Annotated in this window: 45 protein-coding genes and 1 pseudogene (1 of these 46 running past the window's edge); 30 read left to right on the top strand and 16 right to left on the bottom strand. The window is 70.3% G+C overall.

Translation table 11 applies throughout. The annotated features are described in order from the left end of the window. Positions 1–452: 452 nt before the first annotated feature. The 3 genes from EUC46_RS07540 to EUC46_RS07550 all read right to left on the bottom strand — a co-directional run bounded on the left by EUC46_RS07540 (position 453) and on the right by EUC46_RS07550 (position 6,905). Entirely contained in the window at positions 453–2,504 is a 2,052-nt protein-coding gene (locus EUC46_RS07540; RefSeq protein WP_128773566.1) for an ABC transporter ATP-binding protein, read from the bottom strand. Beyond that, on the bottom strand, positions 2,501–4,234 hold the full coding sequence (locus EUC46_RS07545; RefSeq protein WP_128773567.1) for an ABC transporter ATP-binding protein: 1,734 nt from the start codon (positions 4,232–4,234) through the stop codon (positions 2,501–2,503). The genes EUC46_RS07540 and EUC46_RS07545 overlap by 4 nt, the downstream gene beginning before the upstream one ends. 67 nt (positions 4,235–4,301) lie before the next feature. After that, positions 4,302–6,905 (bottom strand): DEAD/DEAH box helicase, encoded by a 2,604-nt coding sequence (locus EUC46_RS07550; RefSeq protein WP_128773568.1) that lies wholly within the window; start codon positions 6,903–6,905, stop codon positions 4,302–4,304. A 501-nt stretch (positions 6,906–7,406) separates the two neighbouring features. On the opposite strand from EUC46_RS07550, the gene EUC46_RS07555 reads away from it, so the two are divergent. From EUC46_RS07555 to EUC46_RS07590, 8 genes are all read left to right on the top strand, one after another. Next, positions 7,407–8,063: a riboflavin synthase gene (locus EUC46_RS07555; RefSeq protein WP_128773569.1), complete on the top strand. Its 657-nt coding sequence runs from the start codon at positions 7,407–7,409 to the stop codon at positions 8,061–8,063. A 423-nt stretch (positions 8,064–8,486) separates the two neighbouring features. Then, entirely contained in the window at positions 8,487–10,451 is a 1,965-nt protein-coding gene (locus EUC46_RS07560) for a ribonucleoside triphosphate reductase (protein WP_128773570.1), read from the top strand. A gap of 27 nt (positions 10,452–10,478) precedes the next feature. Further along, positions 10,479–10,622, top strand: a complete 144-nt coding sequence (locus EUC46_RS07565; protein ID WP_241655473.1) for a hypothetical protein — start codon at positions 10,479–10,481, stop codon at positions 10,620–10,622. Next, positions 10,615–11,373 carry an anaerobic ribonucleoside-triphosphate reductase activating protein gene (locus EUC46_RS07570; protein ID WP_128773571.1) on the top strand — a complete coding sequence of 253 codons (759 nt, stop codon included), beginning with the start codon at positions 10,615–10,617 and terminating at the stop codon, positions 11,371–11,373. The genes EUC46_RS07565 and EUC46_RS07570 overlap by 8 nt, the downstream gene beginning before the upstream one ends. A gap of 42 nt (positions 11,374–11,415) precedes the next feature. Further along, the gene (locus EUC46_RS07575; protein ID WP_128773572.1) at positions 11,416–12,297 is read left to right on the top strand and encodes a hypothetical protein; all 882 of its coding nucleotides are present in this window, start codon (positions 11,416–11,418) and stop codon (positions 12,295–12,297) included. A gap of 184 nt (positions 12,298–12,481) precedes the next feature. Then, the gene (locus tag EUC46_RS07580; RefSeq protein WP_128773573.1) at positions 12,482–13,156 is read left to right on the top strand and encodes a PadR family transcriptional regulator; all 675 of its coding nucleotides are present in this window, start codon (positions 12,482–12,484) and stop codon (positions 13,154–13,156) included. Beyond that, positions 13,153–13,899 (top strand): ABC transporter ATP-binding protein, encoded by a 747-nt coding sequence (locus EUC46_RS07585; protein WP_128773574.1) that lies wholly within the window; start codon positions 13,153–13,155, stop codon positions 13,897–13,899. The genes EUC46_RS07580 and EUC46_RS07585 overlap by 4 nt, the downstream gene beginning before the upstream one ends. Continuing rightward, a complete protein-coding gene (locus EUC46_RS07590) occupies positions 13,896–16,796 on the top strand; it encodes an FtsX-like permease family protein (RefSeq protein WP_128773575.1) in 2,901 nt (966 codons plus the stop codon). Before EUC46_RS07585 ends, EUC46_RS07590 begins: the two co-directional genes overlap by 4 nt. A gap of 61 nt (positions 16,797–16,857) precedes the next feature. On the opposite strand, the gene EUC46_RS07595 is transcribed toward EUC46_RS07590, so the two are convergent. Then, complete coding sequence (locus EUC46_RS07595; protein WP_128773576.1) at positions 16,858–19,224, bottom strand: ABC transporter permease; 2,367 nt, start codon at positions 19,222–19,224, stop codon at positions 16,858–16,860. Beyond that, on the bottom strand, positions 19,221–20,078 hold the full coding sequence (locus EUC46_RS07600) for an ABC transporter ATP-binding protein (protein WP_128773577.1): 858 nt from the start codon (positions 20,076–20,078) through the stop codon (positions 19,221–19,223). The genes EUC46_RS07595 and EUC46_RS07600 overlap by 4 nt, the downstream gene beginning before the upstream one ends. 861 nt (positions 20,079–20,939) lie before the next feature. Here EUC46_RS07600 and EUC46_RS07610 point away from each other — a divergent pair. After that, positions 20,940–21,245 carry a helix-turn-helix domain-containing protein gene (locus EUC46_RS07610; RefSeq protein WP_128773578.1) on the top strand — a complete coding sequence of 102 codons (306 nt, stop codon included), beginning with the start codon at positions 20,940–20,942 and terminating at the stop codon, positions 21,243–21,245. A 54-nt stretch (positions 21,246–21,299) separates the two neighbouring features. Here EUC46_RS07610 and EUC46_RS07615 read toward each other — a convergent pair whose 3' ends face one another. Together EUC46_RS07615 and EUC46_RS07620 are read right to left on the bottom strand one after the other, a co-directional pair. Continuing rightward, positions 21,300–22,583, bottom strand: coding sequence for a HAMP domain-containing sensor histidine kinase (locus EUC46_RS07615; RefSeq protein ID WP_241655478.1), 1,284 nt, complete (start codon positions 22,581–22,583; stop codon positions 21,300–21,302). After that, positions 22,583–23,272 (bottom strand): response regulator transcription factor, encoded by a 690-nt coding sequence (locus tag EUC46_RS07620; protein WP_128773580.1) that lies wholly within the window; start codon positions 23,270–23,272, stop codon positions 22,583–22,585. The genes EUC46_RS07615 and EUC46_RS07620 overlap by 1 nt, the downstream gene beginning before the upstream one ends. 228 nt (positions 23,273–23,500) lie before the next feature. Between EUC46_RS07620 and EUC46_RS07625 the strand changes: the two genes are divergently transcribed. Continuing rightward, positions 23,501–25,201, top strand: a complete 1,701-nt coding sequence (locus tag EUC46_RS07625) for an MFS transporter (RefSeq protein WP_241655474.1) — start codon at positions 23,501–23,503, stop codon at positions 25,199–25,201. A 201-nt stretch (positions 25,202–25,402) separates the two neighbouring features. Here the strand turns inward: EUC46_RS07625 and EUC46_RS07630 are convergent, their stop codons facing one another. Both EUC46_RS07630 and EUC46_RS07635 read right to left on the bottom strand, forming a co-directional pair. Then, positions 25,403–25,993 (bottom strand): TetR/AcrR family transcriptional regulator, encoded by a 591-nt coding sequence (locus tag EUC46_RS07630; protein ID WP_128773581.1) that lies wholly within the window; start codon positions 25,991–25,993, stop codon positions 25,403–25,405. 122 nt (positions 25,994–26,115) lie between these two features. Then, complete coding sequence (locus EUC46_RS07635; protein WP_164918778.1) at positions 26,116–27,024, bottom strand: CPBP family intramembrane glutamic endopeptidase; 909 nt, start codon at positions 27,022–27,024, stop codon at positions 26,116–26,118. A 160-nt stretch (positions 27,025–27,184) separates the two neighbouring features. Here EUC46_RS07635 and EUC46_RS07640 point away from each other — a divergent pair, with 160 nt between their 5' ends. Together EUC46_RS07640 and EUC46_RS07645 are read left to right on the top strand one after the other, a co-directional pair. Continuing rightward, positions 27,185–28,300 (top strand): sensor histidine kinase, encoded by a 1,116-nt coding sequence (locus EUC46_RS07640; protein WP_128773583.1) that lies wholly within the window; start codon positions 27,185–27,187, stop codon positions 28,298–28,300. Continuing rightward, the gene (locus EUC46_RS07645; RefSeq protein ID WP_206645937.1) at positions 28,291–28,965 is read left to right on the top strand and encodes a response regulator; all 675 of its coding nucleotides are present in this window, start codon (positions 28,291–28,293) and stop codon (positions 28,963–28,965) included. Before EUC46_RS07640 ends, EUC46_RS07645 begins: the two co-directional genes overlap by 10 nt. A gap of 87 nt (positions 28,966–29,052) precedes the next feature. Here EUC46_RS07645 and EUC46_RS07650 read toward each other — a convergent pair whose 3' ends face one another. Both EUC46_RS07650 and EUC46_RS07655 read right to left on the bottom strand, forming a co-directional pair. After that, entirely contained in the window at positions 29,053–30,321 is a 1,269-nt protein-coding gene (locus tag EUC46_RS07650; protein WP_421701509.1) for a glycosyltransferase, read from the bottom strand. A gap of 1 nt (position 30,322) precedes the next feature. Further along, entirely contained in the window at positions 30,323–31,315 is a 993-nt protein-coding gene (locus EUC46_RS07655; protein ID WP_128773584.1) for a phosphodiester glycosidase family protein, read from the bottom strand. 398 nt (positions 31,316–31,713) lie between these two features. Here EUC46_RS07655 and EUC46_RS12740 point away from each other — a divergent pair, with 398 nt between their 5' ends. From EUC46_RS12740 to EUC46_RS07680, 5 genes are all read left to right on the top strand, one after another. After that, positions 31,714–32,235, top strand: coding sequence for an excalibur calcium-binding domain-containing protein (locus EUC46_RS12740; RefSeq protein ID WP_241655475.1), 522 nt, complete (start codon positions 31,714–31,716; stop codon positions 32,233–32,235). 361 nt (positions 32,236–32,596) lie between these two features. Then, positions 32,597–34,438, top strand: coding sequence for a molecular chaperone DnaK (gene dnaK / locus EUC46_RS07665; protein ID WP_128773585.1), 1,842 nt, complete (start codon positions 32,597–32,599; stop codon positions 34,436–34,438). Then, a complete protein-coding gene (locus tag EUC46_RS07670; protein WP_128773586.1) occupies positions 34,435–35,106 on the top strand; it encodes a nucleotide exchange factor GrpE in 672 nt (223 codons plus the stop codon). Before dnaK ends, EUC46_RS07670 begins: the two co-directional genes overlap by 4 nt. A 128-nt stretch (positions 35,107–35,234) precedes the next feature. After that, the gene (locus EUC46_RS07675) at positions 35,235–36,227 is read left to right on the top strand and encodes a DnaJ C-terminal domain-containing protein (RefSeq protein ID WP_128773587.1); all 993 of its coding nucleotides are present in this window, start codon (positions 35,235–35,237) and stop codon (positions 36,225–36,227) included. Beyond that, on the top strand, positions 36,224–36,655 hold the full coding sequence (locus EUC46_RS07680; RefSeq protein WP_128773588.1) for a heat shock protein transcriptional repressor HspR: 432 nt from the start codon (positions 36,224–36,226) through the stop codon (positions 36,653–36,655). Before EUC46_RS07675 ends, EUC46_RS07680 begins: the two co-directional genes overlap by 4 nt. Before the next feature lie 106 nt (positions 36,656–36,761). Here the strand turns inward: EUC46_RS07680 and EUC46_RS07685 are convergent, their stop codons facing one another. Together EUC46_RS07685 and EUC46_RS07690 are read right to left on the bottom strand one after the other, a co-directional pair. Continuing rightward, the gene (locus tag EUC46_RS07685; protein ID WP_128773589.1) at positions 36,762–37,988 is read right to left on the bottom strand and encodes a sensor histidine kinase; all 1,227 of its coding nucleotides are present in this window, start codon (positions 37,986–37,988) and stop codon (positions 36,762–36,764) included. Continuing rightward, positions 37,985–38,644: a response regulator transcription factor gene (locus tag EUC46_RS07690; protein WP_128773590.1), complete on the bottom strand. Its 660-nt coding sequence runs from the start codon at positions 38,642–38,644 to the stop codon at positions 37,985–37,987. The genes EUC46_RS07685 and EUC46_RS07690 overlap by 4 nt, the downstream gene beginning before the upstream one ends. 263 nt (positions 38,645–38,907) lie before the next feature. Here EUC46_RS07690 and EUC46_RS07695 point away from each other — a divergent pair, with 263 nt between their 5' ends. The 4 genes from EUC46_RS07695 to EUC46_RS07710 all read left to right on the top strand — a co-directional run bounded on the left by EUC46_RS07695 (position 38,908) and on the right by EUC46_RS07710 (position 42,563). Continuing rightward, positions 38,908–39,375: a hypothetical protein gene (locus EUC46_RS07695; RefSeq protein WP_128773591.1), complete on the top strand. Its 468-nt coding sequence runs from the start codon at positions 38,908–38,910 to the stop codon at positions 39,373–39,375. 71 nt (positions 39,376–39,446) lie between these two features. Next, the gene (locus EUC46_RS07700) at positions 39,447–40,616 is read left to right on the top strand and encodes a peptidoglycan-binding protein (protein WP_128773592.1); all 1,170 of its coding nucleotides are present in this window, start codon (positions 39,447–39,449) and stop codon (positions 40,614–40,616) included. After that, on the top strand, positions 40,613–41,323 hold the full coding sequence (locus tag EUC46_RS07705) for an ABC transporter ATP-binding protein (protein WP_128773593.1): 711 nt from the start codon (positions 40,613–40,615) through the stop codon (positions 41,321–41,323). Before EUC46_RS07700 ends, EUC46_RS07705 begins: the two co-directional genes overlap by 4 nt. Next, the gene (locus tag EUC46_RS07710; protein WP_128773594.1) at positions 41,301–42,563 is read left to right on the top strand and encodes an ABC transporter permease; all 1,263 of its coding nucleotides are present in this window, start codon (positions 41,301–41,303) and stop codon (positions 42,561–42,563) included. Before EUC46_RS07705 ends, EUC46_RS07710 begins: the two co-directional genes overlap by 23 nt. Positions 42,564–42,683: 120 nt before the next feature. Here the strand turns inward: EUC46_RS07710 and EUC46_RS07715 are convergent, their stop codons facing one another. After that, positions 42,684–42,866: an Rv0909 family putative TA system antitoxin gene (locus tag EUC46_RS07715; RefSeq protein WP_128773595.1), complete on the bottom strand. Its 183-nt coding sequence runs from the start codon at positions 42,864–42,866 to the stop codon at positions 42,684–42,686. A 238-nt stretch (positions 42,867–43,104) separates the two neighbouring features. Between EUC46_RS07715 and EUC46_RS07720 the strand changes: the two genes are divergently transcribed. The 6 genes and pseudogenes from EUC46_RS07720 to EUC46_RS07745 all read left to right on the top strand — a co-directional run bounded on the left by EUC46_RS07720 (position 43,105) and on the right by EUC46_RS07745 (position 49,522). Beyond that, complete coding sequence (locus tag EUC46_RS07720; RefSeq protein WP_128773596.1) at positions 43,105–45,798, top strand: ATP-dependent Clp protease ATP-binding subunit; 2,694 nt, start codon at positions 43,105–43,107, stop codon at positions 45,796–45,798. 54 nt (positions 45,799–45,852) lie between these two features. Further along, positions 45,853–46,299 (top strand): annotated as a pseudogene (locus EUC46_RS07725) (nucleotide exchange factor GrpE); the annotation flags it as partial. Between the two features lie 160 nt (positions 46,300–46,459). Then, on the top strand, positions 46,460–47,494 hold the full coding sequence (locus tag EUC46_RS07730; protein WP_128773598.1) for a DnaJ C-terminal domain-containing protein: 1,035 nt from the start codon (positions 46,460–46,462) through the stop codon (positions 47,492–47,494). After that, positions 47,491–48,078: a heat shock protein transcriptional repressor HspR gene (locus EUC46_RS07735; protein ID WP_128773599.1), complete on the top strand. Its 588-nt coding sequence runs from the start codon at positions 47,491–47,493 to the stop codon at positions 48,076–48,078. The genes EUC46_RS07730 and EUC46_RS07735 overlap by 4 nt, the downstream gene beginning before the upstream one ends. 226 nt (positions 48,079–48,304) lie before the next feature. After that, positions 48,305–48,757 carry a collagen-like protein gene (locus EUC46_RS07740; protein ID WP_128773600.1) on the top strand — a complete coding sequence of 151 codons (453 nt, stop codon included), beginning with the start codon at positions 48,305–48,307 and terminating at the stop codon, positions 48,755–48,757. An 18-nt stretch (positions 48,758–48,775) separates the two neighbouring features. Next, entirely contained in the window at positions 48,776–49,522 is a 747-nt protein-coding gene (locus EUC46_RS07745) for a hypothetical protein (protein WP_128773601.1), read from the top strand. A 301-nt stretch (positions 49,523–49,823) separates the two neighbouring features. Here the strand turns inward: EUC46_RS07745 and EUC46_RS07750 are convergent, their stop codons facing one another. Then, on the bottom strand, positions 49,824–50,006 hold the full coding sequence (locus tag EUC46_RS07750; RefSeq protein WP_128773602.1) for an Rv0909 family putative TA system antitoxin: 183 nt from the start codon (positions 50,004–50,006) through the stop codon (positions 49,824–49,826). 328 nt (positions 50,007–50,334) lie between these two features. Here EUC46_RS07750 and EUC46_RS07755 point away from each other — a divergent pair, with 328 nt between their 5' ends. Together EUC46_RS07755 and EUC46_RS07760 are read left to right on the top strand one after the other, a co-directional pair. Then, positions 50,335–53,028 carry an ATP-dependent Clp protease ATP-binding subunit gene (locus tag EUC46_RS07755; protein WP_128773603.1) on the top strand — a complete coding sequence of 898 codons (2,694 nt, stop codon included), beginning with the start codon at positions 50,335–50,337 and terminating at the stop codon, positions 53,026–53,028. Positions 53,029–53,440: 412 nt separating this feature from the next. Next, a complete protein-coding gene (locus tag EUC46_RS07760; RefSeq protein WP_241655476.1) occupies positions 53,441–54,100 on the top strand; it encodes a TetR/AcrR family transcriptional regulator in 660 nt (219 codons plus the stop codon). 400 nt (positions 54,101–54,500) lie between these two features. Here EUC46_RS07760 and EUC46_RS07765 read toward each other — a convergent pair whose 3' ends face one another. Next, positions 54,501–55,421: a glycerophosphodiester phosphodiesterase family protein gene (locus tag EUC46_RS07765; RefSeq protein WP_164918779.1), complete on the bottom strand. Its 921-nt coding sequence runs from the start codon at positions 55,419–55,421 to the stop codon at positions 54,501–54,503. 89 nt (positions 55,422–55,510) lie between these two features. On the opposite strand from EUC46_RS07765, the gene EUC46_RS07770 reads away from it, so the two are divergent. Continuing rightward, a protein-coding gene (locus tag EUC46_RS07770) for an NAD(+) synthase (protein WP_128773606.1) crosses the window boundary here: on the top strand, positions 55,511–57,671 show its 5' portion. The gene runs 2 nt beyond the window's last position; 2,161 of the gene's 2,163 nt are visible here — the first part of the coding sequence; the start codon lies at positions 55,511–55,513; only part of the stop codon is in view: it crosses the right edge, with 1 base visible at position 57,671.

The following is a 57,671-nucleotide window of genomic DNA, read 5'->3' on the forward strand; positions in this document are numbered from 1 at the left end:
ATCGCCAATATCAAGACTTGGAGAATCCTCCACAACGACTACCGAAGACCCCTGAACACATTCAACACAACAATCACCGCAGTACTAGCCCTCATATTCACCTACAACACCCCATGAATAACCCTCAGTATATTTGTATACCTGCATGCGGGTTGATGCCGCATGAGAAGAGCCTCATGCCCTGTTGAGGTGGAAGAAACGCAATGATTCGTTCATTCTGATGAGCCTGAAGACTGAGGCGATTCTCTGTGTCTCCCGCGGTGCTGCCCTGAGTATTAGCACTGAAATGGTTGAGCGACGTCGAGGAAAAGGCGTGCGCCCGCGAATCGAGCTAATGGCCGCATATCTCCCCGATCGTCGCGAGCAATAGAACCCGACTCGTGCCACGTGAGCACCCCGCGCACCCGCCCCAACCGGGAGGGGCCGGGAAACCTGCCCGTCAACGCAGTCCTTCACCCCTCAGTGGTGCCGGCGAACTGGGCGGCGTGCAGGCGGGCGTAAGTGCCGCCGCGCTCCAACAATTCGGCATGGGTGCCCTGCTCAACAATGTCGCCGTGGTCCATGACCAAAATGGTGTCGGCGTCACGGATGGTGGACAGGCGGTGGGCGATAACAAAACTCGTCCGGCCCTCGCGCAGCGCGCCCATGGCCTGCTGAACCAGCAGTTCGGTGCGCGTGTCCACCGAACTGGTCGCCTCGTCGAGGATAAGCACCGAGGGGTCGGCCACGAAGGCTCGGGCAATGGTGAGCAGTTGGCGCTCGCCGGCAGAGATATTCGCGGCGTCCTCCTCCAGGATCGTGTCATAGCCCTGCGGCAGGGCGCGGACAATGTGGTCGACGTAGCAGGCCTGCGCGGCCGCCTCCACCTCCGCATCCGTGGCCTCGGGTCGTCCATAGCGAATGTTCTCCCGGACGGACCCCTGGAAGAGCCACGGATCCTGCAGCACCATGCCGGTGCGCCGGCGCACGTCGTAGCGGGTCATCTCGGCAATGTCGCGCTCGTCGAGGCGGATCCTCCCGCCGTTGAGCTCATAGAAGCGCATGAGCAAGTTCACCAGGGTGGTCTTGCCCGCCCCCGTGGGCCCCACGACGGCCACCGTGTGCCCGGGCTCCACCCGCAGTGACAGGTCGCGGATGAGCTCGGTGTCAGGGGAGTAGGAGAAGCGCACATGCTCAACCTCAATGACGCCCGGGCCACTGGCGCGCTGGTCTCCAGGATGCCGGTCAACGGTGTCGGGCGCCTCTTCCGGGGCGTCGAGCAGCTCAAAGATCCGTTCGGCGCTAGCCGTGCCCGACTGCACGGCGGTGGCCATGCCCCCGAGCTGACCCAGCGGCTGGGAGAACTGCTGGGAGTACTGGATGAAAGCCTGCACGTCACCCAGGCGCAGGGAACCGGAGGCCACCATGGCACCGCCGATCACGGCAATGGCCACATAGGACAGGTTTCCAATGACCAGCATGATCGGCATCATGATGCCCGAGAGGAACTGGGCGCGCAGAGAGGCGCGGTAAAGCTCCTCATTCTCCGCGGCGAAGGCCTCGCGCGAGGCGGCGGTGCGCCCGAAGACGCGCACCAGGGCATGCCCGGAGAAGGACTCCTCGACGCGCACATTAATCCGCCCGGTGCGCGCCCACTGGCGGGTGAACGCCTTCTGAGAGCGCGGCCCAATCACCCCGAAGACCACGCCCATGAGCGGGATGATGGCCAGCGCCACCAGGGCCAGCCTCCAGGAGATGGAGAACATCATGGCGAGTACGCCGACGACGGTCAGGGCGGAGGTCAGGGCGCCGGAAAGCGACTGCTGAAGGGTGTTGGTGACATTGTCGACGTCGTTGGTCACCCGGCTGAGCAGCTCGCCGCGCTGCATGGTGTCGAAGTAGGACAGCGGCAGGCGGTGGATTTTGGCCTCGACCCGCTCGCGCAGGGAGTACATGGCCTTCATGGTGATGTGGTTGAGCAGGAAGCTCTCAAGCCAGTTGAGGAAGGAGGAAGCCACGTACAGGCCCAGGACCAGGATGAGGATGCGGGCCAGACGGTCGAAATCAATCCCGGCGCCCGGAACAATGTCCATCGCTGAGACCATGGAGGCGAAGTCGTCCATGCCCTGGGCCTGGAGGGCGGCCACCGCCTGATCCTTGGTGGTGCCCAGGGGCATCAGCGAGGAGATCACGCCCTCGAAGACGACATTGGTGGCTTGACCCAGCACCTTGGGCGCCGCCACCGACAGCACGACGCCGAGCACGGCGGACACGACAATGACCACCAAAGTCATTTTGTAGGCGCCCAGCAGCCCCACCATGCGGGTGAAGGAGGGCCAGAAGGCGTTGGCCCTGCCCGGGGGCGGCCCGGCATCCCAGTCGTTGGAGGCTGCCCGGGCCTGCGCGGCCAGCTCAAGGTCCTCTTCGCTCAGGTCGTCCCCGGAGTGGGCCGGGGTGCCGGCCGGGTTCTGCCCGGGGGCGGCGCCGTCGGCCCGGCCCTGCCCGCTGTGTGTGGGGGTAGTCATGCTGCGGCCTCCACTCCGAGCTGGGAGGTGACGATTTCGCGGTAGATGCTGGAGGTGGACAGGAGTTCGCGGTGCGTGCCGCGGCCTACCAGGCGGCCGGCGTCGAGCACCAGGATCTGGTCGACCTCGGTGATCGTGGACACGCGCTGGGCGACGACGATCTTGGTTACCCCGGCGGTGGCCGGTTCCAGGGCGGCCCGCAGGCGCGCGTCAGTGGACACATCCAGGGCCGAGAAGGAGTCATCGAAGATGAGGACAGTGGGCCGGCGCGCCAGGGCGCGGGCAATGGCCAGGCGCTGGCGCTGCCCCCCGGAAACATTGGTGCCGCCCTGGGCGATGGGGGCCTGGAGGCCGCCATCCATGCGGGAGACGAAGTCCTTGGCCTGGGCCACCTCCAGGGCGGCCCACAGCTCCTCGTCGGTGGCCTCCTCGCGGCCCAGGCGCAGATTGGAGGCCACGGTCCCGGCGAAGAGGAAGGGCTTTTGGGGGACTAATGTCAGCTGAGACCACAGGGCCTCGGGGTCGGCGTCGCGCACGTCAACCCCGCTAATGAGGACCTGGCCGCTGCTGGCGTCCAGGAGCCGAGTCAATAGGGTGACCACCGTGGACTTGCCCGAACCGGTCGAGCCAATGATCGCCGTCGTCGAGCCGGCGGGCACGGTGAAGCTCAAATCGGCCAGGACGCGGTCCTCGGCGTCGGGGTAGGCGAAGGAAACCTCGCGCATCTCCACCGTGCCGGGGGTGGGGAAGGCGGTGAGGGCGTCGGGCCGAGCGGTAATGGATGGCTCGGTGGCCAGGACCTCGCTAATGCGCTCGGCGCACACGGCGGCCCGGGGAATAAAAATCGTCATGAAGCTGGCCATAATAATGCCCGTAAGGATCTGCATGAGGTAGGCCATGAAGGCGATGAGGGTGCCGACCTCTACACTGCCGTCCTCCACCTGGTGCCCGCCGAACCAGATAACGCCCACAATGGTCACGTCCAGGAGCAGCATGGTCAAGGGGAACAGGAGGACGAAGAGGCGCCCCACGCGCTCGCCGACCCAGGTGATGTCGTGGTTGGCGGTCTTGAAGCGCTCAGTCTCGGCGCGCTCGCGCACAAAAGCGCGTACAACGCGGATGCCGGTCAGTTGCTCGCGCAGGATCCGGTTAATGGCGTCGAGCTTCTTTTGATAGGAGCGGAACAGGGGCACCATCTGGCGCACAATGAGACCGACGGCCGCCATGAGCACCGGTACGGCGACGGCGATGAGCCACGACAGGCTCGGGGCCTTCGACACCGCCATAATAATGCCGCCAATAGCCATCACCGGGGCCGTCACCAGCATGGTGCAACTCATCATGACTAGCATTTGGACCTGCTGGATGTCATTGGTGTTGCGAGTGATCAGGGACCCGGCCCCGAAAGCGGAGATCTCCCGCTCCGAAAACGTCCCCACCCGCTCGAAGACCTTGAAACGCAAGTCGCGGCCCATCCCCATGGCGGCGCGGGCGGCCAGCCAGGTGGCGATAATGGAGCAGGCGCCCTGGGCCACCGAAACCGCCAGCATGAGGCCGCCGATGCGCCAAATATAGGCGGTGTCGCCAGTGGCTACGCCATTGTCAATGATGTCGGCATTGAGGGTGGGCAGGTAGAGGGTGGCCATAACTTGGGCGAATTGGAGAACCAGGACGCCGGCGAGCAGGCCCGCATAAGGGCGCATGTGGATGCGCAGGAGCTGGATAAGCACGGCGCCGAGTCTACTAGCCTGACGCAGCGTGAGGGCAAACGGCGGGGCGCGGCATATGAACGCGGGTTTAGGCGGCAGACGCCCCCAGGAGAAGGCGCAGGAGAACAATGGCGCCCGCCTTGTCCAGCGGCTCGTTATTGTTGCCGCACTTGGGGGACTGCACGCAGCTGGGGCAGCCCGCGGCGCAGGGGCAGCGCTCGACGACGTCGAGCGTGGCGGCCAGCCACTGGCGCCCGGCCCGGTAGCCGCGCTCGGCGAAGCCGGCGCCCCCGGCATGCCCATCGTGGACGAAAACAGTGGGCGCCATGGTCTGAGGGTGCAGCGCCGTCGACAGGCCGCCAATGTCCCAACGGTCACAGGTGGCCAACAGCGGCAGCATCCCAATGGAGGCGTGCTCGGCGGCGTGCAGGGCGCCGGGCAGCGCCTCGGGCCCCAGCCCGGCCGCCTGGCAGGCCCCCTGCGGTACCGTCCACCACACCGCGGCAGTGGGCAAGACGTGTTCGGGCATGGACAGCTGGTGCTGGGAGACGACCCCCATCCCCGGCAGGGCGAGTTTGGCGTAACCAGTGACCTGGCTGGAGACCTCCACCGAACCAAGATTCCAGGTGATCTCCCCGCCCCAGTCTTGACGGTCCCGTTCGGCGGTGATCCTCACGCTGGAGCGCTCGCGGGCGCGGGTACGGTAGCCGACCGCCGTCCGGCGTCGCACGAGGGCCGCCTCCGCGGTGAGCTCCTCGACGACGTAAACGCGACCCTGGTGAATGTAGACGGCGCCGGGGTGGACGGTTAGGTCCGCGCTCGCCCCGTCCACGGTGCCCACCACCGTCCCGGTCCCGGCGTCGACCACCGGTACCGCGGGCGGCCCCTCCCCGCGCAGGGAGGTCAGGTCCTGGGGGCGGCCCGGCAGGTTCGCGTTCCAGAACCATCCGGTGGGCCGACGGCGCAGGGCGCCGCGGGCGGCCAGCTCGCCCAAGAGGGAATCATCGGGAAGCCCGAAGAGGGGCAGGTCCTCCTCGCGCAGGGGCGATTCGGAGGCCGCCGCGCACAGGTGCGGGGCCAGGACATAGGGGTTGGAGGGATCGAAGACGGTGGCCTCCGGGGCGGCGAAGACGGCTTCAGGATGGTGGATGAGGTAGGCGTCCAGGGGGTTGTCGCTGGCAATGAGGACGGCCACGCCCCGGCTGCCGGCCCGCCCCGCCCGCCCCGCCTGCTGGCCCAGGGACACGCGGGTTCCGGGCCATCCGGCAATGAGGACGGCGTCCAGTCCGGTGACGTCGATCCCCAACTCCAGGGCGTTGGTGGTGGCCAGGGCGCGCAGGCGCCCACTGCGCAGGTCGGCCTCCAGGGCGCGGCGCTCCTCCGGCAGGTAGCCGCCGCGGTAGGCGGCGATCGCCCCGGTCAGGGCGGGCTGGGACAGTCCCAGAAGATGGCGGGCCCGCTCAGCCACGACCTCAGCGCTGCGCCGCGAGCGCACGAACACCAGGGCCCTGGCCCCCGCGCCGAGCAGGTCCACCAGGAGCTCGGCGGCCTCCACCACGGCGGAGCGGCGGGCGGCCGGGTCCTCGGTGGGGTCCCCCGAGTCAGGGCCGACGGCGGTGGGCGCGCAGGAGCCCGCGTCCGTCGTCGCCGACAGAGCGCTGGTCGAGGCGCCCCAGGCGTTCCACGGGTCGCGCAGGGCCGGCTGCCACAGGGCCAGGGTGCGCTCCCCGGCGGGGGAGGCGTCGTCGGTGACTGCGACGACCTCCTCGGGACTGGCCCCAATGAGGCGGGCGGCCGTCAGCTGGGGCTCGGCCGCCGTCGCCGAGGCGCACAGTACGACGGGCCCGGGGCCCTGGGGGCGCAGGCGGCGCACAAGACGCAGGAGGCGGCGCAGCACGAGGGCCACATGCGCCCCCAGGACCCCCCGGTAAGCGTGGCACTCGTCGACCACCACGTAGCGCAGGGAGCGCAGAAGGCGGCTCCAGTGTTCGTGGCCGGGCAGGAGGGAGAAGTGAAGGAAATCAGGGTTGGTCAGCACGACGTCGGCGTGGGCGCGAACCCAGTCCCGCTCCGGCAAAGGGGTGTCGCCATCACAGGTGCCCGTGCGCACCGTGCGCACGGGGGTCGTCGTGCCGCCGGCCCCGGTGGGCGCGGTGGGGCCAGTGGTGCCGGAGTCCGGCTCCCGGGCCCGGTCGGTGACGGACCCGGCCGCGGCAATCCGGGCCCGGCCAGCGCCGCGCCCCGGGGCCCGGCCCCTTTGCACGGTCTCCACGACGGTGACGAGTCGTTCCAGGGCGGCGGCCTGGTCGGCCGCCAGAGCCTTGGTGGGGCAAAGGTAGAGGGTGGTGGGGCGGCGCCCGTAGGCCGAGATGCGCCCGGCGGAGGCGTCCTCGCGCTGGGCGGTCAGCACATCACTGAGGGCGGGCAGCCAAGCCGCCATGGATTTGCCTGAACCGGTCCCGGTGGCAATCACCGTGTGGCGCCCCGAGTGCACCGAGCTCGCCGCCTGCTCCTGGTGGGTCCAGGGCCTGGCGATTCCCAACTGCTGGTAGGCGGCCACAAGGTCGGTGTCCGCCCACTGCGGCCAAGAACCGTGGCGCCCGGAGCGCGCCGGAGTGCGCTCCATGTGGACAAGCCGGCCATCGCGCGCCCCAATGCGCTCCAGGAGCCCGGTGAGGTCGCGCGCAGTCATGGCCCCAGTGTGCCCCAGGGCCCCGCGTGAGGGGGCAGGGGGTCGGGTCCGGTTGGGAGGATGTCGGCCCAGGGCCCCGCGCGAGGGGACAGGCCCCGACGGCGCTCATTGGACAACACGCCGGCTTCCACCAACAGGATGATACGGTTGCAACCACAGGTGACGTGGCACACTTTGCATGTTATGCCCCCTTCGGGCAGGGAGAATCCGTGCCGGTGGTCGAGCCCGCTAGTCGGTTGCCAATCGGCGTCCGACTGGCCCGGTCGCACCCCGGAGCCGGTACCCGCACCCAGGGCCTGACTGAGAGGGGCATGATCACGTTGGCGAATGCTGCGGGAGCCGGCGGGCGCCTCAGGGGCGCACCTACCGGCTGTCCTAAGCCCGAGTCGCGCCCTGCTCCCCCCACCTCATCCCACATCCATCCCACATCCTCCTCCCCCTTCTCACTCCTCATCCTTAACTTCCCATCGCCGCGACCCCAGCGCGCAGACAAGGACCGACATGTTCACCGGAATCATTGCCGGCACCGGCACCGTCCTGGCCATTGAGCCACAGATCAGGCCCGGAGTCACCAGGCTCACCCTTGAGTGCGGATCCGTCACCTCCGACCTGGCCCCGGGGGACTCCCTGGCCGTTAATGGCGTGTGCCTGACCAGCACCACTCGTGCTGAGGCCTGCCCAGATGTTTTTGTCGCCGAACTCATGGGTGAGACCTTGGATCGCACATCGCTGGGCAGGCTCGCCCTCGGCGGGCGAGTCAACTTGGAGAGATGTGTTCCGCTCGGGGGCCGCCTGGACGGCCATATTGTCCAGGGGCATGTGGACGCCACCGGCAGGGTGGTGGCCCTGGAGCCGCAGGGCTCCTGGACCCGTATGCGCGTCTCCATGCCGCACGCGCTCGCCGGTCAGGTCGCACTTAAGGGCTCCATCGCCGTCGATGGCGTCTCCCTGACCGTGACAGCCGTGAGCGCTCCTTACGCCCCGGCGTCCTGGTTCGAGGTTGGACTCATCCCTGAAACCCTGGCCAAGACCACGCTTGGCATGGCCAAGATCGGCGACATTGTCAACCTGGAGACCGACGTTATCGCCAAGTACCTTGAGCGCCTGGTGTCAGTGGGTGCGGCCCCCAAGAACGCCCTGGAGGCCGTCAGCGCATAGTCCGGGGCGGGGCCGCCCGGGTGGCGCTGGCGGCCACCGGGGCGGGGTCGGTGGCCACCGGGGCGGGGCCGGCGGCCACCGGGGCGGTGCGGAGGTGCTGCGGCTGGCGGCGCGCAGCGACGAGTTCGGCCCGCGACTCGCCGGGGCGGTGCGTCGCGACACAATTGCAATGTGCGTCCAGGCCCCCGGGGCAGGCCGCCTCAGTCGCGGAATCACGTGGAAATCTCATTGTCGCCGGGGCGAGGTCCGTCCGCCGAAAACAAGATGTTGGGGTAGGAGAGGGGATTGACCCCTAGATTTGGTGTCGTTCGGGAGTAGAGTGGCAGTGGCACTGCCACACCGGCTCGTTGCATGGGCCTTGCGGCGGAGCCCGCCGCCCCACCACGGGACGACGCAATAGAGCACCCGGACAGAACCGAACCGATGGAGCCACACGTGTCTGACACCGCCCCCGCGACACCCTCCGCAGCGTACCTGGCCGCCGCCCACCCCGAGCTTGTCGCCCGCGGCTCAGCCGACTCCGCCGTCGCCAACGGGGACCGCCCCCTCATTGACGCGGTCGACACCATTACCGAATACCTCGACCGCTCCGACTGGCGGGTCAACGCCAACGCCAACCAGGGCTACTCCCTGGGGGGCATGATGCTCAACACCTCCGGGAAGGTCGTGGCCAACTACTGGCTGAGCCAGGTCTACCCGCAGGCCGCTGGAGACGCCCACCGCAACGGCGACATCCACATCCACGACCTCGACATGTTCGCCGGCTACTGCGCCGGATGGTCGCTCAAGAACCTCCTCCAGCAGGGCCTGGGCGGCGTGCCGGGCAAGATCTCCTCGGGCCCCGCCAAGCACTTCTCCTCGGCTGTGGGCCAGATCGTCAACTTCCTGGGGACTTTGCAGAACGAGTGGGCCGGCGCCCAGGCCTTCTCCTCCTTCGACACCTACATGGCTCCCTTCATCCGCCTGGACTCCATGACCTACGACCAGGTCCTCCAGTGCATGCAGGAGCTCATCTTCAACCTCAACGTCCCCTCCCGCTGGGGCACCCAGACCCCCTTCACCAACCTGACCTTCGACTGGACCTGCCCGGCCGACCTGGCCGACGAGCACCCCCTCATCGGCGACGAGCTGTGCGACTTCACCTACGGGGACCTTGAGGTCGAGATGGGCATGATCAACCGCGCCTTCATGGAGGTCATGACCGAGGGCGACGCCGAGGGGCGGGTCTTCACCTTCCCCATCCCCACCTACAACATCACCAAGGACTTCGACTGGGACTCGGAGAACTGCGAGCGCCTTTTCGCCATGACCGCGAAGTACGGCCTGCCCTACTTCCAGAACTTCATTAACTCCGAGCTCGACCCCGGCATGATCCGCTCCATGTGCTGCCGCCTCCAGCTGGACCTGCGCGAGCTCCTCAAGCGCGGCAACGGCCTGTTCGGCTCGGCCGAGCAGACCGGCAGCGTCGGCGTGGTCACCGTCAATATGGCCCGCCTGGGCTACCTTCACCCCGGCGACGAGGCGGGGCTACTGGAATCCCTCGATCGTCTCCTGGAGTTGGGCAAGACCACTTTGGAACTCAAGCGGGCCGTCATTCAGCACCACATTGACACCGGCCTGTTCCCCTTCACCAAGCGCTGGCTGGGCACCTTGGAGAACCACTTCTCCACCCTGGGCGTCAACGGCATGAACGAGATGGTCCGCAACTTCACGCACGACGCCTACGACCTGACCGATCCACGCGGCCACGCAATGTGCGCCCGCGTGCTCGACCACGTGCGCGACACCATGGTCCGTTTCCAGGAGGAGACCGGGCACCTGTACAACCTGGAGGCCACCCCCGCCGAGGGGACCACGTACCGCTTCGCCAAGGAGGACCGCAAGCGCTTCCCGGGCATCCTCCAGGCCGGAACCGACACCAACCCGTACTACACGAACTCCTCCCAGCTGCCCGTGGGCTACACCGATGATCCCTTCGAGGCCCAGGAGATGCAGGAGGAACTCCAGACCAAGTACACCGGCGGCACCGTCCTCCACCTGTACATGAACGAGAGGATGTCCTCGCCGCAGGCCTGCAAGGAGCTCGTGCGCCGGTCTCTGACGGCCTTCCGCACCCCGTACATCACCATTACCCCGACCTTCTCCATCTGCCCCACCCACGGTTACCTGCCCGGGGAGCACAAGACCTGTGGCAAGTGCGCCGCCCTGCACCCCGACGCCGAGCCAGTGGCCTGCGAGGTGTGGACGCGCGTCATGGGCTACTTCCGCCCGGTGGAGTCCTTCAACATTGGCAAGAAGGGCGAATACGCCGAGCGCACCATGTTCACCGAGGTCGCCGCCGGCGCCCACGGGACCGCCACCTCCCGGCTGAGCGCGGTGAGCGCGTGAGGACTCGCAACGGAAAGGGCGGGATAGGTGACGGACTGGAGCGTCGAGTCCTACATCGACGAGCTGGAGTACGCGTACGCGCTGAAGGCGGAGGCGGAGTCTGTGCGGCGCGGCGAGATCAAGACCCGCCGCCTCGATGAGATCGCCGCTGAGCTCGGCCTCGATGCCTGAAACGGGGGAGGGACGGGCTCGGCCCGTCAGCCCCGCCGACGACCTCCAGATCGCCGGTCTCGTGCCCCTGTCCACCGTGGACTGGCCGGGTCGCCTCGTCGCCACGGTGTTCTGCCAGGGCTGCCCCTGGAACTGCTTCTACTGCCACAACCGCGCCCTCATCCCCACCCGCACCCCGGGGGCGGTGCCCTGGGGGCGGGTCCGCGGGCTGCTGGCGCGGCGCCGCGGGCTGCTCGACGGCGTCGTCTTCACCGGCGGGGAGGCACTGCGCCAGGACGCGCTCGCCGACGCCGCCGCCGAGGTCAAGGAGGCCGGCTTCGCCGTCGGCCTGCACACCGCCGGCTGCTACCCGGGCCGACTCGAGGACATGGTTGCGCGCGGCCTCGTCGACTGGGTCGGGCTCGACGTCAAGGCCCTGCCCGAGCACTCTGAGGCGGTCATTGGCCGGCCCGGAGGAGTCAAGGCGTGGCAGGCCCTGGAGATCCTCGTGGCGGCGCGGGCCGGCGGTGGCCCGAGCTTCGAGGTGCGCACCACGGTCGTGCCGGGGGATGTGACCGCCGACGACGCCGTGGAGGTCGCCCGTCGCGTCCGCGACGCCGGTGCGCGGGTCTTCGCCCTGCAGCAGGCGCGCGGCGAGGGGACCAGCGGGGACTTCGCGGTCACGGCTCCCGGCTGGGACGCCCAGTGCGAGCGCATGGCCGAGCGCATCGAGGACCTGGGGTGGGAGCGCTTCACCTACCGGGCGGCGTGATAGTCGTGATAGTAAGGGGTCCCGAACAGGAGGGGGCAGGGGATGACTGGTCAGCGCATGGCGTATTCGAGCCGGACGCCGGGCGTGCTCCTGTGCGACGACGCCGATCGCCGTCGTCGCGCCAAAGTGTCACTGGGCGTGATATCCCTGGTACTGGCTGCCGGCGTCGCCGCGTTGTGGGCCTTCCTCGCATCGATGGTCATTGACGGTAGCGACAGTACGGATCTGGTTCTGGCCAGCGTCTTCATCGTACTCAATGTGGTGGCCCTGATCATGGCCCTGCTCCTGGAGTGCCTCATTATCTGGTTGGTGCCCCGGGCGGGCCGGTGGTGGCACCAGGTGGATGGCGGCGTGGGATTCGGCCCCTTTCGCGGCTTGTACGGCCTTGAGCAGTTCGTCTGTGGCCTGGCAGTAATCGCGTGCGCGGGGGTGCTCGGTGCGTCGTTGGTGCCGGAGCATATCGTCGTCTTCCTGGTGATCCTGATAGTGCTTTTCGTGATGTGCTCATGGCTGGTGCACCGGATGAGCATGCTCGCCCGGTTGAGTCTGGTGCTGACGCCGCAGGGAGCTTGGCTGTACTCCGCGCGCCGTTGGGTCTGGGTGCCGTGGGAGGACGGGCCGGAGGTCGTGGGTGTGGCGGCACTCGGGGGGCAGGCGCTCGTGCGCACGCGCAGGGTGCGCGAGCTGCGATTCCCCATGGGGAGGCTGCCCTTGAGCTATGCCCGTTTTCAGCACCTTATCGGCTTCTACGCCCGTCATCCCGAGTGCAGGCATGAGCTCGCCGCGGAGCCCGGCCTGGACCGGGTCAAGGACCTCATGGTCCGTGACCTGAGGTGGCTCGAGCAGGAGATGGGCTACCGCGCGCCGCAGGGAGGCCCGCCCTGGCCGCAGGCGCCGACGACGAGCCCCGGCCCCACCGCGTGACAGCGGGGCCCCGGCCCAATGCGACCGCGCCGTGAAGCGGCTTCGGGCGCGGAGGGCACCGCCGGCGGGGCCCGGGCCTGACGCGCCGGCTCCGCCTCGCAGTTGACGCCGCGACACCTATCCTAGATACTGGGTAAGCATTACTCAGTAACTATCTCGGCTCGTGCCGTGCCCAGGAGGCGCCTTGTCCGTCAAACACGCCCTGCTCGCCCTGCTCTCCGCCGGGCAGGCCGGCACCTATCAGCTGCGCAAGGACTTCGAGGCCTCCACCGGCTCGACCTGGCCGCTCAATATTGGTCAGGTCGCCACGACACTGGCCCGCCTGGAGCGCGACGGCCTGGTCGTGCGGCACGACGCAACGCCCGCCGGGCCCGCAGACGGGGCGGCCACAGGATCCGAGGGCCGAACCACGGGCGCCCGGCGCGAGGGAGCGGGGTCGGACGTTGCCGCATGGGCCCTGACGGAGGCCGGCCGAGCCGAACTCGACCGCTGGTGGAGCGCCCCGGTCCCGCGTCAGCACCCCGGACGCGACGAGCTCATGATCAAGCTCGCCCTGGCCACCACGGCGCCCGGCGTCGACATTGCCAACCTCATCCAGCGCCAGCGTCAAGCCGGCCAGGCCGCACTCCACGAGATCACCCGCGCCCGCCGCGCCGCCGCCGAGGACCTCGCCGCGACCCTCGTCCTCGACCACCACGTGTACGCCCTGGAGGCGGAATTGCGGTGGCTCGACGACATCGAAGGGCGCCTGGCCCGCGCACGCCACCAGGCGGCGACCTCCCGGCCCGCCCCCTCCGCCCGACCGCCGGCGGCCGGGCGCGCCGCCACCCCCGCCACGACCATGGGGGGCCCGGCATGAGCCCCTCGACCGCGCTCCTGCGCCTGGAGTCCGTCACCCGCATCCACGGGCACGGCGCCCGCGCCGTCACCGCCCTGGAGGATATCGACCTGACCCTGGAACGCGGCGAGTTCGTCGCCGTCATGGGCCCCTCGGGCTCAGGGAAGTCAACGCTGCTCAACCTCGCCGGCGCCCTGGACGCCCCGACCTCGGGGCGGGTCCTCGTGGAGGGCGAGGACCTGGCCGGCCTGTCGCCCACGGGGCGGGCCGACCTGCGCCGCCGCAGCATCGGCTTCGTCTTCCAGGACTTCAACCTCCTGCCCTCACTCACCGCCGCGGAGAACGTCGCCTTCCCCCTCGAACTCGACGGCATGGGCGCCGCCGCGGCCCGCGCCGAGGCGATGCGGGCCCTGGAGGGCGTCGGGGTGGGCGACCTGGCCGACCGTTTCCCCGACGACGTCTCCGGCGGCCAGGCCCAGCGCATTGCCATTGCCCGCGCCCTCATCGGCCCGCGGCGCCTCCTGCTGGCAGACGAACCCACCGGCGCCCTCGATTCGGCCACCGGCGGGGAGGTCGTGGAGCTCTTGCGGCAGCGCGCCGACGACGGCGCCGCGGTACTGCTGGTGACCCACGAGCCGCGCTTGGCCGCCTGGGCGGACCGCACCGTCTTCCTGCGCGACGGCCACATGGTCGGCACCTCAGCGGCCGAAGACGCCTCCGTCCTCCTGGCGGGCTCCGACGGCCCCGGCGCGGGGCAGCCATGAGGGCCCGCCTGCGCGCCCTGCGCCCGGTGGCGCGGCTGGCCCGCCGCGACGCCGCCCGCCACCGGACGCGCACGATCAGTGCCATTCTTCTCATCGCCCTACCGGTGGCTCTGATCGTGGGTCTGCTCGGGCTGGTGGCGGCCCACAGCTCGATGGCACCAACACGGCGGGCCGCCCTGAACACCATCCCCGACGGCGTCCGGGCCGTGGTCACCGGCACGGCCGTCAGCCCCCTGGCCGCACCCCTACAGCAGCGCCCCGAAGGTTTGAACAGCTGGATCGACGATCCAGACGTCGTACCGGCCGACGCCCAGGTCATCGGCGACGTCGTCCCCGCCGGGGATGAAGTGCACCAGTTCTGGACGAGCGGAACCGTCCTGGCAACCACCGGCGGTGGCTCCAAGCCCGGCGCGGTCGACGCGGCGGGAGCCGGATCCCTGCCTCCGGGAAGCGGCGACCTCCAGCGGGTCGCCACCACCGCCCTCACCGAGGCCGACCCCGCCGCCCTGGACCTCCTCCTGCCGGCCGGCGGCCCCCTCGTGCGCGGCACGGCACCGGTCACAACGGAGGACCTGGTCATCACCACCGCCGTGGCCGCGCGCACGGGCGCCGACGTCGGCGACGAGATCACCCTCATCGCCCCGCCCTTCACCGGCTGGTACTCCACCGACGGCCGCATCCGCGAATTCCTCGCCAATACGCAACGAGGATTCCGCGTCTCCGGCATTGTCGAGGCCGAGGAGGATGCCGCCTGGGCGTTGCCCGACTGGGTGGCCGGCACCGCCCGGGCGGACCCCGCCGGCGTCGACACCCACTTCCTCATCACCGGGCCCCAGCCGGTGAGCTGGGAGGAGGTCAAGGAGCTCAACGAGCACATGGCCATGGCCGTCTCCCGTGACGTCCTCACCAACTATCCGCCCGACGCCGAGCTCTACCCGGCCCAGGCCGATCCCGCCTCCGTGGTCCTCTACATTGTCCTGCTAGCCCTGGCCGCCGCCGGTGCCGTCGGACTGCTGCTGGGCCTGGTGACACCGGCATTCGCCGTGGCCGCCGAGCAGCAGCGCCACACCCTGGCGCTCACGGCCGCCACGGGCGCCCGGCCGCGGGACCTGCGCCGCACCCTGACCCTTCAAGGGGTGGGCACGGGCGTGGCCGGTGGCCTGCTCGGTTGCCTCCTGGGCGCGGCCGGGGCGACCGCCGTGGTGCGGCTGGTGATGCACCGGGACGACCCGGCCGCGCCGTCGTGGTGGATGGTGATCCTGGCGGTCGTGCTGTGCGCCGGCGCGGGGTGGTTCGCCACCGCAATCCCGGCACGGCGCGTGGCGCGCGGGGAGATCGTCGTAACTTTGAGGCGGCGGCCCGCGGCGGCCTCCTCACCGCAATGGGCGTGGCGCGGCGGGGCGCTCGTGGCCTTCGCGGTGGCGGTGGGATGCGCCATCGCCTCCCTGCGCGCGCCCCTGCCCAGGCTCCTGCCGGAGGAGAGCCACGGAGTCCCGGGTCCCGGGGGCGCGGTCGTCGCCCTGCTGAGCGGATCGCTTCTGGCCGCTGCCGTCGGACTGCTGCTGGCCATCCCGGTGCTGGTTCGCGCCGTCGCCTCCTGCGCCCACCGGGCCCCGCTGGCGCTGCGCCTGGCCCTGCGCGAGGCCGGTGCCAGGATGACTCGGAGCGCACCGGTGGTCGGTGCGGTGGCGGTCGCCGTCGCCTTGCTGGGGGCCGGGAGCATCATTCTCCCCTCCCAGGCCCAGAACAGTGAGGACTACATGACCAGTCTGGTCGGGCCCGGCAATCTGGCGATCGGACCGAAGGTGCCCATCAGCTCCGATTTCGACGCCGCCTTCATGGAATCCCAGGCCGCCGCGCTGGCCGAGGCGGGCCTCCCCGTCACGGGGGCGCTGCCGGTGTACTCGGGTGATCCTCGCGATGGCGGGGCGCATCTGACCGCGCTGCCCGCGCCGGGGAAGGCCTGCCACGGGGAGTACGAACTGCCCTCGACCGGATCGGTGCTGGGGCGCTCCGGCCTGGAGTGCGTGGACTGGAATCGGGGGCATCAAGACGGCCAGATGCTGCCCTGGTGGCTGGGAGACGCGATCCTCATTATGGAGCCCGACACCATGCGGGCCACGCGCTTCCCCGACGCCCAGCGGGCGGCGGAAACACTGGAGGCCGGGGGCGTGGTGGTCGCCGACGCGACCCGAATCGCCGCTGACGGAACCGTCGCCTTGGGGTGGACGGGCCAAGATGGGCGGGTCATCGACCAGGTCAGTCTTCCCGGATCCGTTCTGCCCCGTCTGGCCGCCGAGGCGGTCATGACACCGCAGACCGCCGCCGAACTGTGGCGCGATGGCGAGCAGGAGCCGATCTACGTCGGGGCGATCCTGGAGACCTCCCGGGACCTGACGCCGGCGGAGGTGGAGCGCGCCAAGGAGATCCTGGCTGGGGACACCGACCTCGTCATGGTCGCCGCGGGGGCCGATGCCGAGGCCAGTCCCTGGGGCGGGCCCACGGGGCTGGCGGCGCTGGGGGCGGCCGTGCTCTTCGCACTGTGCGCCCTGGCGGTCAGCCTGGCCCTGGTGCGCAGCCAGGCGCTCCCGGACCTGGTGACCATGCACGCCCTGGGAGCGCCCGCGGCGTTCCTGCGGCGCACGGCCGCGGCGCATGCGGTGGTCGTGCTCGGCCTGGGAGTGCCTCTGGGGGCGCTCATCGGGTGGGCCGGCGGCGCCTACGCAATGGCCTGGCGGCGCCGCATCTATCCCGACGGGTTCGGGCTGTGGCAGGCGCCCGCGGTCAGCTGGCTCATGCTGGGCACGGCGGCGGTCGTGGTGACCGCGCTGGGATTGGCCGTGGCCTGGGTGGCGGCCCGGCCGCCGCGCGGCCTGGTTCGTCGCCGCCTGGAGTAGGCGGGGCCGGCTGGACTGGGGGCGCCCGCTCGCCGGGGAGGGCGCCCCCAGTCCGGGTCGGCTACTCCTTAATGAGTTCAGCAGTCCCCACGCGCCGGATGCCCAGGTAGCTCAGCGCCGTCGCCGCCGAGGCCAGGGCGATAATCCCCAGGGCGATGAGGCCGGCGCCTTTCAGGTCGAGCGGCAGATCCACCAGGACAACCCCGAGCGCGCCGACCACGAGGCCGAGCAGCCGGTTGAGGGTCAAGGCGTCGATGAGGGCGCCGAGCGCCGCGCCCGCCGCGACCATGGGCAGGTGCTCCCACTGCATCTGGCTCACCAGCTGACCGGTGGTGTAGCCCAGCGCCCGGCACACGCCCATGTCGCGGCGGGCTCGCCGCAGCGACGCCCCGACGACCAGCCCGATGACCAGCAGCGTCATGACGACGATGAGCACCGTCAACGCCGCACTGATGACCGGCACTGTGGACATGTAGGCCCCCATCTCAGCCTCAACACTGGAGCGGTGGTCGGTCACGGCGCTTGCCCGCGCGCCCAGGCGGGCGGACAGATCGTCCACGACCCCGGCGCGATCAACACCGGGGCCGACGTCGGCGGCGATCGTGGTGTGAGTGAAGCCCGGGTCCAGGCGCTGATAGCCGTCGGTGCGCAGGTAGGCGTCCAGGCCCAGGAACCTGCCGGTCGACGTCAGACCGGTGACCACGAAGGACGCCGGGCCATTGCCCAGGTCCAGTTCAATGGTGTCGCCGCGGTCAACGCCGAGCCGCTCGGCCACGCGCCAGCTCAGGGCGATCTCATTGGCGTGGCGCGGCATGCGCCCGGACACCATGGGGTCGGCGGGCACGGCGTCCAGATCCGGTGTCACGGTGAACCCGATCACCATGTCGCCAATAGTGCGCCGGACAATGGTGAAGTAATGGGCCTGCTCCACCCCGCCGGTGGCCCGCACCGTGTCCAGGACGTCGTCGCCGGCCCCCTCCGGGGAGAGCTGTACGGCGATGTCCGTAGTGTAGCCGGCCAGGATCTCCACGGCCCGATGGCGGTCGCCGAAGAGCCCCTGCACCATGCCATGACCCGACACCGCCGCGAAGGCGATGACCGCCACCGTCGTCGCCGCCATGAGATGGTGCCGCATGTGCCGCTGCGCGCCCTTGACTCCCAACAGGAGCGGCAGCGGGCCCGCCGCGGTCGCCAGCGGCAGACGAGTCCGGGTAAAGCTGTGGGTGGGGGCGCCCTGGCGCAGCGCCTCAACCGTGCTGAGGCGGCGCAGCTGCCGCGCCGCCACCGCCGTGACCACGACGACGAAGCCCACCAGGACCGCCACGGTCAGCAGGCAGTTCACCAGTGAGAAGCTCGGCTCCCACGGCAAGCCGCTCTGAACCCGGAAGGTGCGGGCCAGGGCTCCCAGCAGGGGATAGGAGGCGGCCACGCCCACCCCGGCGGCCAGCGCCACCGTCACCACCTGAGCGGCGATGAGCGAGGCGAGGATCCCCGTGCCGGTGTGCCCGGCGGCGCGCAGCATGCCAATGGAGGGCAGGTCCGAGTCGACCGTGCCCCGGACCACGAAGTGGGTGACGATGGCTCCCACGAGCACCACAATGCCGGCCAGCGAGACCAGGACGGCGACGACAATATTGGTCGAGGTCATGGTGGCCTGCCGCGCCAGGTCCAGGTCCATGACGGCCATGAGCTTGAAGGCGCCGCCGTCGGCTTCCGAGCGCACCCGCATGGTGGCTTCTTCGGCCGCCTGGGCGCCCGCCGTCGGCGTGATTGAGCGGACCTGGATGATCGTGACCGGTTCGAAGCCGGGATCGGCGAAGGCTTCGAAGGCGGTGCGCTCCAGGCCGAAGGTGAGCCGACTCAGGCCCGGGGTGCTGCCTTGGCCGTACAGGCCCGACAGGAAGCCCTGAATGTGGAAGGTGCGCTCTCCCGCGGAAGTGGTGATGGTGATCGGGTCGCCCAGGGCGTAGTCCCCGGAGGCCTGGAAGACGTCGGGCAGCCAGATGCCGTCCGGCGGGGCGTCGGTGAGATGGTCGCCGCGAGCGACCGTGCCCATGGTGAAGGGCGCGTCGAGGTCGATGATGGTCAACAGGGTGGAGAACTCGTCGTCGCCCGTGGGCACGGTTGCCTGGGCGGCGACGGCGGGGATGGTCTCAACGACGGAGACCCGTTGGTCGTTCTCGAGCTCGGCGACGACCGCCTGAGCCTGGGGTCCGGCGGGGGCCACAGCCGTGAGGCTGGGGGTGTTCCACTCCTGGGTGAGGCGGTCGATATTGCCGGAGTAGTCGGTCATGAGGGCCAGGGCCGTGTTGAGCAGGGTGGCCGCCAGGAGTGTCAGGATGGCCAGCGTGATGGTCTGGCCGGGACGACGGCGCAGATCGCGCCTCACCAGCACGGCCATGGCGCCGTGCGCGCGGCGGGGGCTCACCAGCCCATCTCCTCGAGGAAGGCGACGAGGTGCTCCCGCCGCTGGGGATCGCCGTGAGGCAGGCGCGACAGGTCGAGTTCGCCGGCGATGGCGCCGTCGCGCAGGTACAGGACGCGCGAGCCGTAGGAGGCCGAGCGCAAGTCGTGGGTGACCATGACAATGGTCTGCCCCTGTGCGTTGAGGTCCGACAACAGGCCCAGGACGGTTTCGGACAGTTCGGAGTTGAGCTGACCGGTCGGTTCGTCGGCGAAGACGACCGTCGGGTTGTTGACCAGGGCCCGCACCAGGCACACGCGGGCCGCCTCGCCGCCGGAGAGCATCGCCGGGAACTTGCGGCGGTCCCGCTCCTCCAGGCCGACGCGGGCGAAGAGCTCGACGGCGCGCTCGCGGGCGGTGCGCCGGTCCTGGGTCAGGCGGGCCACGGACATGACATTGTCCATGGCGTCCAGGGAGTCCAGGAGAAAGGGCTGCTGGAACATGAAGCCGCAGTGGATGCGGCGCAGGCGGGCGAGGTCGTTCTCGCTGCGGTCGGTGATGTCCGTGCCGGCCAGGACCACTCGGCCGAGGCTGGGGTGGTCGAGCCCCGACAGCGTGTTGAGGAGAGTGGATTTGCCGGCGCCCGACGGGCCCATGACGACGGTGAAGGAGCCGGCCGTGATGCGCAGGTCGAGGTTGCGCAGGACGTGCTGCTGGAGACCGCCGTGGGAGAAGGTCCGCGACAGGCGCTCGGTGATGATGACGGGGTCCGGGGCACCCCCGGTGCCGCCTCGCGGACCGGGGCCGGCGACCGGGGCGTGCGGGGCCGCGGTGGCGGGGCTGACGGTGTTGCCGGTGTCGCCGGTGCTTGGCGTCATGGTGCTCCCTGTCGGCTGGCGAATCTGGACGGGTCACGTCCGACGATATGGCCGCGGTGGCGACGACCCGCTTGCGGAATCCTGACGATTCGTTGACGAAGAGGCGGTGATGCGCCATGGACCTCCGGGGCGATCCGCTGGCCGCCAGCGGGTCGGAGGCGGCTAGCGGGCCGGACGCGGGCGGCGGGCCATAGCGTCAAGCTCGGCCTCAGCATTGATGAACAGCCGGGCCGGGTGACGATGCCGCGGCGCTGGTGGCCGGGTCTGACGAGCAGATCCTGAACGTAGGCGATCGGGACGTCCTTGTCGACGACCCGGATCAGTCCGACGAGCTCGGGCTCGGAGCCGCCGGCCGTCGGCTGCTCGCCGTGGGCAGGACAAAGCCCCGCGGTGCCTAACTGGCCGGGGCCAGACAGAGGGCGGTTGTCCGCGGAGCGGTATACGCAGAATAGCAGGTATGTCCGCGCCTGTTCCCGCGCTCGAGGGTGCACGAACTGGTCGCTCGGATCACGAGCGTCACCGGCCTGTGCTGACACGCTGACGACCAACAGTTCGACCCCCCGTATCGCGAGCTGGCGCGGTGGGTATCGTGGCGCTCGCGTGTGGCGTTGCACGCTGTCCGCGTGCCGAGTACGACCCTTTGAGTCCGAGTACTCCGGTCTTACCCGGGGTCTTGGGGCTCAAAGGTTCATACTCGGTGCGATCCGCTGGCGGGCGGCAGGTCGGAGGCGGACAGCGGGTCGGAGGCGGACGGCGGGCCACAGCGTCAAGCTCGGCCTCAGTCGAGTGACACCTCAGCAGTAAGACGACGACCCAACGGGCGGCCATCGAGGAAACCAGGAAACGGAAGGGAAGGCGATCATGAGGACCACACCATTCAGGCAGGCCGAGGCCGAGGCCCTGGCCGCCATGACCCCGGACGAGCGCGCCCGCTTCAACGCCGCCGAGGCGGAGGAGGAGGCACGGCTCCAGCTCGCCGAGCTCGTATACACAGCCCGCACGCGGGCCGGGCTCACCCAGACCGAGTTGGCTGACCGCATGGGCTCCAAGCAGTCGGTCATCTCCTCCATCGAGAACGGAGGTCAGGTCCCTTCAGTGTCAACGCTCTGGCGTATCGCCCACGCACTGAACCTGAACCTGACCATCGACATGGCTGCCGCCAGCTGACCACGACCTGACACCCCAGTCGCCCACAACGCCCGGCCCCCGCCCCGCCCGGCCTCATCTGCCGGCCAGGGGCAGGGCGATGGTGATGCGCAGGCCCGAGCCCGGGGGCTCGACGTTGGCGGCGCTGATCGCCCCGCCCATGTGCTCCATGAGCCACGAGCACGTGAACAGGCCGATCCCCTGGCCGGGCGCGTCGCCCGCCCCGGCGCCGCGGAAGCCCCTGGCGAAGATCGGGCCGAGTTCCTGGTCGCCGACCCCCGGCCCGGCGTCGGCGACATCGACCAGCAGCAGGTCCCCATCGACCGCGGCCCGCACCTCAATGGGGGTCCCGGCGTACTTGTAGGAGTTGGTCAGAACATTGTCGAAGACCTGCGCCAGCCGGCGCGAATCGGCCGACACGAGGCAGTCGGGCAGGGGCTCGATCCGGGCGCGCCCCTCATAGTCGGCTTCATGGATGAGGGCGACCAGCTCGGTCGAACTGATCTCGCCGGGAAGCACCGTCAAGGCGTCCATCTGGTCCTCGTTGGCCCCGAACAGGTCCGCCACCAGCGACTCCAGCTGACGGGACTTGGCCTCAATGACGTCAAGGCGCGCAGTCGTCGCGGGCGACGACGCCGAAGCGCGCAGCACCTCGGCGGTGGCCGCGATGGAGGCCACGGGCGTGCGGATGTCGTGGCCGATCTGGGAGACGAGTTCGCGCTTGGAGGCCTCGGCCTCCTCCTGGCGCCGCCTGGCCCGGGCCAGTTCGGTGCGCATGAGGTCGAAGCTCTCCGTCCACGCCCCGAACACATTGGATCGGTCCATTCGCAGGGGCGCCTCCAGATCGCCGCCGGCGACCCTGGTGGCAAAAGTCCGCAGCCGCTCGAATGGCGCAACGATGCGCCGATGCGTGTGCGCCACGAGCAGTCCCGCGGCCGCGGTGAGGAGCACCAGGGCGCCGGTGGCCCACCGGGCCACGGTGCGGTTGGCGGCGGCCTGGCGCGCCACGGCGTCGTCGGCAACGTAGACCGTCGCCACCACCGAGTCGCCGACGATGAGCGGGGCACTGATCCACCCGCGCCTGGCGGCATCGACCGCGCCGCTTGGCACCGGCCCCGCCTCGCCCACGCCCACCGAGGCGATGACGGCGCCGTCGGGCGCCACCAGGGCCACGGGCGCGCCAACGGGTTCCAGGTCGGCGGCAGAGGGACTGGGCCAGGCGCCGGCAGCCGCCTCGACGGCGTCATTGAGGACGACGACGTCGGGCCGCGCCGGCTCGCGCAGCGCAAGATGCCACACGAGGGCGATCCCCAGGCAGGCCACGGCCGCAAGCGCCAGGATCCGCCGCCACAGGCGCATCACGCCGGATTCTCCGCGGCCTCGAAGAGGTAGCCCCGGCCCCATACGGTCCGGATGAGTTCAGGATTATTCGGATCGGCCTCAATGCGTGAACGCAGGCGGCGAATATGCACCGCCAGCGTTCCATCGGAGGTGAAGGAGTCGCCCCAGGCGGCCTCAATGAGGTCCTGTTTGGTGACCACCGAGCCGCGACGCCGCACGAGGTGGGTCAGCAGCCGATCCTCGGTGGCGGTCAGATGCACCTCGCGCCCGTCGACCCAGGTGCGCCCGGAGGCGGTATCCACGCGGAGGCGCCCGTCGTCGAAGAGGGTCGGGGCGGGAGCGGCGCGGTTGCGGTCCAGGGCCCGGCGCACGCGGGCGAGCAGAACCGCCAACGAGAAGGGCTTGGAGACGTAGTCGTCGGCACCGATGGACAAGGCGAGGATCTGGTCGTCCTCCGATGAGCGCGCCGAAACGACGAGGATGGGGACGGACATGGTGTTGCGCACCGCCCGGCAGAAACCGAATCCGTTCATCCCCGGCAGGTTGACGTCCAGGACGATGACGCCGACGGGCCCCTGTTCCAGGGCCTCCAGGCCGTCCTCGGCCGTGGTGACATGGCGGCAGCCGAGCCCGAAGGCTGTCAGGTAGTCGACGATGGCGCCGGCCAGCTCGGCCTCATCCTCGATGAGCAGGACATCGGTGTGCATGGGGACCTCCCAGACGCATTGTGGCACCCGCCCGCCCGTGCCCGGTGCGCCTCCCGCACGTGGACCATCCCGGGGCGAGCGCGGGTTCATGCGGTTCCGGCGGGGCATCCGGAGCATCACAGCCCGGTCGCCTCCTGTTCGTCGAGTGCGCTGCTTGCGCCGGGCGGACTATCAGTGTAGAACACTGTTCTGTTCAAATAGAACAACGATCTACGAAAGGAGGGTGACGTGACTTCCACCCTGACTCGGTCGGCCGCCGTGGGCGCCGACCGCGGCACCACCGAGCCGTCGCTCATCGACCATGAGGCGGGCTTCAGCCCTGCCGGACACGACGGACACGGCGAACACGGCGAGCACGAGGGCCCTGCCGAGCACGAGGGCCCCGCCGGGCTCGCCGATTCCGCCTCCCTGGTGGCCCGCCCGCGCCACATGCTCAAGGCCGCTGCCCTGGCCGCCCTGTGCTTGGCCGAGCTGCTCGTCATTATCGACAACACCATTGTCAACGTCGCCATCCCGACCTTCTCCCGCGAGATGCGGGCCTCGACCACTGAACTCCAGTGGATCGTCGACGCCTACACCCTGGCCTTCGCCTGCCTGCTCCTCCCCGCCGGGCACCTCGGCGATCGCCTCGGCCGGAGGGTCGTCCTCATGGCGGGCCTGGCCTGCTTCGCGATCGTCAGCGTGGCGACGGCGTTGTGCACCGGGCTGGGGGCGCTCATCGCCTGCCGCGTGCTCCTCGGGGTGTGCGCCGCACTCATCTACCCGGCCACTTTGTCCCTCATTATGACGACCTTCGCCGGTTCGCCCCGCAAGAGCCTGGCCGTCGGCCTGTGGGCGGCGACCTCCGGGATCGGCATCGCCATGGGCCCGATTCTCGGCGGCGTGCTCCTGGAGCACTACTCCTGGGAGTCGATCTTCTGGGTCAATGTGCCCATCGGCCTCATTGCCGCCGGCGCCGTCGGCCTGTTCGTGGCCGAGTCGCGGGCCGGTGACGGAGCTCGCTTCGACTTCCTGGGCGCCGTGCTGTCCACCGCCGGTGTGGGCGGACTCGTCTGGGGCATTATCGAAGGGCCCCACCGCGGCTGGACATCGGGTGAGGTGGGCATCGCCTTCACCATCGGTGTTGTCTCGCTCATAGGGCTCGTGGCCTGGGAGCTGCAGTGGCACCACCCCCTCATCGACATCCGCCTCTTCCTGCGCCGCCAGTTCTCCGCCGGCGCGATCGCGATCGCCGCGGCCTTCTTCGGGCTGTTCGGCTTCACCTTCCTCATCACCCAGTACTTCCAGGCGATCCGCGGCTACAGCGCGCTGCTGGCCGGGGTGGCCACCCTGCCCTTCGCCGTCGTCATGGCGGCCGTCTCCGCACTGGCCCCCGCCCTGGCTCGCCGCTTCGGCGCCGGATGGGTGGTCGGCGCGGGGCTGGCCATTATGGGCATCGGATTCTTCCGGGTGGTCGTGCTGACGGCGGAGTCCTCCTACTGGCTCATTATCGTGCCGGCCATGGTGGTCATGGCAGGTGGCCTCGCCCTCGTGCAGGCCCCCGCCACGAGCGCCATCATGGACGTGGTTCGCGGCGAGCAGGTCGGTGCGGCCTCGGCCATGAACGACACGACGCGCGAGGTCGGCGGCACCCTCGGGGTCGCCGTCCTGGGCTCGGTGGTGGCCGGGCAGTTCGCCGACTCCATTGACGCCGCCGTCCTCCCCGATGGTCTGCCGGCCGAGGTGCTAGTGCCGGCCCGCGGCTCGATCACTGCGGCCATGACCATCTCCGACCAGCTTCCCGACCCCCTCGGGGCGGCCCTGCGCGACGCCTCGACGACGGCCTTCATGGAGGCCCTCCACCACGCCGTCCTGGTCGTCGTCGCCGTCGCCTGGGTTGGCGCGGTCATCTCAGTTCTCCTCCTCCCCCGTCACCGGCAAGACCGGTGACGGGGGAAGCCGGCACCCCTCCTCGGCCTTGGCGGGCCAGTGGAGGGGCTGCTCACTGACGACCCGGTGCATTCCGGGCCCGCCAGGGGGTGCGGCCTCGTTCTGGGGCCGCACCCCCTGGCCTCATGACCGGGCGGTCCGCGGTGATGGCGTGAGCCCTCCCTCACCGCGCCGGCAGCCCTGGCAGTCGCGCCGCGGTGCTCAGGACCGGGTGATGCCGCGCAGGATGACGTCGAGAAGCAACTCGTAGTCGATCTCACTGACCCTGTGCGTCGGGTCGGTGGTCTCGTGGTTTTGGCGGATTTCGATGGAGATGGCGCCTTGGATGCTGGCCCAGATGGCGCTGGCGAGATTGGTGGGGTTGGCGGTGATGAAGGCCCCGGCCGCCTGTCCGTATTGGATGAGGTGGACGAGTTGGGCGAAGGCGTTGTGGGTGTTGGGGCCGGGGTGGGTGGTCCACATGAGGTCGTAGGAGCGGGGGTGGGTGGTCATGAGCTTGTGGACGATGATTCCGGCTTGGCGGAGGCGTTGGTGGGGGTCGGGTTCGGTGATGGTGCCCAGGGCCTGGGCGAGGTTGGCGAAGTGGTGCTCGGCGACGGCGTCCAGGAGGCCCTGTTTGTCCCCGAAGTGGTTGTAGACGCTCATGGGGGCGACGCCGGCGTGTGCGGCGACGGCGCGGATGGTCACCGCTCCCAGCCCCTCGGCTTCAAGGATCTCAGTCGTAGCGCGAATGACGGTGCCCGGCAGATCCTTGGAGCGGGTGCGTCCGCGTGCGTCGATCCTCTTCGGCATCGTCTTCCCCTCGAATCATTAGGCGCCGGCTGGCGCAGGGCAACATGGTATCCGCGCTCAGGCCCGCTCTCCCGAGGCGGCCCGCCCGCCCGGCCTCACCCCCGAGGCGGGGCGCCGAGGGCTCACAGGAGGACGACGACGCCGCTCAGGTTCACGAGGGAGTGCACTGCTATGGAGTAGAGGAGGTTGCCCCTGGTGCGCACATACAGGATCCCCATGGCCAACCCGAAGCAGGCGTGCCCGATGACCCCCACCCACTCCGAAACCTGGAGGGCGTGCATGTGGAGCATGCCGAACAGGACACCGGAGACCACAACAGCCACCCAGCGCGGCGCCCAGAGCGAGATTGCGGGAATGAGGACCTGGCGGAAGGCCAGCTCCTCGACCACGGGGCCGAACACCCCCAACACCACCACAATGAGCAGGGGCGGATAGAGGGTCATGACCGTGGCGATTGAGGTGTCATTGTCCAGAGCCCGGTCGGCGGCGGGCAGGATTCCCTGCAGCACCCCCTGCAGCAGGTCCCCAAGGGTTTCGAGGGCCGCCATGCCCACGAAACCCAGGAGAAGAACGCCCAACGACCGCAGCTTGCGGGCGGCGATCTGCCGGGCCATTCGGGCCAGTTCGTGGCGCCAGGCCCACGTCCCCAGGGCGAACAGCGCAATGTAAGCGGTCATGACCACCGGGTGCCGGCGCCCGGTGGGGAGCCACAAGAAGAGCAAATGGAGCGGGAAGATCGTCGTGTAGACCACGATGAAGATCCCCTTGAGGATCCCGGTCGAACCTGAGCCGGTGCCCCACAGCCACCCGGGGGCCGCTCCGCCCCCCGGCCCCGCGGCCGAGTGCCCCGACGGCGCGCCCGCCACCGGGCCGGGCGCCTCTCGGGCCGCCCGCCGCATGATCCTCCCGGCGGCCGGGGGCCGCCGTAGTCGTCGTAATAGCCCCGCCACCCCCGATGGGCCCGTGCCGGGCAGCAGCCCGGCCCCCAGGCTGAACGATCCGCGCCGGAGGAGTGCGTCTGCTGCTGTCATGGGAATCTCCTTGTCCGTGCCTGAAGCGTCCGTGGAAGCATGCGCCGGGGCGTCAGGCGCGGGCATCAGCCGGACTGAGGAGACGGATGCGCGAGCCTCAGACCAGGGCATCGAACCCTGGTTCGATGAGTCGGCGCCCGCCCCTTCCTAGACTGGCGGCGTGCCCGCACCCGTCCTCACCCCGCGACGCTCAGGTCTGCGCATTGCCGTGACCGCCTGTGCGGTCGTGCTTTTCAGCATGATGTTCATCGCCGTGCCGGATCCCGGCTTCTGGGGGCGCCTGGTGTGGGGGGTTCTCCTGGTGGCCGTTATGGGGGGCTCCCTGTGGCTGCGGCGCCGCGACCGCCTCGCCTATGAACGCGCCCTGGCCGAGGCCGCCGCGGCCCGGGCGGTGGCCGAGGACCGCCTGGCCATTGCCCGCGAACTGCACGACGTCGTCTCCGGCGGCCTGGGCGCCATTACGGTGCGCGCCGCCGTCGCCCAGCGCCTGGAGGCCGGGCCCGAGGGGCTGCGCGCCGCCCTGGCGGACGTGGAGTCCGCCTCCCGGGAGGCCACCGACGGACTGCGGCGCATGCTGGGCGTCTTGCGCGGCCAGGACATGGCGGGGATGAGGACCCCGGCGGCGGCTCCCGCGGCCGCCCGCCCCGCCCCGACGACGCCGGACCCGGGCCCGGACGGACGGCCGGCCGCGGCCCCGACCCCGAAGGAGCCAGCGGCACTCGCCGACCCCACCGGCCTGCGGGCGGGGATTGACGGCGCCGTCCGACAGGCCCGCCGCAACGGCCTCACGGTCGAGGCCTCCTGGCAGGAGGAGCCGCGGACTGCGCACCGGGCCGGCCCCAGGGGGACGGCCGTGCCGCCCGCACTCCGGGAGGCGGCCGTCCGCCTGGTGGCGGAGGCCCTGGCCAATACGACCCGCCATGCCGGTCCCACGCGCGCGCACCTCGGCGTGCGGCATGAGCCCGGCTGGCTGCGCATCACCGTCGTCGACGACGGGCCCGCCGACGACTGGGCGCCCCGCCCCGGCGCCGGGCAGGGCCTGCGCGGCATGCGCGAGCGGGTCGAGGCCCTGGGCGGCTGGGTCAGCGCCGGAAAGCGGCGGGACGCGCCGGGCTTCGCTGTTGAGGCCGCCCTGCCGCTGCCCACGGGCGCCCCCGCCCGCCCGGTCCCGGCCCCGGGGCGAACACCCCGGCCCCTATCCGGCGCCCCGGCACAGCGCCCGGCCCCGCCCCGGGAGCGGACAAGCCCACTGCCGAACCCGGGGGGATCCCGGTGAGCGGGCCAATCCGGGTGCTCATTGCCGAGGATCAGGGGCTGCTGCGCGCCTCCCTCGTGGCGCTACTGGAGGCCGAGGAGGACATGAGCGTCGTCGCCACCGCCGTCGAGGGCGGCCAGGCTGTCGACCTGTGCGTCCGCCTGCGCCCCGACGTCGTTCTCATGGATATCCAGATGCCCGGCATCTCCGGCATTGAGGCCACGGCCAGGATCTGCGCGGACCCGGCGCTGGCGGGCACGCGCGTGCTCATCTTGACCATGTTCGGGGTGGACGACTACGTCATGGGGGCGCTGCGCGCCGGCGCCTCCGGCTTCCTGCTCAAGGACACCGACCCCCAATCACTGGTGGACGCAGTGCGCACCATTCACGCGGGCCAGTCACTGCTCAGCCCCCAGGTGCTGGAGCGGCTCGTGGCCGGCGGCGTGAGCAGGCCCAGCGGGTCGGACTGGACGGCCGTGGGGCGACTGACCCCCAGGCAGCGGGAGGTCCTCACCCTGGTCGCCCGGGGATTGTCCAATAGCGAGATTGAGGCCGAGCTCTCCATCACCCGGGCCACCTGCCGCAGCCACATGACCGCTCTGCTGTCCCGGCTCGGCGCCCGTGACCGCGCCCAGCTGGTCATTGCCGCCTACGAGGCCGGCTTGGTCACCGCCTCCCCCTCCTGAGCGGCGCACCGTCATCCCCGAATCCGGCCCCGGCCCCGACTCGTCGGCGTGCCCGCGCCGGCGCCCCGCCCCACGGACGGACAACCGTCAGGCAACTTCTCGGGCTTCTCGGGCGCGCTCACGGAACACCAAGGTGCGCTGGGCCGCGTAGGAGGCCGCGTAGATTGAGGCGTCGCCGAGGATCTTAGCCACCCCCAGGGCAATACCGAGGCCGGTGAGCGCCTCCAACATGAGGTAGGAGGCTGCCAGCAGGGTCAGGGCCAGGGCCGCGTACCGCACCGCCGTGCGCCCCACTGTGCCGGGATGGGCCTTGAAGACGCGGCGGTTCATGAAGAAGTTCGCGGTCCCACTGGTCAGGCGCGCCCCCACCGCCGCCACCAGGAGGTTGCCGGTCAGGGCCGCCAGCACCATCACCCCCACCCAGTCAATGGCGAAGCTCGCCAGTGAGGCGCCCACGAAGCGCAGCAGGGGGGCGTAGATGCGCGCCGAGTCCTGCAAGGGGTGGAAGTGGCTGGAGGTGTTGCCCGGTTCGTAGACCGTGGCGATCTCAACCTCTTCGACCTCCAAACCCAGCTCATGAGCGCGCAGGAGCGCCGAGAGCTCGTACTCGTAGCGGCTTCCGGGCACCTGAGTCAGCCACTCCAGCCGGCCCGCCGGGTAGCCGCGCAGACCCGTCTGAGTGTCCCCCAGGCGCCACCCGGTGGCTCCGCGGAACAGCAGCGCGGTCAAGGAGTTGCCCACTCGGCTGCGCAGTGGCACCGGACCGGTGAAACGCCGCACCCCCAGGGTCATGTGCCCGCTGTTGCGCACCTGGCGGGCCACGGCCGCGATATCCGACGGCGTGTGCTGACCATCGGCGTCGGCGCACACCACGTCCGCCCCGGGCCAGGCCTTCAAGGCGTGCGCCACCCCGGTGCGCAGCGCCTGCCCCTTGCCCAGGTTGCGGTCGTGTCCAATAACCCGCGCGCCCCGGTCACGGGCGGCCGCGAAGACGCGGGCGCAGTCCGCATCCGAGCCGTCGTCAACAATGAGCACCTGGCAGCCGGGCAGCCGGCGGCCCAGATCCTCCACCAGGGACGGCAGGCGCATGGTGGGCTGGTAGGCGGGGATGAGGATCACCAGGTCCACGGGCCGGCGCGGGGCCACCGGGCGCCGGGCGCCAATAGTCCGCTGCCCGCTCATGGCCCGCCGCCCACCGGGTTGGGCCGGGTTGTCGGCGGCGGGGGCCGCGGGGCCGGAGCGGTCGGTTGGACTCGGGGTGTCGGCCGGGCGCCGGGTGCGCGAGGCGCGCTGCGAGGCCGTCGGGTCTTCCAGACGGCGCCGGGGGGCGGCGCGGGCGGAGGTGTCCAGGTTCATCTCAGACCCCACTTTCAAGGTAGAGGATGTCGGACGTGGCCCGTTCCCCGCCGTTGGAGGGCTGGTTGATGATCGAGCCGCCCCAGTACATGGCCGAGGAGCCGCCGCCGTCGAGGTTGTAGGCGACCCGGCAGCCCAGGTCCACCATGATCTGGGCGAGCCCGCTCATGGTCACCCCGCGCGAGTACCCCTCCTCGCGGCCGTCGACCACGACCAGCATGAGGTGGTTGGCCTCCACCCAGCCGACGGCCGTGCGCGGCTGAAGCCCCTGGATGGAGTGGTTGCCGACGTTGGTGTCCACCTCGACCTCGTCAATGCCCGCCGGCACCGCGCCGTCGTCGACCAGCGCCGGGCCGAAGGACAGCGTGTTCCAGGCGCCCGAATCCACCAGGTCCTGGGCGGTGGTGGTGGTCTCGTCGTAGATCTCCGCGCGGCCGTCGGTGTACAGCACCAGGCCCTGGCGCACGCCGTTGTCGCGGTAGATCGCGCCGTTGCGAATGAGAATGCCCTCGGAGCGGAAGCCGTAGTAGTCGCCGTTAATGGCCAGGACGGCGTTGTGCTCCGCGGCAATAGCGGAGGGCTTGGCGGTGATATTGAGGCCGAACTCGTTGTTGGCGAAGGCGCTGCGCAGGGCGGTGGCGTCGCTCAGGCGCAGGTCGGCGGCGTAGTAGGTGACGGTCTCGGAGCCCGAGCCGCTGGTCACCGTGCGGATCTGCGCGTTCGTGGTCGGAGAGGTGTAGGTGGTGTCGGTCAGGGTGACCGCGGTGGGGTCGGCGGTGGCCGCCATCTTCACCGAGGAGTTCTCCGCCTCGTAGGCGGCAACATCGGTGATCTCCACATGGTCGATGACAAAGCGGTTGAGCGCCCAGGCGCTCGTGCCGGTGACGGCCAGACCGAGGACGGCGCCGCCGCCCAGGAGGACGTTGCGGCGGGAGTGCTTTTTCGTGGCGGGGCTATCTGCGGCGCGAGCCGTGGCCCGGTGTCGGCTGGTCATGGCTCAACGGTGGTGGGCGCATGTGTGGCGGTCGTAGTGCCGGCATGTGCATTCCCTGAGAATCTGAGGGAAGGCGCCGTGGCCGTGCCCGATTCAGGCCGACGCCGCTGAGGCTGCCGAGATTGCCGAGATTGCTGAGATTGCTGAGATTGCTGAGATTGTCGAGATTGCTGCGGGTGGACTCCGGGCCGCCGGCGGTGGCAGGATGAGGGCGATCCGCGCGGGCCTCTGGCAGCGGACGACCGCGTCGCCATGACGGACTCCATCGTCTGCTTCCCGGCGGCCCCGCGTTGGATTGACCCTCCCCATTGCTGACGGCACCGGAGCTCCGCTCCGGTGACAGATGCTCCCTTACACACCGGCGCGTGCGGCCCCGCGGCCGACGCTGAGGAGTTCCCATGCTCAGAATTGTCACGCCCTCCTTCACCCCCTCCCCCTCTTGCGCAGGTACAGGTACAGCTGCCCGCAGGTCTCCACGAATGATGGCCGCGGCCGCCGCTGCGCTCATCGCCATGTGCCTGCTCCTGACCGGCTGCGACGGCACCTCGGACAGCGGTGACAGCCCACAGGTGCGCGAAAGCGTTTCGCAGAAGGAAACCGAGCAGGCCGCCCCGGAGGAGGCCCCCCAGCCGGCGGCCGAGCAAGACGACGCCCAGGAGGAGGCCGACCGGGCTGCCCAGGAGGCGGCTGCTCAGGAAGCCGCCGACCAGGCCGCCCAGGAGGCGGCCGCTCAGGAAGCCGCCAACCAGGCCGCCCAAGAAGCGGCTCAGCAGGAGGAGGTTCGGGAGCAGGCCCCGACCTCCGTGTACTACGCGAGCTGCGCGGACGCTCGCGCGGCAGGTGCTGCGCCCTTGTACGAGGGCGACCCCGGGTATCGCAGGCAGCTGGATCGCGACCGCGACGGAATCGCCTGCGAGTAGTGAGCCCCGCCCCCGGTGCGCCGTGACGCCGCGTTTTGGCGACCCGGCCGCCGGAGTTCTGAACACCCCGCCCCCGGTGCGCTGCGGCGCCACCGGGGGCGCCGGTTTGCAAGCCGGCTCTCGTTCCCGTGGGGTCACGGCCCGAGCATGCCCGGTGTCACAGCCCGGCCCTGGGAATACCCGCACCACTTACAGGGTTGAGCCAAGCAGACTCAAGGTTGGCGAGTCGCGAGTTGACAACTCTCGACTCAACGACAAGCCTTGAGTGCATACCACTCAACCCGCCGGGCACTGATCCCGGCGGCATGGACCACCCGCCCGGCCTTCTGGCCGCCGGCCCAAGAACAACAAGGAGCACCACATGGCACGCGCCGTCGGTATCGACCTCGGAACCACCAACTCCGCCATTGCCGTCCTGGAGGGCGGCGAGCCCACCATCATTCCCAACGCCGAGGGCGGCCGCACCACCCCCTCCGTCGTCGCCTTCTCCAAGTCGGGCGAGGTCCTGGTCGGCGAGATCGCCAAGCGCCAGGCCGTCACCAACGTCGACCGCACCATCTCCTCCGTCAAGCGCCACATGGGCACCGGCTGGTCCGTGGAGATCGACGGCAAGAAGTACACCGCCCAGGAGATCAGCGCCCGCATCCTGGCCAAGCTCAAGGCCGACGCCGAGGCGTACCTGGGGGAGTCCGTCACCAACGCCGTCATTACCGTCCCGGCCTACTTCAACGACGCCGAGCGCCAGGCCACCAAGGAGGCCGGCACCATCGCCGGATTGAGCGTGGACCGCATTGTCAACGAGCCGACCGCCGCGGCCCTGGCCTACGGCCTGGACAAGGGCAAGGAGGATGAGCTCATCCTCGTCTTCGACCTGGGCGGCGGCACCTTCGACGTCTCCCTGCTGGAGGTCGGCAAGGATGAGGACGGCTTCTCCACCATCCAGGTGCGCGCCACCAATGGCGACAACCGCCTGGGCGGCGACGACTGGGACGCCCGCATTGTCGACTGGCTGGTCAGCCAGGTGAAGTCCAAGAACGGCGTCGACCTGTCCAAGGACAAGATCGCCATGCAGCGCCTCAAGGACGCCGCCGAGCAGGCCAAGAAGGAGCTCTCCAGCGCGACCTCCACCAATATCAACCTGCAGTACCTGTCCATGAGCGAGTCCGGTCCCATCCACCTCGACGAGAAGCTCACCCGCTCTCACTTCGAGAAGATGACCGCCGACCTGCTGGAGCGCACCAAGGTCCCCTTCCACAATGTCATTAAGGACGCCGGGGTCAAGGTCGCCGACATTGACCACGTCATCCTCGTGGGCGGCTCCACCCGCATGCCCGCCGTCTCGGAGGTCGTGCGCGAGCTGACCAGCAAGGAGCCCAACAAGGGAGTCAACCCCGATGAGGTCGTCGCCATTGGCGCCGCCCTCCAGGCCGGGGTCATCCAGGGGGACCGCAAGGACGTCCTCCTCATTGACGTCACCCCTTTGAGCCTGGGCATTGAGACCAAGGGCGGGGTCATGACCAAGCTCATTGAGCGCAACACGGCCATCCCCACCAAGCGCTCCGAGGTCTTCTCCACCGCCGAGGACAACCAGCCCTCGGTCCTCATCCAGGTCTATCAGGGCGAGCGCGACTTCGTCCGGGACAACAAGCCCCTGGGCACGTTCGAGCTGACCGGCATCGCCCCGGCCCCCCGCGGCGTCCCCCAGATCGAGGTCTCCTTCGACATTGACGCCAACGGCATTGTCCACGTCTCGGCCAAGGACCGCGGCACCGGCAAGGAGCAGTCCATGACCATCTCGGGCGGCTCCGCGCTGCCCAAGGAGGACATTGACCGCATGGTCAAGGACGCCGAGGCTCACGCCGAGGAGGACAAGAAGCGCCGCGAGGAGGCTGAGACCCGCAACGCTGCCGAGCAGCAGGCCTACTCCATTGAGAAGCTCCTCAAGGACAACAAGGACAAGCTTCCCGCCAACGTCCACACCGAGGTCTCCGAGGCCGTCGACGAACTCAAGAAGGCCCTGGAGGGCACGGACGTCGAGGCCGTCAAGTCGGCCCAGGACAAGCTCTCCACCGTCTCGACCAAGATCGGTGAGGCCATCTACGCCCAGGACCAGGCCGCTGCCGCCTCCGCCGCCTCCGAGGACCCCGCCGCCGACGACGACATCGTCGACGCGGAGATCGTCGACGACGAGGACACCAAGTGAGCACCCACGAGGCACCCGACCAGGACGAGCCGATCGACCCGGCCCTCGCCGAGGCCGTGGAGGCCGCCTTCGACGGCGTCGAGCAGGACGAGCTCGACGCCGCTGGGACGGCCCCGGCCGAGACCGCCGAGGCTGTCGCGACCGGCGAGGCCGCCGAGGCCGCTGAGACCGGCGAGACCGGCGACGGCGAGACCACGGACACGGCCGAGCCCGACCCCCTGGCCGCGGCCCAGGCCGAGGCCGCACAGCTGACGGACGACCTCGCCCGCGCCCGCGCGGACCTGTACAACCTCCAGCAGGAGTACCAGGGTTTCGTGCGCCGCTCGCGCGAGGCGGCCGCCGGCCACCGCGAGACCGGGCGCGTCAGCGTCGTCGAGGCGCTCATCCCCGTCCTCGACGAGATCGCGCTGGCCGACCAGCACGGGGACCTCACCGGCACCTTCGCCACCACGGCCACCAAGCTCGAGTCGATCCTCGGTGAGAAGTTCGGCCTCGTGCGCTTCGGAGAGGTCGGCGACGTCTTCGACCCGATGCTCCACGAGGCACTCATGGCGACCGAGTCCGACGAGGTCAGCGAACCGACCATCGTACTGGTCCTCCAGCCGGGCTACCGCCTGGGCGAGAAGGTCGTGCGCGCCGCCCGCGTCCAGGTCGCCAACCCGGCCTGAGGCCGACCGGGGTCGGGACCCGGCCCGGGTCCCGACCCCGGCGGCGACGTCCACCGGCGCCCGCCGGTGCCCGAAGACACCCCGAGAGAAAGACACACTTACGACTACGTCACGCAGGAGGTGGTGACATGGCCAGCCAGGACTGGATGCACAAGGACTTCTACGCCGTCCTCGGTGTCGCCAAGGACGCCGACTCCGACACCATCAAGAAGGCCTACCGCAGCCTCGCCAAGAAGTACCACCCGGACCGCAACCCCGACGACGCCGTCGCCGCGGAGAAGTTCAAGGAGGTCGGCGAGGCCTACGCGGTCCTGTCCGACGCCAAGGACCGCAAGCAGTACGACGCCATCCGCTCCATGGCGAGCGGCGGCGCCCGCTTCACCGCCGGTGGTGCGGGGGGCGGCGGCTTCGAGGACATCTTCTCCATGTTCGGCGGCGGCTCCGGCGGCCAGAACATCGACATCGACGACCTTCTGCGCCAGTTCGGCGGGCAGCCCAGCCCCACCCGCCGCGGTGGCCAGCCCGGAGGCTTCAGCTTCGGCTTCGGCGGCTTCGGCTCCCAGCCCGAGCCGCGCAAGGGCCCCGACGTCCTCACCAACGTGCGCCTGGGCTTCCGCCAGGCCGTCGAGGGAGACACCGTCGAGCTGACGGCGGACGGGCGCACCATCACCACGCGCATCCCGGCCGGTGTCCACGACGGCCAGAAGATCCGCCTGCGCGGCAAGGGCCGTCCGGGCCGGGCAGGCGGCGACAACGGGGACATGGTCGTCACGGTCCACGTCGACAAGCACCCCGTGTACGCCATCGACGGCACGAACCTGCGCATGGACCTGCCCGTCACCCTCAAGGAGGCGGCCCTGGGCGCCACGGTCGAGGTCCCCCTGCTGGATGGCACGAGCACACGCGTCAAGATCAAGGCCGGCACCCAGTCCGGCACGGTCATGCGCCTGCGCGGCAAGGGCATCAAGCTGAAGAAGGGCGCCTCGGACCTGCTCGTCACGGTGCAGGTCGCCGTCCCGCGCAGGCTCTCGGCGCAGGCGAAGGAGGCCCTGGAGGCCTTCGACGCCGCCATGGGGGACACGGACCCGCGCGCAGCCCTGCGTAAGGAGGCTGCGACGTGAGCCGCCGTCGTACCGGCCAGGGGCTGGCATTCCTTGCGGAGGACGCGGAGGAGCGCGCGGTCTACGTCATCTCCGTGGCCGCGGACCTCGCCGGCATGCACCCGCAGACCCTGCGCCAGTACGACCGCCTCGGCCTGGTCTCCCCGGCCCGCGCCTCAGGGCAGGGCCGGCGCTACTCGCACCGCGACGTCGAGCGCCTGCGCCGCGTCCAGGCACTGAGCCAGGAGGGCGTCAACCTCGAGGGGATCCGCCGCGTCCTCGACCTGGAGCGCCGGGTCGAGGAGCTCGAGCGCGAGAACCGTCTCCTGCGGCTGCGTGAGGCGGCGGTCCAGCGGATCTTCGCCGCTGCCGCCGACGGCGAGGTCCAGGTCGTCGCAACCGGTCGACGAGGGCACAGGTCCACGGGCCGACCCGCTGCGGACGCATAGGTCTTCGCCTGAGCGTCGGCTCCACGGTCAGGCCCGTCGGCCAGTCCGACGGCCGCAACAGCAGCCGGCGGCCTCCAGCCCTCCGGCTGGAGGCCGCCGGTCACTGCTACGGCACCGACTCCTCCTCGTCCCCGGGCAGCTCGAGGACGGCGGTCATCCCTCCGGTGGGATTCGCGCTCAGGCTCAGGTGACCGCCGTGGGCGGTGGCCACGGCGGTCACGATGGCCAGGCCCAGCCCGTGCCCGGATCCCCGGGTTCGCCCCCGGCCCTCGCCGCGGACGAAGGGCTCGCGCAGGGACTCGACGCTGTCCGGCGCGACCGGGGAGCCGTCGTTGCGGATCGTCAGCCGCACGCCGTCGGCCAGGTGCGCCATCCCGACAGTGATCCGGCCGCCATCGGTGTTGTAGCGGACCGCGTTACCCAGCAGGTTGGCCACGCTCTGACGCAGCAGCACCGGGTCGCCCGGGACATGGGCGGGCAGCAGGTGGGTGGACAGTCTCAGCCCGCGCTCGACCATCTGCGGGGCGATGAGCCCCAGGGCGTCACGGACCGTGGCCTTCATGTCGACGTCCTCGCGGGCGAGCCTGCCGGACTGGGCGTCGGCCAGGTCCAGCAGGGCGTCGATCGTCTCCCGGTTGGCCCGGTTGGTCTCCAGCACCCGGCCGAGGACCCGGCGCAGGTCCTCGGCCGAGGCCGTCGGGTCGGACAGAGCGACCTCGATCATGGTCTGGGTCGTGGCCAGGGGCGTGCGCAGCTCGTGGGAGGCGTTGGCGGCGAAGCGCCGGTGCACGGAGAAGGAGCGTTCCAAGGAGGACAGCATGTCGTCGAAGGTGTCCGCCAGGTCGTGGATCTCATCACGCGGCCCGGCCAGGGCCAGACGCTGGCTGAGGTCGCCCGAGGCGGCGCGCTTGGCGGCCGTGTTCATCGACGACAGCGGTCGCAGCATCCGCCCCGCCAGGACCCAGCCGACGGTGCCGGAGAGCACCACGAGCAGCGCCAGTACGCCGATGGCCGAACGCATGATGCTGCCGAGCAGCTCGAACAGGTTCGTGTCCACCTGGGTGGCCTCGCTGGTCTGCAAGGCCGGCGTGACGGTGACGTCGCCCGCGGGTGCGCTGATCTCGATACGGAGCGTGACATAGCGGGTGTAGACGTAGACCAGGGCGATGAGCACCGCGCCGGCGGCCGTCACCAGACCGGCGTAGGTCAGGGTCAGCCGGATGCGGATGCTCAGGCGTCTGGGGCGACGCGACCGCCTCTGCCGCCCCGAGCGGGTGCCGGTCTGCTGCGACCCGTGCCGCCCGTCGTCGGGAAGGGCCTCCCGCCCGCTCATGCGCTGAACCTGTAGCCCGCGCCGGGGACCGTCTGGATCACCCACGGCTCACCGAGCTTGCGGCGCAGGTGGGAGATCGTCACCCGGGTGGAGTTGGTGAAGGGGTCCGCGTTGGCGTCCCAGGCCTTCTCCAGGAGCGTCTCGGCGCTGAGGACCCCGCCCTCGGCCTCCATGAGGACCTGGAGGACCGCGAACTCCTTGGGACTCAGACGAATGAAGCGCCCGTCTCGGTAGACCTCCCGGCGGAAGGGGTCCAGACGCACACCGTGGGCCTCGATGACCGGAGTGCGTGCGGGTTGGCTGCGCCGCCCCAGGGCCCGCAGCCGGGCCACCAGCTCGGGGAACTCGAAGGGCTTGGTGAGGTAGTCGTCCGCCCCCAGCTCGAAGCCGCCCACGCGCGCGTCCAGCGTTCGGGACGCGGTGAGCATGAGGATGCGAATGCCGGGGTGCTCGTCGACCACCCGCCGGCAGACCTCGTCGCCGTGGATGATGGGCAGGTCCCGGTCCAGGACGACGATGTCGTAGTCGTTGGTCGCCACCTGCTCCAGGGCGCTGGCCCCGTCACCGACGACGTCGACGGCCATCGCCTCACGCCGCAGCCCGGTGGCGACGGCCTCGGCGAGATACTTCTCATCCTCCACGACGAGTACGCGCATTGTCTTGTCTCCTTCGCTGTGGTCTCGGTTGAGCTCGCGCCAGCTCGGCCGGTCCCGTTGCGCCCCGGCCGAAGCGTCTGCCCCATGTCTACCCGTTTCCGGCCCGCGCTGTCGCGCCCCTCCTGCGCCGACACCGCGTGTTGCCACAACATAAGCAAATCCTTGAATGCCGCGACAACACCGCCACCGCTTGGCTGTCTTCCGACCGAAGGGGCATCACCGCGCCACCCTCGGCACCGACCTAGACGAAAGGACCCTCTCTCATGAAGAAGAGCCTCAACACCCGGATCATCACCCGCACCGCCGCGCTGCTGACCTGCGCCGCGTGCGCAGCCGGGCTCATGACCGGATGCTCCAGCTCCGACACGGACACGGCCGCGGCCTCCGCCTCCGCCACCAGCGCAGACGACTACCTGCTCGAGATGGCCCAGTGCATGCGCGACAAGGGCATCGACGTCTCCGACCCCGACGCCAACGGCAACATTCAGTTCCCCGAGACCGACGCCGCCTACGCGGCCGCCGAGGAGTGCCAGCAGATCGTCGGCCCCGCTCCGGGCACGGAGGACCTCTCCAACCCCGAGACGCAGCAGGACCTCGTCCAGGCAGCCCAGTGCCTTCGTGACGCGGGCTACGACGTCCCCGACCCCGAGGCCGACAAGGGCCTTCAGCTCAACGGTGACATCCCCCAGGACGTCATGAACAAGTGCTTCACCGATCTTGGGAACCAGTGACGCGGCGCCCTTCAGCCAACCGACTTCTCACGTGGCCGAGCAGCCGCGCAGACATACAGACAGGCACGTACATGAAATTGACCACCATCTCCACGCAGGACGACGACAGCTCGACCGGCACGGAGGCAGACATGGGAGCGGTGCGCCGCACCCGGCGTCGGACCTTCCTGGCCATGGGGACAGTCGTGGTCCTTGCCGCGGGCGCGGGTGCAGGCGCCTTCGCCTTCAAGACCGGTCCCTTCGCCGCCAAGCCGCAGCCGACGGCGTCGACCTTCACCGGCGCCACCGACACCGTCACCAGGGGCGATCTTAAGGGCGAGACCTCCGTCACCGGCACCCTGCGCTACGCCGATGCGCACAAGCTCAGGTCCGCTTTCGACGGCATCCTCGTCCAGGCGCCCACCTCCGGCACGGTCCTGACCCAGGGCAATGTCATCTACAGCACGGGCAGCGAGTACGCCTACCTCATGCACGGCTCCATCCCCGCCTGGCGCACCTTCGAGGCCGGGATGGACAACGGCGAGGACATCCTCCAGCTCGAGACCCTCCTGCGCGACATGGGCTACTTCGACTATGAGCCCGACAACCACTTCAGCTGGGCCACCACCAGCGCCATCCTGAAGTGGCAGAAGGACGTCGGGCTGCCCCAGACCGGGACCATCCCCTTAGGACGGATGGTCTTCGTCCCAGGGGACCTGCGCGTGGGGGAGGTCAGTGCCCGAGTCGGGGACCGTGTCGGCATCGACACCGAGCTCTGCGACGTCACCTCCACCACCCAGGTGGTTGAGTCCAACGTCAAGCTCTCCGACCAGCAGCTCGCCGTCGTCGACACCGCCGTGACCATCACGCTGCCCGACGCCACGACCACGACGGGCACGATCACCTCCGTGGGCTCCCCCGTCGAGAAGAGCACGAACTCGGGCTCAGGCGCGGGTGGTAGTGAGACGAAGGAACGGGTCATCCCCATCACCATCTCTCTCGACGACACCTCCGCGACCGCCAACTTCCAGGAGGTCTCGGTCACCGTCGCCCTGCCCAGCGAGACGCGTGAGGACGTCCTGTCGGTGCCGGTGGGCGCCCTGCTGGCCCTGACCCCCGACCAGTTCGGCGTCGAGATCGTCGAGTCCAACGGCACCACCCGCAAGGTGCCGGTCACCATCGGACTGTTCGCCGGTGGACGTGTCGAGGTCTCCGGGGACGACATCGCCGAGGGGACCCGAGTGGTGGTGCCGCAGACATGAGCTCCATCCTGTCCCTGCGCGACGTGCGACGAACCTACGGGGAGCCGCCCGTAGCCGCCTGCGCGGGCGTGAGCCTGGAGGTCGACTACGGCGAGTTCGTCGCCGTAGTCGGCCCCTCGGGCTCAGGCAAGTCCACGCTCCTCAACCTCATCGGCACCCTGGACCGGCCCAGCTCGGGCACCGTCGAGATCGACGGCGTCGACGTCGGCTCCCTGTCCGACGCCAAGCTCTCGGCCCTGCGCGCCAGCCGCATCGGCTTCGTCTTCCAGCAGTTCCACCTGGCCGACGGCGTCAACGCGGTTGACAACGTGGCCGACGGCCTCCTGTACAGCGGCATCCCCCGCTCCGAGCGGCGCCGACGCGCCCGCATTGCCCTTGAGCGCGTCGGCCTGGCCCACCGGCTCGACCACCGGCCCCACCAGATGAGCGGCGGTGAGCGTCAGCGCGTGGCCATCGCCCGGGCCGTCGTCGGCGAGCCCCCGCTGCTGCTTGCCGACGAGCCCACGGGCAACCTCGACTCCGCCTCCGGGGCCTCGATCGTCGAGCTCCTCCACGAGCTCCATGACCAGGGAACCACCGTCATCGTCATCACCCACGACAACGAGCTGGCCGCCCAGCTGCCCCGGCAGATCGCCATCCGCGACGGCCGCATCGTGGGGGACTCAAGCCAGAAGGAGGTCGCCCATGGTATCCAAGCCGGGTCTTGACCGCTCCGCTGCCATCGAGGTCGACAAGGCCCGTCACCGCGCCTCGACCCGCCCGCTCCAGCGCTCGCGGCTGCGCCTGGCCGATGTGCTGCGCCTGGGGGGAACCGGGATCAAGTCCCGCCCTACCCGAGCCTTCCTGTCCGCTCTGGGCATCGCCATCGGTATCGCCGCCATGATTGCGGTGGTCGGCATCTCCGCCTCCAGCCGGGCGCAGCTGACCGCCCAGCTCGACTCGCTGGGGACCAACCTGCTGACGGCCTCGGCCGGTCAGGATCTCTTCGGCAACTCCTCCTCCCTGCCGCAGGACACCGTCGGCAGGGTCCGGCTCATCGACCGTGTCGAGAGCGCCTCAAGCACTGGCCTGGTCAAGAACGCGCTGGTCTACCGCAGCCCGCTCATTGACAAGAATGCCTCCGGCGGTATCACGACCATGGCGGCGGACCTCTCGCTGCTCGACGTCGTCGCCGGGCAGGTGGACCGGGGCACCTGGCTCAACGAGGCCACCGGCCAGTACCCGGCCACGGTCCTGGGGCATACGGCCGCTCAGCGTCTGGGCGTCGTCACTCCGGGCACCAAGGTGTGGCTCGGCGGCCAGTGGTTCACGGTGGTGGGCATCCTCAAACCGGTGGTCCTGGCCCCCGAGCTCGACTCCGCGGCGCTCGTCGGCCAGGAGACCGCCACGAGCCTGCTGGGGCACGACGCGAAACCGACGACGGTCTACGCCCGTAGCCAGGACTCCGCCGTCACCCAGGTGCGCGACCTCCTGGCGCCGTCGATCTCGCCCCAGGCCCCCAACGAGGTCAAGGTCTCGCGCCCCTCGGATGCGCTGGAGGCCAAGAACGCGGCCGACCAGGCCTTCACCAGCCTGCTGCTGGGCGTGGGCTCCATCGCCCTGCTCGTCGGTGGCATCGGGGTCGCCAACACCATGATCATCTCGGTGCTCGAGCGTCGTCGGGAGATCGGGCTGAGGCGGTCCCTGGGGGCGATGCGCGGCCACATCCTCGTGCAGTTCATGGCCGAGGCGCTGCTGCTGTCCACCCTGGGAGGCACCTTGGGCTGTGTCATCGGCATCGGGGTGACCGCCGGGATGGCGTCCGCGAACGACTGGCCCTTCTCCCTGCCGATCATCGCCGTCGCCGGCGGCCTGGGGGCCACCATCGTCATCGGTGCCCTGGCTGGCATGTACCCGGCCGTGCGGGCCGCGCGCACGCCTCCGACCGCCGCGCTCAACGCGCAGTAGGCAGCCCAGGAGGCAGCTGCGGCCGGCAGCCCGGGATCGCACGAGGGCCCCGCACCACACGGTGCGGGGCCCTCGCTCCTGTGACCGGAAGGCCACGGCGCCACCAGTCGGCGGGTCGGCTCAGTCGGTGCCGACCTTGCCGTCGACGGCGTCGCGGGCGGTGTCGATCTTGTCGTCGTGCTTGCCGCCGGTCGCCTTCTTGGCGGCGCCGGCTGCGGCGTCGAGCGCCTTGTCGCTGAGCGCCTCGGCCTTGTCGGAGCCGAGAGCGTCAGTGGCCTTCTTCGCCAGGTCGTCAAGTCCCATGTCAGTCTCCTTCCCGTCGGGTGGCACGGCGTCAAGCGACGGCGGCCTCGGCAGAATCGTGCCAGTTCTGGGCGCATAGGTCATCTGCGGGGCGGCTCCCGTTCTGCGAGTCCGTGCCGTCGCCGTCGGTGCCCGCGGAAGGCCCGGAGCCGACGGTCACAAAAGTTGAGTGGAATAGACTCAAGTCTGCGAGGGTTGAGTCGGTCTGAGGACGTCACCCAGCCCGAAGGAGCTCCGTATGGACACCAACTACACCACCCGCTCGCAGGAGGCGATCAGCGGCGCCATGCAGGCCGCCGCCGCGGCCGGCAACCCCCAGATCGAGACCGCCCACCTCCTGGCCGAGCTCCTCTCCCAGGCCGACGGCGTCGCCCCGGCGCTGCTGGCCGCCGCGGTCGGCGAGAACGGCCGCACCGCCGTCGGGGCCGCCGCCCGCCGCGCGCTCACCGGCCTGCCGAGCTCCGCCGGAGCCACCACCGGCCGGCCCCAGCCCTCCCGCGCCCTGCTCGCCGCCCTCGAGAAGGCCGGCGCCGAGGCCAGGGCTTTCGACGACGAGTACGTCTCCACCGAGCACCTGCTCCTCGCCCTGGCCGAGGGCGACGCCGCCGACCCCGCCACCAGGGCGCTGGCGGATGCCGGCGCCACCGCTGACGTCCTGCGCGCCGCCCTGCCCGAGGTCCGTGGCTCCGGCCGCGTCACCTCCGCCAACCCCGAGGGCACCTACAAGTCCCTGGAAAAGTACGGCACCGACCTGACCGAGGCCGCCCGCGAGGGCAAGCTCGACCCGGTCATCGGCCGCGACGCGGAGATCCGCCGCGTCGTGCAGGTCCTGAGCCGCCGCACGAAGAACAACCCCGTCCTCATCGGCGAGCCCGGCGTGGGCAAGACCGCCGTCGTCGAGGGCCTGGCCCAGCGCATCGTGGCCGGGGACGTGCCCGAGTCGCTGCGCGGCAAGCGCCTCATCGCCCTGGACCTGGCCGGCATGGTGGCGGGAGCCAAGTACCGCGGCGAGTTCGAGGAGCGCCTCAAGGCCGTCCTCAAGGAGATCAAGGACTCCGACGGCGAGGTCGTCACCTTCATCGACGAGCTGCACACCGTCGTCGGCGCGGGCGCCGGCTCCGACTCCTCCATGGACGCCGGCAACATGCTCAAGCCCATGCTCGCCCGCGGCGAGCTGCGCCTGGTCGGCGCCACGACGCTCGACGAGTACCGCGAGAACGTGGAGAAGGATCCCGCCCTGGAGCGGCGTTTCCAGCAGGTCTTCGTCGGCGAGCCCTCCGTGGCGGACACCGTGGCCATCCTGCGCGGCATCGCCCCCAAGTACGAGGCGCACCACCAGGTGACCATCTCCGACGGCGCCCTCGTGGCCGCCGCGACCCTGTCCGACCGCTACATCTCCGGCCGCCAGCTGCCCGACAAGGCCATCGACCTCATCGACGAGGCGGCCTCCCGCCTGCGCATGGAGCTCGACTCCAGCCCCGTGGAGATCGACGAGCTGCGTCGTCGGGTCGACCGGATGCGCATGGAGGAGTCCTACCTGGCCGACTCCATCGGCGACGAGGCGGCGGACCCGGCCGCCGCCGACCGTCTGGAGCGCCTGCGCGCCGAGCTCGCGGACGCCTCGGAGGCGCTGACGGCGCTCAACGCCCGCTGGGAGGCCGAGAAGGCGGGCCACAACCTGGTCGGCGAGCTGCGCGCCGCCCTCGACGAGCTGCGCACCAAGGCGGACCTGGCCGAGCGCGAGGGCCGCTTCGAGGAGGCCGGGCGGCTGCGCTACGGCGAGATGCCCGCCCTGGAGGCGCGCATCCGCGACACCGAGCTGGCCCAGGAGGCCGCTGAGTCCGTCGTCGGGCCCGACGGCGTGGAGCGCGAGCCCGCCACCGGTCCCATGATCGCCGAGAAGGTGGGCGCCCCGGAGATCGCCGAGGTCATCTCGGCCTGGACCGGCATCCCGGTGGGCAGACTCCTGGCCGGTGAGCAGCGCAAGCTCCTGGAGATGGAGCAGGTCATCGGCGAGCGCCTCATCGGCCAGAAGACCGCCGTGCTGGCGGTGGCCGACGCCGTGCGCCGCTCGCGCGCCGGGGTCTCCGACCCCGACCGCCCCACCGGTTCCTTCCTCTTCCTGGGCCCCACCGGCGTGGGCAAGACCGAGCTGGCCAAGGCCCTGGCCGACTTCCTCTTCGACGACGAGCGCGCCATCGTCCGCATCGACATGAGCGAGTACTCCGAGAAGCACTCGGTGGCCCGGCTCGTGGGCGCCCCTCCTGGCTACGTCGGCTACGAGGAGGGCGGCCAGCTCACCGAGGCCGTGCGGCGCCGCCCCTACTCGGTGGTCCTGCTCGACGAGGTGGAGAAGGCCCACCCGGAGGTCTTCGACATCCTCCTCCAGGTCCTCGACGACGGCCGCCTCACCGACGGCCAGGGTCGCACCGTGGACTTCCGCCACGTCATCCTCGTGCTGACCTCCAACCTGGGTAGCCAGTTCCTCATCGACCCGCTGCTCAGCCCGGAGGAGAAGCGCAAGGAGGTCATGGCACGGGTGCGCGCGGCCTTCAAGCCCGAGTTCCTCAACCGCCTCGACGACGTCCTCGTCTTCGACGCCCTGAGCAAGGAGGAGCTGGGGCGGATCGTCGAGATCCAGCTCGCCCGCATGGCCGAGAGGCTCGCGAGCCACCGCCTGAGCCTGACGGTGACCGACGACGCCCGCACCTGGCTGGCCGACGAGGGCTACGACCCGGCCTACGGTGCCCGCCCCCTGCGCCGCCTCATCCAGCGCGAGATCGGGGACAAGCTGGCCCGCATGATCCTGGCGGCCGAGGTCCTCGACGGCCAGGAGGTTGTCGTTGATCTCAGTCCCGACGGCGCCCACGCCGGTCTGGTTCTCACCGCCCGCGGGGAGGCGTGGGTGCCCAGCGCCACCAGCGCCGTGTGAGGCTGACTGTGCGAACCGGCCGCGGCCGGGCTGGGCCGGCCGCGGGCTGGGCCGGCCGCGGCCCAGGCCGAGGCCGCACAGCTGACGGACGACCTGGCCCGCGCCCGCGCGGACCTGTACAACCTCCAGCAGGAGTACCAGGGTTTCGTGCGCCGCTCGCGCGAGGCGGCCGCCGGGCACCGCGAGGCCGGCGCCGTCGGCGTCGTCGAGGCGCTCATCCCGGTCCTCGATGAGATCGAGCTGGCCCGTCAGCACGGGGACCTCACCGGTCCTTTCGAGACCACGGCCACCAAGCTCGAGTCGATCCTCGGTGAGAAGTTCGGCCTCGTGCGTTTCGGAGAGGTCGGCGACGTCTTCGACCCGATGCTCCACGAGGCCCTCATGGCGGTGGAGTCCAGCGAGGTCACCGAGCCCGCCGTCGCCATGGTCCTCCAGCCGGGCTACCGCCTGGGCGAGAAGGTCGTGCGCGCCGCCCGAGTCCAGGTCGCCAACCCGGCCTGACCCGCTGCCCAATGGCGGGGCCCGGAGCGCACATGCCGGGCCCCGCCGTCGGAGCGGAGCGGGCGCCGCACGGCTGGGAAGGCAAGAAGAATGACCGTAAAAAACACAGCACACGTAAGGAATGCACCTACGATCACCCGGATGAGGAGGCGGTGACGCAATGGCCAGTCAGGACTGGATGACCAAGGACTTCTACGCGGTCCTCGGCGTCGACAAGAACGCCGACGCCACCGCCATTAAGAAGGCGTACCGCACGCTCGCCAAGAAATACCACCCCGACCGCAACCCCGACGACGCCGCGGCGGCAGAGAGGTTCAAGGAGATCGGCGAGGCCTATGCGGTGCTCTCAGACTCCAAGGAGCGCCAGCAGTACGACGCCATCCGCTCCATGGCCGGGGGCGGGGCCCGGTTCACCGCCGGCGGCCCCGGCGGCGGCGCGGGCGCAGGCGGGTTCGAGGACATCTTCTCCTCCATGTTCGGCGGCCAGAGCGGCTCGGTCCGCTTCGAGACCTCCGGCGGCGCCGGGGAGCCGGACCTCGACGACCTGCTGCGCATGTTCGGCGGCACCCCCAGCCCCACGCGTTCGGGCGGCCGGCCGGGGCGCTTCGGCTTCGGGAGTTTCGGCACCCCGCAGCCGGTCAAGGGGCCCGACGTGGTCACCTCAGCTACCCTGGACCTGCGCGACGCCGTGGCGGGAACCACCGTGGAACTCACGGCTGACGGACGCACCATGAAGGTGCGCATCCCCGCCGGGGTCCACTCGGGCAAGAAGATCCGCTTGCGCGGCAAGGGCCGCCCCGGCATGAACGGCGGGGAGAATGGGGACATGGTGGTGACCATTAGCGTGGCCAAGCACCCGGTCTACTCCATTGACCCGACTGAACCCACCAACCTGCGCATGGACCTGCCCGTGACCCTCAAGGAGGCCGCCCTGGGCGCCACCGTCGAGGTCCCCCTGCTGGACGGCTCCACCTCCAAGGTGCGAATCGCCCCCGGGACGCCGTCGGGCACAGTCCTGCGTCTGCGCGGTAAGGGCGCGGACACCGCCAAGAAGACCGGCGACCTGCTGGTCACGGTGCAGGTGGCTGTTCCCAAGCGGCTCTCCAAGGAGGCCAAGAAGGCCCTGGAGGCCTTCGACACCGCCATGGGGGGCCTCGATCCGCGCGCCGACCTCATGAGCGAGGCCCGCCAATGAGCCCCCGGCGCCGCACCGGCCAGGGGGTGGATTTCCTGGCCGACGACGCCGCCGAGCGGGCTGTCTACGTCATCTCCGTGGCCGCGGACCTCGCCGGCATGCACCCGCAGACCCTGCGCCAGTACGACCGCCTGGGCCTGGTCATCCCGGCCCGCACCAGTGGGCGGGGCAGGCGCTACTCCCACCGCGACGTCGAGCGCCTGCGTCGCGTCCAGGCCCTCAGCCAGGACGGGGTCAACCTGGAGGGGATTCGCCGCATCCTGGAGCTGGAGCGGCGAGTGGAGCGCCTGGAGGCGGAGAACCGGGGCCTGCGGCTGCGGCAGGCCGCCGCTGAACGGATCTTCGCCGCGGCGGCCGACGGCGAAGTGCAGGTCGTGCCCGGCCGCTCAGGGCGGCCCGTGGGTCGCCCCGGCGCGAGCACCATGGGAGGAGCCGGGGTGAGTGCCTCTCGGACAACGGTCGGGGCGGCCGCGGGGAGGGCGGGGCCCGCCCGGCCGGCGGAGGACGCCGCCCGCACGGCCACGGGGGCCGCCAGCCGTCCGGCGGCCCCGGGCACCGCCCTGATCCTGCATTACGGCCGGTGAGGCGCAGCGCAGCGCTCTGCATGCGGGCGCTCCGTAAGTGAGCAGAACCGTGGCCCTGCCCACATTCGTCCACATGGCCATCGCGGTCAGAATCGCGGCCAGAACAGCCCGGCGAGGGGCGTGCGGAGCCCGCGGTAGGGTCCTGAGGGCGGACCCGTGTTCGCTGCGCCCCAAGAGACGGGTACGCTGTGGGCGTCCCTCGAATGTGAAGGAAGAAGATCTCATCATGACTCAGCCCCAGTATCCCGGACAGCCCTTCCCTCAGCAGCCGTCCGCCTCCTCCGCTCCTGCTCCGGCCACCAGCCAGTATGCAGCCCAGGGGCAGTACGCTCAGCCGGGCCAGGCGCAGGCCCCCTACGCCGGTGCCCCGGTTCAGGCCGCCTCAGGGGAGTCCTTCGTCAGCAACCTCATGAACTCCACCCGCGCCTTCGCCGCCAAGTACGGCAATCTGCTGTTCATTGTGGCCATGGTCGCCTACGGCCTGGACTGGTTCTTCAACGTCATCCTGGCGGTCATGAACCTCGCCAACGACTACGGCACCACGGGTGCCGATATCGTGCGCTTCTTCTCGACGCTCATTGTCGGCGCCGCCGCCGCCCTGGTCCAGCTCTTCATCTTCCGCATGATTATTGAGCTGGTCCGCAACACGGCGCCCAAGGGCGAGGGCCCGCAGGCCTGAGCGCGCGGAGGACTACTGGTGGCGGGCTCCTACGAGACCGAGGACGGTGAGCCGAAGTACGGTCGTCGTCTCAGCCAGGAGGAGCTTGACGCCTACCGCCGTGAGCACCGGCTCCCGGCCCCGGATTCCAGCTCCTCCGGCCGACGCCCAACGAGGACTGTCTCGGGCGTCGTCGGCACTGAAGCCGACCCGACTGCCGGGCCCGGCCTCCAGGGGCGGGCCGCACCGGTCGGGACAGGGGAATCCACTGCCGCAGGGCCCACGTGGGGTCATGCCGAGCAGACACCGCTCAGACGCTGGCGCCTGCTGGTTGCCGGCCTGATCGTTATGCTGCTGGTGCCCTTCGCCATGACCGTTGGGGCGCTCCTCTATGTCGTGGAGGGGCCCCTGTCCGCCGGCGCGGCCCTGGGCGAGACCGGTACTGTCTATCTGGAGCAGGGCAGCAACTGGGCCCTGTATTCCCCGTCACTGGCGGGCTCGATCCTGGAATGCTCAGTGACCGACCCCGCCGGCAACAGCCTTCCCCTGGAGGGTCTGGGGGAGGGGATTACCAACTACGCCGCTTTTGCCGCATCCACCACCGGGACCTACATCGTGAGTTGTCCCGGTGGGACGACGGGAGTGGTCGTCGGTCCAACTGTGGACGTGAGCCGCGTTCCCGCGGCCGGGACTGTGATCCTGGCAGCGGGTGCGTGCTCGCTGCTGGGCTTTGGTCTGACTGTTGCCGGCGGTGTCCGGGCCCTGAGCTCGCGAAGGCGGCGCTGAACCGCGTACTTTCACGCACTGCCACGTACTGCGCAGTGATGGCCGGGGGCCGGAACAGGACGTTCCGGCCCCCGGCCATCACTGAGGCGGCCATCACTGAGGCCGTCTCAGCCATCACTGAGGCGGCCATCACTGAGGCGGCCATCACTGAGGCGGCCATCACTGAGGCGGCCATCACTGAGGCCGTCTCAGCCAGCACTGAGGCGGCCCCGGCTATTACCGAGGCGGCTGGCTGTGGCCCGGCCACTCGGTGCTGCAGGGGCTATCAGGCAGGGTCACATGGTCGGCCACATGGTTATGGTCACTCGGTGCCAATGGCCTTGTCAGCGGCGTCACGGGCGGCGTCGACCTGGGAGGAGAACTTCCCCCCGGTCGCCTTCTTGGCGGCCTCACCGGCCTTGTCGAGCACCTGGTCGCTGATCTTCTCGCCCTTCTCGGAGGACAGGGCCCCGGTGGCCGCCTTCTTGAGGTTGTCAAGTCCCATGCGTGGTCTCCTTGTGCGGGTGCCGCAGTCGGGTGACGGCGGTCGCTGCCGATCGTGCCAGGCCAGACCGGTTCCCGCCAGGTAAGGCCCTGGTCCCCCTTCCCTCCCCCTCTCTTCAACGAAATCCTCACAGCACAACGGCCACGGACGTTGTGCTGTGAGGATTTCGTTGGAGGGGGGAGGGGAGGAGGGGCAGGAGGGGAGCATGGTGCGCTGCACACAAGCCGCGAACAGAGTTGAGCGGAATAGACTCAAGTTGTGGTGGGTTGAACCGGTCAGACCGCGCGGCGCACCGCCGTCGCCCCACGACATCACCCAAGGAGGTCCCATGGACACCAACTACACCACCCGCTCCCAGGAGGCGATCTCCGGAGCAATGCAGGCCGCGGCGGCGGCCGGCAATCCGCAAATCGATACCGCCCACCTGCTCGCCGAGCTCCTGACCCAGGAGGACGGCGTGGCCCTCGGCCTACTCGCCGCCCTCAACCCGGAGCCGTCCTCGCGCACCACCATTGGCGCGGCCACCCGCCGCATCCTGGCCTCCCTGCCCTCCTCCTCAGGATCCTCGGTGAGCCAGCCCCAGCCCTCACGCGCCTTCCTGGCCGCCCTGGAGACCGCCGCCACCGAGGCCAAGAACCTGGGGGACGACTACATCTCCACCGAGCACCTGCTCATAGGCCTGGCCGCCGGCCCCACCTCCGACCCCGTCGCCCGCCTGCTGCAGGACAACGGCGCCACCGCCGCCGCCCTGCGCCAGGCCCTGCCCACGGTCCGCGGCGGCGCACGCGTGACCTCCCCCAACCCCGAGGGCACCTACAAGTCCCTGGAGAAGTACGGCACCGACCTCACCAAGGCCGCCGCTGAGGGCAAGCTCGACCCCGTCATTGGCCGCGACGCCGAGATCCGCCGCGTCGTCCAGGTGCTGAGCCGGCGCACCAAGAACAACCCCGTCCTCATTGGCGAGCCCGGCGTCGGCAAGACCGCCGTCGTCGAGGGACTGGCCCAGCGGATCATCGCCGGCGACGTCCCCGACTCCCTGCGCGGCAAGCGCATTATCGCCCTGGACCTGGCCGGGATGGTCGCCGGGGCCAAGTACCGCGGCGAGTTCGAGGAGCGCCTCAAGGCAGTTCTCAAGGAGATCAAGGACTCCGACGGCGAGGTCATCACCTTCATTGACGAGCTCCACACCGTGGTGGGAGCAGGCTCGGGGGCCGAATCCTCCATGGACGCCGGCAATATGCTCAAGCCCATGCTGGCCCGCGGCGAACTGCGCCTGGTGGGGGCCACCACCCTGGACGAGTACCGCGAGCGCGTGGAGAAGGATCCCGCCCTGGAGCGGCGTTTCCAGCAGGTCTTCGTGGGGGAGCCCTCCGTGAGCGACACGGTGGCGATCCTGCGCGGCATCGCCCCCAAGTACGAGGCCCACCACCAGGTCACCATATCCGACGGCGCCCTGGTGGCCGCGGCCTCCCTGTCCGACCGCTACATCACCGGCCGCCAGTTGCCCGACAAGGCCATTGACCTCATTGACGAGGCGGCCTCCCGCCTGCGCATGGAGCTGGACTCCAGCCCCGTGGAGATCGACGAGCTGCGCCGTCGCGTCGAGCGCATGACCATGGAGGAGTCCTACCTCGCCGAGTCCTTGGACTCCGAGGGCCAGAACGCCGATCCCGCCGCCGCGGAGCGCCTGGAGCGCCTGCGCGCCGAGCTCGCCGACGCCTCAGAGCGCCTGACCGCCCTCAACGCTCGCTGGGAGGCGGAGAAGGCCGGCCACAACAAGATTGGTGAGTTGCGCGCCGCCCTCGACGAGCTGCGCACCCGTGCCGACCTGGCCGAGCGCGAGGGCTCCTTCGAGGAGGCCGGGCGCCTGCGTTACGGTGAGATGCCCGCCCTGGAGAAGCAGATCCGCGACGCCGAGGCCTCCGAGGCCGCCGTCATTGGGCCCGACGGCGTCGCCCGCGAGAGTGCGCCCGAGCCCATGATCGCCGAGAAGGTCGGCGCCGGCGAGATCGCTGAGGTTGTCGCCTCCTGGACCGGCATCCCCGTGGGCCGCCTGCTGCAGGGCGAGACCGCCAAGCTCCTGGAGATGGAGTCCGTCATTGGCCGGCGTCTCATTGGCCAGAAGACGGCTGTGGCCGCCGTGGCCGACGCCGTGCGGCGCTCGCGGGCGGGCGTGTCCGACCCCGACCGGCCCACCGGTTCCTTCCTCTTCCTGGGGCCCACCGGCGTGGGCAAGACCGAGTTGGCCAAGGCCCTGGCGGACTTTTTCTTCGACGACGAGCGCGCCATTGTGCGCATTGACATGTCCGAGTACTCCGAGAAGCACTCCGTGGCTCGACTTGTGGGCGCCCCTCCCGGGTATGTTGGTTACGAGGAGGGCGGGCAGCTCACCGAGGCCGTGCGGCGACGCCCCTATTCGGTGGTCCTGCTCGATGAGGTGGAGAAAGCCCACCCCGAGGTCTTCGACATCCTCCTGCAGGTCCTCGACGACGGGCGCCTGACCGATGGCCAGGGCCGTACCGTGGATTTCCGTAACACGATCCTGGTGCTCACCTCCAACCTGGGTTCACAGTTCCTCATTGACCCGTTGCTCAGCCCCGAGGAGAAGCGCAATGAGGTCATGGCCAGGGTGCGCGCGGCCTTTAAGCCCGAGTTCCTTAACCGCCTGGACGACACTCTTGTTTTCGATCCTCTGAGCAAGCAGGAACTGGGGCGGATCGTGGAGATCCAGCTGGTAAAGATGGCTGACCGCCTGGCCGACCGTCGTCTCACACTCACGGTGACTGATGCGGCCCGCGCCTGGCTCGCCGACGAGGGCTACGACCCCTCCTTCGGGGCCCGGCCTTTACGTCGCCTGGTTCAGCGCCAGATCGGGGACGAGCTGGCCAAGATGATCCTGGCCGGGGAGGTGCTCGACGGACAGGAGGTCGTCGTTGATCTCAGTCCCGACGGCGCCCACGCCGGTCTGGTTCTCACCGCCCGCGGGGAGGCGTGGGTGCCCAGCGCCACCAGCGCCGTGTGAGGCTGACTGTGCGAACCGGCCGCGGACTGGGCCGGGTCGGCTGGGCCGGTAGCGAACCGGCTGGGCCGGGTCGGCTAGGCCGGTAGCGAGCCGGCTGGGCCGGCCGCGGGAGGCCGCGCTCGGCCTGCGCGTGACCCCTGTGGGCCGCGGGCGGGTTCCTCGGCAGCATCTGCCGAGGAACCCGCCCGTCTTCGTTGTGTCCGCGGGTGTCCGCAGGTGTCTGCGGTGTCCGTGGTGTGGCCTCTGGTCCTGCAGCAGGAGGGGCCGGCACTGTGCGGGGCGGCCTCACCGGGATTCTTTCCCCCGGTTCCTGTAGCAGGAGGGTGCCCGGCGCGGAGGCCAGTGTCAAAATACGGATATGAATCCTGCAAGGACGCCCGAGCCCAGCCCGCCCGCCTCTGGATCCGCCAGGATGAGACGGGGGCCGGGCAGGCCCAAAGCGGGAAGCGAGAACAAACGCGAGAGGATCCTCCGCGAGGCCGTCGCCCTCTTCGGCGGGCGAGGCTACTCGGGAACGTCGTTGGCTGACATTGCGGCAGCGGCCGACATCTCCAAGGCCGGGCTCCTGCACCACTTCTCCTCCAAGGAGGAGCTTTTCGTCAAGGTTCTGGAGCGCTGGGACTCCGAAAGCCCCGCCGGGTCCGCCGGCCCGGAAGACGCATTGGACCCGTGGGTCCTGCTCGATAACTGGCTGCTGCTCATGGAGCGCCACATTCGCCGTCGGGATCTTGTGGCCATCTACTCGGCGACGGCCCCGTCAGTGTTGGACGTTTCCCACCCGGCCCACCACTGGATGGTGGAGCACCTGGTGCGGGCCATCACCCGTTTCGCGGAGGCCTTTGAACGGGGCAAGGAGGCTGGGACCGTGCGCCCGGAGATGCCCTCGGTGGCGGTGGCCCGCAGCCTGACGGCCCTGTCCGACGGCCTGCGCCTCCAATGGTTGTGTGCGACCACGCCGGATAATGGGGCCAAGGCGGTCTTGGACACCGACATGGTGGGGGAGATGCGCCTGTACGTCGAGAGTCTTAAGGCCCTGTGGTGCCTGGGGCCGACCGGAACCCGCGCACCCTGATCGGCCCCCATCGCATTCCCGCCCCGGCCGGGCACCCCTGGCGTCGCGGGCCCCGGATCGGCCGCCTCGCCGCCTTGTGCGGGCCGGGTTGGACGGGGCGGGTGCCGGAATGCCAGCCGGAACGCCAAGAGGCCTCGCACTAAGAAGTGCGAGGCCTCTGTCGGCGTCGGGGGCGCGGTCCCTGAATCGCGCTATCCCCGAACGCCTCGGCAGGTCATCGGAGTCCCTGATCTCCTCGTGCCGAGAGCGTTCCGACGGGCTCCATACTAGGCGACTGGAGGCCGATTGCATACCGCCAGACGGCTTCTGAATATAACGGCTCGGAAACGATTGGATGACAGGGGTGTAATGCCGTGACCTGCGCCACCCAAAGGTGTTGAGCGGCCCTCCTCGAGAGCCCTCAGGGGCATGCCAGGTCGCCAAACTCATGGATGCGATCGGTGAAAATTCCGGTGGCGCCCCAGGTGAAAAGCTCCTCTGCGCGCGCCCGGTTGTTGACGGTCCACACATTCACCCCATAACCGAGCGCGCGAATCTCCTCAACGCGAGAGCGCTCCAGGCCGGTGTTCGCCGGATTGATGGCCTGGACGCCGAGCATCTCGGCATAGGAGCGCCAGTCATCGCCCAGCAGCCCCACCCGGGTGAGAATTGCCAGGGGCGTGCCCGGGCGTCGTCGTCCCATCCGCTCCAGCAGCAGCGGGTTGAAGGAGGAGACCAGCACCTCGCAGTCCGGGGCGCGCCGCGCCTGCTCGTCAATGAGTTCGGCGACGCCGTCGACCAGCAATGAGCAGGCCGTGGCCCCCGCCTGGCAGGACTTCAGCTCAATATTGACGTTCAGGTGCCGCTGGGCTGCCAGGTCGAGGACCGCCGGCAGCGTGGGCACGCCCTCCCCGGCGAATGGGGTCGTGTCGAAGTTGGGTGCGGGGGCGGCGCTGGGCGCGGGGGCGGCGCCGGGCGCGGGGGCGGGGATGGTGAGCGCGAGGGCGGCGCCGGGGGCGCCGTCGGCGCTGGTGCCGCCGGGGGCCGCGCCTTCGGGCCCCGGGTCGCCGGCCGGCGGCCTTTCGGGTGTGAACCAGGAGCCGGCGTCCAGCGCCGGCAGGTCGGCGGCGGTGAGGTCGTAGTAGGGGCCGGTGCGATTGGTGGTGCGTTCCAGGAGCGAGTCGTGGATGACAATGAGGGTGCCGTCGCCCAGGACGTCCACATCGAGCTCGATCCAGCGCGCGCCGGCGTCGGCCGCGGCCCGGAAGGCGGCCAGGGTGTTCTCCGGCGCCAGAGCACTGGCACCCCGATGGGCCAGGACCAGGCGGGTGCCGGCCGGCACTGGGTGAGGGTGGGCAAGCGGCCGAAAGGCGATGGGGCGTGGCGCAACCATGGGCCGATCATGCACCGGTGCGTGGGAGGATTCAGCCCATGACCCCCCAGGACACCGCCGCGAGCCCGGCTATCTGTTTCAGCTCCGCCTACGACCAGGGTTTTGCCCGCGTGGCCGCCGTGACCCTGCCCGTCGTGCCCGCGGACCCGACCGCGAACGCCGCCGCCATCGTGGAGCAGGCCCGCATCCTGGGGGCCGACGGCGTGTGCCTGGCCGCTTTCCCCGAGTTGAGCCTGACCGGCTATGCCATCGACGACCTTCTTCTTCAGGACGTCCTGCTGAGCGAGGTCCTGACCGCTATCGAGGCCGTCCGTCGGGCCAGTGAGGAGATCCTGCCGACCCTGGTGGTGGGCGCCCCCTTGAGGGTGGGTGAGCGCCTGTGCAACTGCGCCGTCGTCATTGGCGGCGGCACGGTGCACGGGGTGGTCCCGAAGTCCTACCTGCCGACCTACCGGGAGTTCTACGAGGGGCGGCACTTCGCTGCCGGGCAGGGGCACGGCTGTTCGCCCGGGCGCATTGATCTGCCCGGTGTCGGGGGCGGCACGGGGGAGCGGGTCCCCTTCGGGCCCCACCTCCTGTTCGAGGTCCAGGACGTCGCCGGCCTGACCTTCCACGTCGAGGTTTGCGAGGACATGTGGGTGCCCGTGCCGCCCTCCTCCCTGGCGGCGCTGGCCGGAGCCTGCGTCCTGGTCAATATCTCGGGCTCACCGATTACCGTGGGCCGGGCGGAGGATCGTCAGCTCCTGGCCCGGGCCTCCTCGGCCCGCGGTCTGGCCGCCTACCTCTACGCCGCCGCCGGCCAGGGCGAGTCGTCGACGGATCTGGCTTGGGACGGCCAGACCTTCGTCTACGAGAACGGCATCCTCCTGGGCCACAGCGAGCGCTTCCCGGAGGGGCCGCGCGCCACCGTGGTCGACGTCGACCTGGAGGGCCTGCGCGCCGAGCGCCTGCGCCAGGGCACTTTCGCGGACAACCGCCGCAGCGTCGTCCGGCCCGAGGGGGATGGGGGCCGGGCCGCGGTTTTTGAGCGCGTACTCATCGCTCCCGGGTCGCGCCGGGTCCCCCGCACGGACATCGGGCTGCGCCGCAGCGTGGACCGCTTCCCCTTCGTGCCCAACGATCCCGCCCGCCTGGCCCAGGACTGCTACGAGGCCTACTCCATCCAGGTGGCCGGCCTGGTTCAGCGCCTGCGCGCCATTGGCAATCCTCGACTCATCATCGGGGTCTCCGGCGGCCTGGACTCCACCCACGCCCTCATTGTGGCCGCCCGCGCCATGGATCGATTGGGTCGCCCGCGCAGCGACATCCATGCCATCACCATGCCCGGCTTCGCCACTTCGGCGACCACCCGCCGCAACGCCGAGGAGCTGGCGCGCGGCCTGGGCTGCCGCTTCGAGGAGCTGGATATTCGCCCCGCCGCCGAGCAAATGCTCGCATCCATGGGGCACCCCTACGGCGCCTTCGCCGCAACCGGCCGGCTGCCCGACGGCGTGACGCACCGCGACCTCTACGACGTCACCTTCGAGAACGTCCAGGCCGGCCTGCGCACGGACTTCCTCTTCCGCATTGCCAACGCCCGTGGCGGCATTGTTCTGGGCACCGGGGATCTTTCCGAGCTCGCCCTGGGGTGGTGCACGTTCGGGGTGGGGGATCAGATGGCCCACTACGGGGTGAACGCCGGCATCCCCAAGACCCTCATTCAGCACCTCATCCGCTGGGTGGTGGCCGAGGGGCTCTTCGACGACGCCGTGGGGCGCACGCTCCTATCCATCCTGGACACCGAGATCAGCCCCGAGCTCGTGCCCGCCTCCGATTCGGAGCCCATTCAGTCCACCCAGGCCAGGATCGGCCCCTACGCCCTCCAGGACTTCACCTTGTGGCACGTGCTGCGCCGCGGCAGCCGCCCCAGCCGTATTGCCTTCCTGGCCCAGAAGGCCTGGGGGGACGCCGAGGCGGGGAACTGGCCGCAGGGCCTGCCCGAGGGGGAGCGCCGGGCCTACCAGCTGCCGGAGATCCGACGGTGGATGGTGCTGTTCTACCGGCGCTTCTTCGCCAATCAGTTCAAGCGCTCCACTTTGCCCAACGGCCCCAAGGTGGTGGCCGGCGGCTCGCTGTCCCCGCGGGGGGATTGGCGGATGCCCTCGGACGCCTCCGCCACGGCATGGCTGGCAGAGTTGGAGCGCAATGTGCCCACCGCCT

This window comes from Actinomyces oricola (assembly GCF_004104015.1).
GTDB classification, from domain to species: Bacteria; Actinomycetota; Actinomycetes; order Actinomycetales; family Actinomycetaceae; genus Actinomyces; species Actinomyces oricola.

Bases quoted from the DNA above. Each gene is read 5' to 3' on its own strand.
- EUC46_RS07540 (WP_128773566.1), bottom strand. From the start codon at position 2,504: ATGACTACCCCCACACACAGCGGGCAGGGCCGGGCCGACGGCGCCGCC.
- EUC46_RS07550 (WP_128773568.1), bottom strand. From the start codon at position 6,905: ATGACTGCGCGCGACCTCACCGGGCTCCTGGAGCGCATTGGGGCGCGC.
- EUC46_RS07555 (WP_128773569.1), top strand. From the start codon at position 7,407: ATGTTCACCGGAATCATTGCCGGCACCGGCACCGTCCTGGCCATTGAG.
- EUC46_RS07560 (WP_128773570.1), top strand. From the start codon at position 8,487: ATGGAGCCACACGTGTCTGACACCGCCCCCGCGACACCCTCCGCAGCG.
- EUC46_RS07570 (WP_128773571.1), top strand. From the start codon at position 10,615: ATGCCTGAAACGGGGGAGGGACGGGCTCGGCCCGTCAGCCCCGCCGAC.
- EUC46_RS07575 (WP_128773572.1), top strand. From the start codon at position 11,416: ATGACTGGTCAGCGCATGGCGTATTCGAGCCGGACGCCGGGCGTGCTC.
- EUC46_RS07585 (WP_128773574.1), top strand. From the start codon at position 13,153: ATGAGCCCCTCGACCGCGCTCCTGCGCCTGGAGTCCGTCACCCGCATC.
- EUC46_RS07590 (WP_128773575.1), top strand. From the start codon at position 13,896: ATGAGGGCCCGCCTGCGCGCCCTGCGCCCGGTGGCGCGGCTGGCCCGC.
- EUC46_RS07600 (WP_128773577.1), bottom strand. From the start codon at position 20,078: ATGACGCCAAGCACCGGCGACACCGGCAACACCGTCAGCCCCGCCACC.
- EUC46_RS07610 (WP_128773578.1), top strand. From the start codon at position 20,940: ATGAGGACCACACCATTCAGGCAGGCCGAGGCCGAGGCCCTGGCCGCC.
- EUC46_RS07615 (WP_241655478.1), bottom strand. From the start codon at position 22,583: ATGCGCCTGTGGCGGCGGATCCTGGCGCTTGCGGCCGTGGCCTGCCTG.
- EUC46_RS07620 (WP_128773580.1), bottom strand. From the start codon at position 23,272: ATGCACACCGATGTCCTGCTCATCGAGGATGAGGCCGAGCTGGCCGGC.
- EUC46_RS07630 (WP_128773581.1), bottom strand. From the start codon at position 25,993: ATGCCGAAGAGGATCGACGCACGCGGACGCACCCGCTCCAAGGATCTG.
- EUC46_RS07635 (WP_164918778.1), bottom strand. From the start codon at position 27,024: ATGACAGCAGCAGACGCACTCCTCCGGCGCGGATCGTTCAGCCTGGGG.
- EUC46_RS07650 (WP_421701509.1), bottom strand. From the start codon at position 30,321: ATGAACCTGGACACCTCCGCCCGCGCCGCCCCCCGGCGCCGTCTGGAA.
- EUC46_RS07655 (WP_128773584.1), bottom strand. From the start codon at position 31,315: ATGACCAGCCGACACCGGGCCACGGCTCGCGCCGCAGATAGCCCCGCC.
- EUC46_RS12740 (WP_241655475.1), top strand. From the start codon at position 31,714: ATGCTCAGAATTGTCACGCCCTCCTTCACCCCCTCCCCCTCTTGCGCA.
- dnaK (WP_128773585.1), top strand. From the start codon at position 32,597: ATGGCACGCGCCGTCGGTATCGACCTCGGAACCACCAACTCCGCCATT.
- EUC46_RS07675 (WP_128773587.1), top strand. From the start codon at position 35,235: ATGGCCAGCCAGGACTGGATGCACAAGGACTTCTACGCCGTCCTCGGT.
- EUC46_RS07685 (WP_128773589.1), bottom strand. From the start codon at position 37,988: ATGAGCGGGCGGGAGGCCCTTCCCGACGACGGGCGGCACGGGTCGCAG.
- EUC46_RS07690 (WP_128773590.1), bottom strand. From the start codon at position 38,644: ATGCGCGTACTCGTCGTGGAGGATGAGAAGTATCTCGCCGAGGCCGTC.
- EUC46_RS07695 (WP_128773591.1), top strand. From the start codon at position 38,908: ATGAAGAAGAGCCTCAACACCCGGATCATCACCCGCACCGCCGCGCTG.
- EUC46_RS07700 (WP_128773592.1), top strand. From the start codon at position 39,447: ATGAAATTGACCACCATCTCCACGCAGGACGACGACAGCTCGACCGGC.
- EUC46_RS07705 (WP_128773593.1), top strand. From the start codon at position 40,613: ATGAGCTCCATCCTGTCCCTGCGCGACGTGCGACGAACCTACGGGGAG.
- EUC46_RS07710 (WP_128773594.1), top strand. From the start codon at position 41,301: ATGGTATCCAAGCCGGGTCTTGACCGCTCCGCTGCCATCGAGGTCGAC.
- EUC46_RS07715 (WP_128773595.1), bottom strand. From the start codon at position 42,866: ATGGGACTTGACGACCTGGCGAAGAAGGCCACTGACGCTCTCGGCTCC.
- EUC46_RS07720 (WP_128773596.1), top strand. From the start codon at position 43,105: ATGGACACCAACTACACCACCCGCTCGCAGGAGGCGATCAGCGGCGCC.
- EUC46_RS07730 (WP_128773598.1), top strand. From the start codon at position 46,460: ATGGCCAGTCAGGACTGGATGACCAAGGACTTCTACGCGGTCCTCGGC.
- EUC46_RS07735 (WP_128773599.1), top strand. From the start codon at position 47,491: ATGAGCCCCCGGCGCCGCACCGGCCAGGGGGTGGATTTCCTGGCCGAC.
- EUC46_RS07740 (WP_128773600.1), top strand. From the start codon at position 48,305: ATGACTCAGCCCCAGTATCCCGGACAGCCCTTCCCTCAGCAGCCGTCC.
- EUC46_RS07750 (WP_128773602.1), bottom strand. From the start codon at position 50,006: ATGGGACTTGACAACCTCAAGAAGGCGGCCACCGGGGCCCTGTCCTCC.
- EUC46_RS07755 (WP_128773603.1), top strand. From the start codon at position 50,335: ATGGACACCAACTACACCACCCGCTCCCAGGAGGCGATCTCCGGAGCA.
- EUC46_RS07760 (WP_241655476.1), top strand. From the start codon at position 53,441: ATGAGACGGGGGCCGGGCAGGCCCAAAGCGGGAAGCGAGAACAAACGC.